Here is a 57,671-nt window from a genome sequence, read left to right as displayed (position 1 = left end):
GCGATGGCGCCCTCCGAGATCGACGTGTTGAAGAGCCGGTGGTAGGGAAGGACTTCGGTCAGGCCGCGGTAGACGCCGAAAGCGCCGCCCCAATCCCGGTTTTCTTCACCGTAGGCCACCATGGTAGGATCCTGGTAGAAACGGTACAGCATGGCCTCAAACAGGGCTTCGCCATAGGTCAGGCTGCGCAGCTTGGGCAGTGGCGTACCATCCTGGTCCAGGCCAAAGCGATTCTTCTGCGAGGTCACCTTGAAACGGCTTTCTTCGATCGGTTTCAGGACTTCCGGCTCACCTTCAGCCATACGGTCCCGAAAACCGTCGGAGAACATCATTTCGCCGATCGCGTCCCCGCTCGTATCGATCCGCGGCGAAGTCTCCTGCGACGCGGCAGCCCGCAGCACCTGGGTCGTGCGTTCGGTGATTTCCCCGCGTAGTGCCTCCAACTGCGCTTCGTCGGCGTGGTTGTTCTCCAGCAGGTATTGAGCGAAGGCTGCCAGGGAATCCTCCTCATGCCAGAGATCGACTTCCTCCTTGGTGCGGTAAGCCGAGGCGTCGGAGGGTGAATGGCCCGAAATGCGATAAGTGATCGTATCCAGCAGCACCGGGCCCCGGCCTGCTTCCAGAACCTTGCGCTTGCGCTCGATGGCATCGGCCACAGCCAGCGGATTATAGCCATCCACGCGCTCCGAGTGCATGGCTTCCGGGTTGACACCCATGCCCACCCGGGCCAGCACACCAAATCCCATGGTTTCGCCCATGGGCTGGCCGCCCATGCCATAGAAGTTGTTCATGAAATTGAAGAGCATGGGTGGTGCGCCACCGACCTTCTCGGGCCAAAGTGTGCGGTACTGGTCCATGGCGGCGAACATCATTGCCTCCCATACCGGACCACAGCCCATGGAAGCGTCGCCGATGTTGGCGATCACGATGCCTGGCCTGCGATTGACCCGCTTGAAAAGGGCGCCTCCCACCGCGATATCGGCCGAGCCACCCACGATGGCATTGTTGGGCATCACGCCAAAGGGAGGGAAAAAGGCGTGCATGGAGCCACCCATGCCCTTATTGAATCCGTAAGCGCGGCCGAAGATTTCGGCCAGCGTGCCGTAGAGGGTGTAGTTGATCGCAAGCTGTTTTACCGTACCGTTGACACCGGCAAACTGCTCCACGACGCGCAGCGGAGCGCCATCCATATAGGTTTCCATGATGGCCATCAGGGCCTCATCGTCGAGCTTGGCAATGGCAGAAAGGCTTTTTGCCAGGATCTCACCATGGCTGCGGTGGGATCCAAAGATGAAATCATCGGGAGTCAGGTGATAGCTCTGGCCGACGGCAGCTGCCTCCTGGCCGATGGAAAGGTGAGCCGGGCCCCGGTGGTTATATTCAATTCCCTGGTAGGCCCCTTCCTTTTTGATACGGTCCAACATGGTCTCAAACTCGCGAATGACGGCCATATCGCGGTAAATGCGGACCAATGCTTCCGACCCGTATTTTTTGGCTTCTTTTTTGGGGTCGGGCTTGTAGGCATTAACCGGCACCTTTGGCGCGCTGATTGAGCCTGATTTTCGCATCTCGATGGGGTCGATAGTGATCAATTTGGTCATGATTACCCTCTGATTTAGGTTAAAAACCCTTTAAATGGCTATCCGAAATCGTTTATGTCATAGCGCCAACAGCAGCCCAATATCGGCCAACCCGGCCGACAGTGCCTGCAGAAACCGGGCTGCCGGCGCCCCATCAACCACCTGGTGATTGATGGTCAGCGAAAGTCCAATATGAGGCACAAATTCCACCTTATCATCCACCTGGACCGGCTTCAGATTGATGTTGCCGACGCCCAGGATACCCACTTGCGGTGGATTGAGCACCGGCGTGAAGTTTTCTACGCCCAAACTGCCCAGATTGGTGACTGTGAAAGTGCCACCGGTCAATTCATCGGGGCTGATCCGTCCGTCCAGGGTGGCTTGCGCCAGGCGTTTTGCCTCCTGCGAGAGCTGTTGTAAACTCAGGCTGTCGGCGTGCCGGATCACCGGCACCACCAGGCCCCGAGGCGTATCCACCGCAACGGCAAGATGGACAGGCCGATAGCGGTGGACTTCATTTTCCAGGAAAAGCGCGTTTAGCGACGGGAATTCGGGCAATGTTCGAGAGACTGCAAAGAGAATTAGGTCGTTGATCGTGATCTTCTGCAGGCCCAGCCTCTCATCGCTGGCCTTGAATCGTTTGCGGTAATCAAGGATCGTTCGAGCATCGGCCGAGGCATTGAGGGTAAGCTGAGCCGTGGTCTGCAGCGAGCTTAACATCCGTTCGGCGATCAGCTTGCGCATACCCTTCAGCTGAATGATCTCAATGTCGTCGGCGGCAGTCGCTTGTGGTGTTGGCATGGTTGCCTGAACCTGCGGCGTTTCAGCTGGCATCAGGTCATTGCTCATGACCCGCCCGCCAGGACCGCTGCCCCGATCGGGCGCCTGGAATTCGCCGGTATCTACCATGGCCTGTGCCACGGGACTGAGCCGTGGCTGGAGGGCAAGCGCGGCAACCACGTCCCGCTCGATAACGCGACCACCAGGACCGCTACCCAGAAGATTCGCCGGATCCACTTCCTTGTCCCGTGCCAGATTTTTCGCTCGAGGTGATATCCCGGCCGCTACTCCTGCCTCCGGGGCCGGCGTGGTTTCGTGGGCCAGGGTACCAGGTTCCCCAGCTGCTGCCATCTCAGAGGATGGCGCAGACAGGTCGATAGTACCTTCTGCCTCGCCGCCAGCAGGCCGCAGGTGTTCGACATCCTCGCCTGGTTCACCGACGGCGGCCACATTGCTCAGGACCGGAACCTCATCGCCCTCGCTGGCAAATAGCGCCAACAGCGTCCCCGAGGCAGGACTGACCACTTCCATCACCGCCTTATCGGTCTCTACGTCCGCCAGCGGTTCACCCTCGTTGATTGCATCGCCGATAGCCTTCTTCCATTCTATTAGAAGGCAGCTCTCGACGCTGTTGCCGAGTTTTTGTATGATTACGGGAACAGCCATAAACACTCCTCGTTATGACAATCTATATAAGGACAACCTTGACCCCGGCGGCCCTCACCTGGGCAACCAGGTCAGCCGGCGCATCAAGATTGCTGATCACAAGATCGATTTCGTCCAATTGAGCGAAGGAGGCCAGGCCAACCTGTCCCCACTTGGTCGCATCCACCACGGCGATCACCTCGCGGCACAGCTCGACAATCGATCGTTTGGCGTTTGCCTCATCGACGCTTATATCGGTCAGGCCTTCCTGGCAGGCAATGCCATGGGCGCCAAAAAAGCCCATCTGGATATTAAACTGTTTGAGGAAGGCCAGCCCGTCGGTGCCAATAAGAGACACGGTATCCGGATGCAGTCGTCCTCCTGGCATCACCACGGTAATGCCGGGAACGGTTAGAAGATCCTGGGCCACGGCAAGGCTATTGCTTACTACCGTGATGCGGTTTCGCTGCTTCAACTGCTGCGCGATCGCCAGTGCGGTACTGCTGCTGTCCAGGAAGATGGCGTCCCCGTCGGCGATTAGATTGGCGCCGGCGATACCGATGTCGACCTTTTCTCTGATCTGGCGCTGGCGCCGCCGGGACAGGGCAATATCGATCACGCTCGCGTTGGCAGCCACCGCGCCGCCGTGGGTTCTGACCAACAATCCCCGGCCTTCCAGCGCCCGAAGGTCGTTTCGAATGGTCACCTCGGAAACGCCCAACAGCTCACTGAGCTGCGTCACCGAGACCCTGCCATCCTGCTGGACCTGCTCGAGAATGTGTTGGCGTCGCTCTTCCAGATAAAGATCCCTGGACACTGCCATTCTTCGCTGCCGGCCTTTCGTTAACTTATGAGTACTTTCGTCTTCTTTCATTATCGCACATTTCGAAACCGCTGTCAATCCGCGGTCCTCGATTTGCGAGTACGCCTCAACCTGGACATGCCGGAACAGATACTTCGGCAGCGTTCAGGACATCGCTGCGGTTCATTTCTGACCTTTCCCCAAGACAAGGCAGAGGAACGCTGATTTACGCAGACCTACGGTGCAGATGGTCGCTGATCTTCTCTGAGCTTTTGTAACTGCTCAGGTATAAGGTGCAACGCACTTGCTCATATGGCTCCAAAGGTGTCATTGGATCGGATTTGCCAAACTACCTGCTCTGTTCCATAATTGCAGCCAGAAGACTATCGAGTTCAAAACAGAAACCCGTTGCCCCCTGGTACAAGGGAAAGACGACGGAGGGTTTTATGCGCGCCCCCGTTGATCACGGCTATCGATGGAGGTTTTTTTATGCGCAAGACCTATCACATTCATACATTTGGCTGCCAGATGAATGTCGCCGACAGTGGCCATGTCGCTGCCGAGCTGGAAGCCCTGGGTTTTCACGCCACCGATCGCCCCGACGACGCCGGCGTCATTGTGGTCAACACATGTGTCGTGCGCCAGAGCGCCGAGGACAAAGCTATCGGCAAGCTGGGTTCGCTGTTGCCGATCAAACGACACAAGCCGGAAACGGTGATCGGCCTAATGGGCTGCATGGTGGGTGTGAAGCCCAATCCCGCCCTGGTCGAGCGCTACCCCTGGGTGGATGTTTTCATGCCGCCATCGGAACCGGGGCCGTTGATTGGTTATCTCATGTCGCAAGAAATCGGGCGCGAGTCACGTGCGCTCGAACAAAGCCAGGTTTTGGCGCGCTACGCTTTGCAGGATCAGCAGGGCCAGGCACCTGCAGACCCCATCGGCGAACCAGTGATCCCCTTCCAGGGATCTCAGCGGAAATTGCCCGGACGCAGCGGAACCGTGTTACAGTCGGTCCGGCATCTCGGGCGCGATGGACAGACGCCGGTGTCAGCCAACGTGCCAGTAGTATATGGATGCTCCCACGCCTGTACCTTCTGCATCATCCCCCTTCGCCGGGGCATCGAGCGCAGCCGGCCACTGCCCGAGATTGTCGCCGAGCTACGCGATCTGGTCAATCAGGGCGTGCGGGAAGTAACCCTGCTGGGGCAGATCGTCGATCGCTACGGCTACGATTTCCCGCAACAGCGGCCCGATCTTGCAGACCTGTTGCAGGCTGTCCACGAGATCGATGGACTCTACCGCATTCGGTTTCTCACCTCCCACCCCAACTACATGTCGAAGCAAATTCTACACGCCGTGCACGACCTGCCCAAGGTTTGCGAACATATCGAGGTACCCATCCAGGCAGGGGATGACCAGGTTCTCGAAGCAATGCGGCGGGGCTATACTGCCGACGACTACCGCCGGCTGGTTGAACAGATCCGGGAGATTGTTCCCGGCGCCGCCATCAACACCGATATCATCGTCGGATTTCCAGGTGAAGACAATACCCAGTTCCGGCGCACCTACGATATCCTGGAGGAGCTCAAGCTGGATAAGGCGCACCTGGCCCGCTATTCACCGCGGCCGGGCACAGTCAGTGCCCGCAGAATGGCGGATGACATTGCCAACGATGTCAAGGTAGACCGCCACCGAGCTCTGGACGAATTGCAGGCACAGGTTCAGAATGAGATCAACGGCCGACTTCTGGGCGAAACCGTGGAGGTACTGGTGGAGAATTTGCACAAGGGCAAGTGGCGGGGACGGACGCGCCAGAACAAGTTGGTGTTTTTCAGTGCCCCGGAGGACTGGCGAGGACGACTGGTCGACATCTACATCACGTGGACCGGACCCTATTCCATGCAGGGTCGTCCTGCCCACCGGCCGCCGGCAATCTCCGCAGAATAGAACGGCGGGTGGCCTCCGAAGAGAACCACCCGCCAGGTTTATCTACCTACACGTCGGAGCATTGGCTCCCCGACCGGCTATCGCTACTGTACACAGAGCGTTTGGCCGGCACGAATGTAGTTGGGGTTGCTAACGCCACTCGCGGAGGAGATGGCGCGAACCGACGTGCCGTACTGGGCGGCGATCGAGGACATGTTCTCTCCCGGTCGCACCACGTGAGTGCTGCTGCAGGAACTGCCCGTGTAGGCAGCGCTGCTGCTGCTCATGGCAGCACCCGTGCCAGGCAGTGGCGGATCCTGGATGTTCGTGAAGTTCACGGTCACACCCGTATAGTCAGGCGGCACGGGATAAGGGAAGGTCACGTCGACACAGTCGGGCGTGATGTGGATCCAGTTATCCCGATCTTCCTCACAGACGGTGATCGTGGCGCCAGGAATGGCCATGCCTGCATCATCCAACATCTGCTGGGTGAACTCATACTCACCAAGAGCATTGGTGTAGGTCGTGACACTGCGCTCAGGATCGGAGCCCTTCAGGGTCGCCGTAATCTCCCAACCGGAGAGACCAACGGTCTGGCCCTTGTACGGGGGCACCCATGCGTTGTACAGTTTCTTGCCTTTGATCTGCAACTTGCCAGCGATTTCCTCGTTCTCGAAGAGCACACGGGCAGTCTCACAGTTCTCCAGGACGACAACCTGAGGATTGTCGCTCACAGCCTTCCAACCACTCTGGACGTATTCCTGCACCTCGTAGACGCCGGGGCGCAGGTCCTTGAAGGTCACCTTGCCGGAGGCATCCGTGTACTTGGACACAGGATACATGCTGCCGTCAGTCCGCGTGAGTGTAATCTTCCAGCCGGCCAGCGGTCCGAGCCAGACCAGGTCACCGGTCTCAGCATCAGTTCCCAGGCCGTTCTTCTCAACGATGATCTCACCGTAGCAGGCGGGTTCCCGGTTCTTGAAGATGACCGGATCCGTCGCTCCAGGAGGTGCATACTGATCGAGTGTTAGATACACATGGGGCGGCGTGACAGGTTGCCAACCAGGCTTAACGGTTTCCTTGATCATCCACTTGCCGGGCGTGATGGTGAATACAACGGTGCCATCCGCGCCGGTGGTGCCATTCTGGGGGTGAACGAAGGGATCACCCTGGGGAATGACGTCGATCTTCCAGCCTTCGCCAGGCTGCACCGTGCCGTCCAGAAGTTCCTCCCACTTGATGACAGTGACGTCGAACAGGCGGCGGATCTTGAAAACGATACGATGGCATTTTTCCTTGTCCTGGTCGACCTCGCTGAGCTTGGCCCAACCAGTCCAGGCGATGCCATTGCGAGCGGCCTGGGGAACGATACCGTCCCAGTCCGGCGGCAACTGCATCGCAAAGGTGTAGTAGTAGTCGGCAGGCAGATCTTCGAACTTGAAGTATCCATCGCTGCCTACTTCTGCCATCTCCATGACGAAGGAGCTGCGGTCGCCGCCGGCAGGCGCACCCATAGCATCCAGTTCAGCAGCGTTGGAGGCCAGAGTCGCCATGTCGGGCAGGTTAGCAGCATCGGTGTTACCAGGCATGCCAAAGGCATAGACCTTCATGGTTGGATCGAACTCGGTGCCATCCACGGGAACTTCGCGGTGGTTGATTACCCAGCCGTCCACACAGGTGGTCGCTCCGTCGTAATCATCGCCTCCAGCGAAGGTCACGCTGGTCATGGTGAGAACCATTGAGAACGCTGCCACAACAGCCACCACCAACCATACTCTTCGACCCTTCTTTCCTATCATTGAAATCCTCCTTCTTCATTAACCTATATCTACTCGCCCGCGGGTCTCGATTGACCTTGGGCACGTACTTCCGATCTTCTTCGAACACTTGCTGGCGCAAGCGCCAGACTGGCCAATACTCTTGTGGGGAGCCAACCCTCTCATGGCATCGCAACCTCCCGGCGGCCCTGGAGCCAAAGTCCAGCCATTTTCTGGGCTCCGGACCCAAGACCTCCTTGCGTATCGATGTTAGCTATGATGTACTAGGACTGCTCAACCGAGGCGCAGGCTCTGCCCCACATAGATGAAGTTGGGGTTGGCGATGTCGTTCAGAGCCATCAGTGCCTCTACAGTCGTGTTGAATTGTTGAGCAATACCGCTCAACGTGTCGCCTCTTTGTACCCGATATGAAGTCGGGGAACCGGGAATTTCGACTGTGGTTTCGGTTGCCGTGGGCACAGGACCCGAATCTGACCTCTGTTGAGGTTCGGAGTATTGGTGGTCCGTTTGACCACCGTGCCCGTCGTAGCTTCCGTCGCCACTATTTGCATCAGCGCCGCCTTGTTCACTGTATGAACCCTGGTCTTGATATCCAGCCTGGCCGCTCGTTCCACCGCTTTCGTCCCAGCTGGACTGACCAGGAATACACAGTTTCTGGCCGACGTAGATGTAATTGGGATTGGTAAGATTGTTCGCTGCCATAATGGCTTGAACCGTCGTACCGTATTGTTGTGCCAGCCCCGAGAGTGTATCTCCCCGCTGCACCTGGTGATAGGTGGTGCATCCTGGCACGCCCGGCTCAATCGGGTGCACCGGCTTAACGGGGCAGCCCGGGTCGGGCGGGTAGGTCGGCTGCTCCACCTGGGGTGGGCAGGGCTTCGGATACACCGGCGGTATCGGCTTAATTGGATGCACGATCGGCGGTATCGGGTAGATGGGGTGCACCGGCTCGGGGGTACGACACATCCGTATCGCCACGTTATCCAGATTTGCATCCAACTCCCGCTCCAGCGTTGCCCACTTCTTCAACGCAAACAGCCAGATCGTCGTCGTCTCACTCGGTGCCGCGAACCGCGTGGTGTAGGATTGCATCTCTCCCGGCTCCGTCCGCAGATAGATGTTGTCCAACGGCACCCGTTCCCGGAAGGTCATGTTGGCAGGATCCGTCCACCCATTGGCCGAGTAGCCCCATTCCACCATGTAGCGGTAGAAATCCTCGTCCGAATGATCGTTCCGTTCCCGCATCATCGCATCCACCGAGAACTCGTACGTCGCTCCTGGCTTCAGCCACAACCATTGGTAGATCCCTGACATCCGGTCGGGATCGGTCTGATCTCCCACGTCCAGCGTGTTGATCTCGATCAACTGGCCGTGGGTACCTTCCGACACCACTGGCGGCCACTGTTCATCGTAGTAACCGTAGTTGGCTCGCCCACCGTTGTTGAAGCCCATCCAGTAGTTGGCCACGCCGTTGGCCTGGAAGCCATACTCAAACCCACCGTTCATCAGTAGGTTGGGACCATCACATACGATGGCCGGTTCCGGGTGCGGCTTGGGCGGGTGAACTCCCCAGCCCGGATCAACCGGCGGATGAGCGATCGGCGGCTGAGCAACCGGAGGATGCATGGCAGCCGGAGGATGCACAGGTTTTGGATCGCCGTGATAACCGCCATCATGGTAGGGTTTCTGATAAGGTACCGCTGCTACAGGACCGAAAAGACTGATGGCGTCCAGGTTGACGTCGGTCTCCTCGTACCAGGTGCCCCACTTGCGCTGGACCCGCACGAATACGGTCAGCTGGTCGGTCGATGGTGCCACCTTGGTGCTATAGCCGCTCCAGGCGCCGGGGCTCAGGCGATCGTAATAATCATCCCAGGGCATCTCGCGCCAGTCGGTGACCGCTTGCCAGTCGGTGCCTCCATAGTAGTCAAACCCTACGTACACCCGATAGCGCCAGGGATCCCCGCCATGGTCATCGGCGCGGATCATACCCTTGAGCGAAAGCTCATACTCGGTTCCTGGCCATACGGCAACCCTTTGGAAAATACCAGCGTTGCGGTCGTTGTCGCCGCCCATTTCTTTTGTGTTGATCTCGATAAGCTGGGAGTGTTCCCCGGCGTAAACCACTGGATCCCACATGTCGTCGTAGTACCCATACTCAGCCACACCACCATTATTGAAACATCCCCAGCCGGCACCAACCATGCCTCCGCAGGCCTGGTTCGCCACGAAGCCATGTTCGAAACCGCCATTATATAATAGGTCGCCAACCGATGCCATAGGCCCTCCGCTGGCGGGAACCACACTGATCATGACGGCCACGATCAGAGCAGCGATCAGGATTCGAGGTTTTCGAGCTACCATTTGCCGTTCCTCCTAAACAAATTTCGGTGGCACTTCCGGCTCACCTGTTTTTCTCTCGGACGTCTCTTGCCATCTCGAAAAATCCCTGACGTCGTTCTGGCCTGTTTATTGTAGCACGTGCCAGGTAGCCACTTCAAGCCTTCCAGAGGGCAACAGGTCTTAAAACCAGGCTGGTTTTCGTATAGTTGTACGTGCAGACAACCGATTCCAGTCCTATCGTGACTATATGAAGTTTTTTAAGGTCTCGTTTTTCGGCGAAATCTTAAAAAAAGTTGGATTTCATCGGAAAAACGTTTCGTGTATGCAAAATCCCAGGCTGAAACGGCTCTAAGCTGGGGAATGATGGGGGTTCGCTCCTGCCTCCCTGTCAACGCCCCACTGCCCAGAAGTTCTGTTGTAGCCAACCAGCGCCTCGAGAAAATCCCGGAGTCCCTCAACCCGGCCCTGCCATATAAACGTTTGGCAGCCCCAGGTTTCCCTCGGTAAACGGGTGGAAAAGACGCCGCCACCGGCCAAGAAACTGTTTGAAAAGTCTTGTCTATGGAACTTGTTGGGTCTTCAAAGTGTGCTTCGCTGCATCAGGCGGGTTTCCAGGCCTGAATTGCAGCTTTCGACCAGCCTGGGGAAACCTTTAACCCCTTTTCAAACAGCTACTAACTATGATGACGGTTGTCCATCTTATTGGTTCCGGCTTCGCAGCAAGAAATAAGATTGGAGCAGCGAGAAAGTCGGAAGGAGGAGAATACTGGAAGGAAGGAGGAGAGGAAATTGACTGACTAGCGCCCAGAGACCTCAGATACCGCCACAGGCAAGATCTCACGGGCAACGATGAATGCTCGCAGCGATGCCTGCGCCCGGTCTGCGTAAGCCTGATAGCGCGCCCCCTTGTTTCTGACTCTTTTCGCCAGGGGCGGCAGCAGACCAAAGTTGGCCTTCATCGGTTGAAAGCTGTTCGGCTCGGCCTGGGTCACATAGTGAAACAATGCGCCCATCATGGTATCCTCTGGCACGATCAATGGCCAACTGTGTCGGGCAATGCGGGCCATGTTAATGCCAGCCAGCAGACCGCCGGCCGCCGAGCCCACGTAGCCTTCTGATCCCACGATCTGCCCTGCAAAAAGCAGATCGGTGCGATTCTTGAATTGCAGCGTGGGCAGCAAAAGAGTCGGGGAGTTCAGGAATGTGTTGCGGTGCATTTGGCCAAGTCGCACAAACTGGGCATTTTCAAGGCCTGGAATCAAGCGCAGGATTCGGCGCTGCTCCGGCCACTTGATGTTGGTCTGAAACCCTACCATATTGTACAGGGTCCCAGCCAGGTTATCCTGGCGCAGCTGCACAACGGCATGTGGACGCCGATTAGTGCGCGGATCGCGCAGCCCTACCGGCCGCATCGGACCAAATGCCAGGGCATCCACGCCCCGCTCCGCCAACACCTCGATCGGCAAACATCCCTCGAAGAAACGCTGCGCCTCCCCATCCTCTTCTTCGAAGGCGCGTAGTTCAATGCGCCCGGCAGACCTGATCGCCTCGACGAATGTCTCATACTCGTCCTTGTCCAAGGGACAATTGATGTAGTCCCCTTGCCCACTTCCGCTGTCCCGGTCGTAGCGACTCTGCCGCCAGGCTGGCGGGGACGCGATACTCTCATAGGATACGATGGGCGCCAGGGCGTCGTAAAAAAAGAGGTGTTGTTGCCCGGTGATTCGTCCGATGGATTCTGCCAGAGACCCGGAAGTCAGAGGGCCTGTGGCAACGACCGCCAATCCGTCCGGAATCTCCGTTACTTCCTCCCGCTGGACTGTGATGTTGGGGTGCGAAGTCACCAGCGCCGTCACCGACCTGGAAAAGATCTCCCTGTCCACCGCCAGCGCGCCACCGGCCGGCAAGGCATGCCTGTCCGCGCAGGCGATAACCATCGAGCCCAGTTGCCGCATCTCTTCCTTCAAAAGCCCCAAGGCGCGGTCGATGCGCGTCGAGCCAAAACTGTTGCTACAAACGAGTTCCGCGAACCCATCGGAAACGTGGGCCTCAGTCTGCCGCACGGGCCGCATCTCGTACAAATCAACTGTCAGTCCCCGCTGGGCTATCTGCCAGGCTGCTTCCGAGCCAGCCAAGCCAGCGCCGATTACCGTCACGTCAGCCATCAATGCACCCTAAATCGGTGAGAAAACTCTCGCTTTCCCTGAGAAACCCGTCTTAAACCACTACGCGAAAGAGGAAAATCTAACCCAACGTCTCTTTCAGTTGACTCAATTCAATTGGCCCCGGACGCAGCACTCGCCATCTGCTGCCTGTCAGGTCCACAACCGTCGATGGGACTCCCGCCGGACTGCTTCCGCCATCCAGCAGAAACTTGATCCGCCCTCCCAATTGCTCAAGAACCTGCGACGCTGAGACGGGGCTGGGTTGTCCGGAAATGTTGGCACTCGTTGCCGCCAGCGGTTTACCCAGCAGATCGATAAGGTCGAGAACGACCCGGTGATCTGGCACCCGGACCGCTACCCCTTCCCCGCCCGCTGTCACGATGTCGGAAACCGCCGGTCCCCTTGGCACGATGAGAGTCAATGGCCCGGGCCAGAAACGTTTGATCAGTCTGATCGTGCCAACCGGCAGCCGGTCCGCGATGGACTCCAGCATTTCCTGGCCGTTGATCAAAACTGGAATGGCCTTGTCAACCGATCTTTCTTTTACCCGGAAAAGAGCTGCAACAGCGGTGGCATTCCAGGCAACTGCCCCAACGCCATAAACCGTGTCGGTGGGAAAGGCCACCAGCTCTCCCAGCTGCAGAGCTGCCGCCGCCCGTTCGATCGCCTGTGGGCCATCTGCTGGCAAAATCGTCGTTAATCTGGCGGGCATATCTGCTTGAGAGCTCACTACTCGCTATCCACTTTTCCCGCGACACAGCGCCCTGATGGGCGCTGCAGATTCCTCGATGTTCGCCCGAAATCCGGTTCAGCTCTGAACTCGAACGATACGATCCCGGTAGCCATAATCACTCAACACCTCGACGAATGCTTCGGGAAACTGCTCCCGTGCAATAGCTGCCACTTGAGTTCCTTGCTGGGCACCGATCTCCAGCAACACGGCACCCTGAGGCCGTAAGCAAGCTCGGGACTGGACCAAAAGACGGCGGATGAGACTCAGGCCATCGGCGCCGCCAGTAAGGGCCAGGGTCGGTTCGAAATCTGTGATCCCCGGCGCCAGCTCATCAAGCTCATGCAGGGCAATGTAGGGCAGATTGGCTACAACGATATCCACCGGAGCAGGCAGGGGTTCAAGCAGATCCCCCTTGAAAAACGTTACCAGATTTTCGGCCTGGCAGCGACGAGCGTTCTCCCTCGCCACGGCCAAAGCATCGTCGGAGATATCGACAGCGTAGACATCGGTCATCGAGGCGTTCAGGGCTATCGCCAGGCCGACCGCACCACTGCCCGTGCCGATATCGGCAACGGTTATCCGCTCGACAGATGAGCCGGGTCCATGGCCGTTGCCGCCCGCCTCTTCCTGCCTGAGGCGCAACAGCTGCGAAGCCAGGTCCAGGGCTAAGTCCACCAACAACTCAGTTTCGGGTCGCGGAATCAGCACACGGTGATCGACAAACAACTCCAGGTTGTAAAAGGCCTTTCTTTCGATCAGGTAGGCCACGGGCTCATGTCTGAAGCGCCGCTCCACCAGCTCTTCAAATCTCTGCCGTTCAGCGTCGCTGAGTTGGCGATCCGGATCGGTGAAAAGCCTGGTCCGGTCCCAACCCATCACCTCAGCCAGCAACACCTCGCTGTCCAATCGCGGCGTATCCAGCCCGGCACTTTTCAGGCGACGCGTTGCTGCCACCAGTGCCAAACCGACGGTTACCTCGGCATCCAATTGCCAGTTGAAATAAGATACAGGGACGGCGCGCCCACCATCGGAATCATGGCCGTTGCCGCCCAGGGCGTCTCCCAGAGTTGTACTCCACACAGGTTATCGCTCCCTTGCGATTATTGGTTTACCGCCTCTTCGTTGAGGCGAGCCATTCGATCGGATTGTTCCTTGGCGATCAGGGCCTCAATCAGCTCATCCAGGTCACCCTCCAAAACCGAATCCAGCCGATGCAGCGTGATGCCAACGCGGTGGTCGGTGACCCTGTTTTGCGGAAAGTTGTAGGTTCGGACCTTTTCGCTCCGTTCGCCAGAGCCCACCTGACTCCGTCTGGTCGCACTCTGTTCTTCCCTTTGACGCTCCATCTCATTGGCATAGAGTCGGGCACGCAGGATCTGCAGGGCGCGCGCCCGGTTCTGGAGCTGCGACTTCTCGTCCTGGCAGGAAATCACAAGACCGGTGGGGCTATGGGTGATTCGCACCGCCGAGTCGGTGGTGTTGACGCTCTGACCACCTGGCCCACCCGCACGAAAGACATCGATACGGATATCCTGGGGTTTGATCTCAACTTCCACGTTGCTCATCTCGGGCAATACGGCAATAGTCGCCGTCGACGTATGAATTCGGCCCTGTGACTCGGTAACCGGGACTCGTTGAACCCGGTGGACGCCACTTTCATGTTTTAACCGCGAGTAGGCGCCCTGTCCCTTAACCGAAAATATCACCTCTTTGAAACCACCGATTCCGGTCTCGTTGTGGCTGAGCATCTCCACCTTGTGGCGATGAGCCTCAGCCCAACGAGAGTACATGCGAAACAGATCGGCTGCAAACAAACCGGCCTCATTGCCACCGGTGCCCGCACGAATCTCGACGATCACATCCTTCGAATCGTTAGGATCCGATGGCAGCAGCATGACCTTCAGCGTCTCTTTCAGCTGCCCGATCTCAGGCAGAAGCCGTTCGATTTCCTCTCTCGCCAATTCGACGAGCTCAGGATCCTGGCCATCCTCATCCAACAACTCTTGAGCGTCGGCCAGTTCTTGTTCGAGTGCCTGGTATCTTCGAAATGTTTCCACCAGGCCCTGAAGCTCAGCCCGCTCCTTGGCCAGTTCGACCATCTTTTCATAATCCGCGGCAATCTCCGGTTCCGCCATCAGCCGCAGTATTTCTTCATATCTTTTTTCGGCGCTTTTCAGGCTTTCATTCATCTAAGGGGTCCTCCAGCTTGCACTGGCACTCAAATGCACAGTATTCGACAGTGACGTTCTTCTCTATGGTCACTTCGACCGGAGCTACCAGAAAGCCAGATTGTGGCACGTTCTGTTTTTTTTAGTCTTCATATCTATAGATGGCGAGCAAGTGGAATCTCTTACGCCCCGCCCATGTTTGCATCGGTAAGTCAGATCAGACGAAATTCAGCGGCTGCCAAGCGAAGCAACCGCTGTCGTAATTATACCATAGTTTACCCCAGCCAGATAATCTGACTTTCCTGCCGTAGCATAACGCGGCCCTACGGCGGAGCCTCCGTGGGCGGTGCCGACGCAGGCCTCTGCAGGAGCGAAGCCATCCGGGTTCTAATCAGTACGGTCAACTGGGCATTGCCGTCGTCGACAAGTTCATTGGCGATCTGATAGGCCTGAAGCGCCTCGAAATCCATGCTGGCCAACTCGTAGGCGATACCCATTATCATAAATGCTTCCGCAGATTCAGGATCGAGTTCCACGGCTGCCTGGGCATCCTCAAGCGCCTTGTCGGCCTGGCCAACCTTGCCAAAGGCGCTGGCTCGCTGCACGTAAAAGGCTGCCTCATCCCCGTCCAACAGATCAAGGGCAACCCGCCACGATTCGTCTGCGTCAGCCTGTTCACCCAACGACTCCTGGATCGCGCCAAACATCAGGCGTAGATCGATATCCGTCGGGTCAACTGCTACCGCTTCGGCAAAAGCCTGCCGGGCGGCTTCGAGATCCCCATCGAACATGGCCAATTCTGCTTGCGATCGCAGTTCATACACCTGCTTGACGATCGGATCCACAGGGAAGAGCTTCTCAAACAGAAAGATTCCGCCGCCGATCACAGCGGCGACAGCTGCCAGGATGGCAAGGCTCCGAATCAGGCGGCTTCGACGCGACGCGGCCACATACTCGTCAATCCACCACCAGCTGCGATCTTGTCCCGGCTTGACCGCCGCACGGACCTCGGCCAGCGATGGTTCGTCAGGCCAGGCCCGCAGCAGTATAGAGCCCCGCGTTTGCACCTTTGATTGCAGGCCCTGCCAGCGAGTCTTCTCCGCTCTTAAATCTACGCCAATGGCCTCCAACTCAGACCAGCTATCAGCAATCTGGTCCATCCATTGGAACAGCTCAGGCACGCCGCCGCCATCCATCGGACTAACTACGCGGTGTTCGCACCGGTCGAGAAGATCACGCAGTTGGTCTGCGGGTGTAGATGTGCCAGAATCGACAGTTCTTGCCATGTCAGTCCTCTCCTGCCGCCTGGGGAGCGTTGATCAAAACGATCTCGCCAAAAAGCTGGGACTGGCGAGCTTGAATGCGGCCCTGTTTGATCATCTCTAAAACGGCCCAGAGGCTCACGACAATGTCGATCCGCGCTGCCCCTCGGCCAACAACCTGCATAAATGGCACCGGTTGTCCCTGGCGCACCAGGGCCTCGATCAACTCGATTTTTTCGCGCACAGTGACCTTACGGCGCGACACGATGGGATCGACTGCCAGCAGATCTGGTTCCTGCGACATTAAGTCCTGCAAGGCTGCCAGGAGCTGGTCAACCGAAAGACCCTCGGGATCGAGACGGGTTTCCATGGGCGGCGGTGGCGCCACCCGAACGTAGCTGTGGCGCTCCTCCTTCTCCAGACCCTGAAGGAACTCAGAGAGCTCCTTGAATCGTTTGTAGGCCCGCAGCCGCCGCGCCAGGGCCTCGCCCGGATCCTCCTCTAACTCCTCGTCGTCCATCTCCGGCTTGGGAAGAAGCCATCTGGACTTGATCAGCAAGAGCCTGGCAGCGACAACCAGGAAATCGGCGATAATGTCCGCCCGTACTTCCTGGAGCTCCCGCAAGTAGGCTGCAAACTGATCGGCAACCAGGGCCAGAGAAATGGCGGTGATATCGAGCTCGTTCTTTTCAATGAGATGCAGAAGCAGATCCAGCGGTCCCTCGAATAGAGGCAACCTGACCATGTAGGCCCGCTGGAAAGGGGTTGCTTCAGCAACTGACGGTTCGGTAGACAACAGAGATATCCTCGCAATAAAAGAACCTACGCAGGCTCGCCAAAAAAACGCTCTCCCCTGGCAGCAAGGTCATCCAGAATTCGTTTGGTATCGGCAAAATCCCTGCCCTCCAGCCGTTCTACCCGGCTGCCTGCTTTTCTCAAGATCACTTCCGTTTCGTAGGGAACACCCGCAACACCACCAACAATGGTGACAACCTCAGCATTGGCGGCGTCGTCCACCGAGAATCCGGCCGAGGGACGGAAACGCCCGATATATTTTTGGGCGGCGTTCCAATCCTGTCTGGCCCAATCATCCTGCTTCTGCCAGAACAACAGGTAGTGATAGATACCCTTGCTCCGCGCGATTCCCTGAAGGGACCGTACCTGCTGCAGAAGCAGTGCCTTCCATTGTTTGTTCTTGAGCCAGGTCACGCCCGGACAGCTGGTATCGTTTCGCGGGAACTCCTTGTGCCCCATGATGTGTTCTTCCGACACGTTCAGCTCCTGCATCAACCAGGCCACAAGTTGAGCCGCACTATCCAACTGAGTTTCCAGAGGAATGGCGTACGTAAAGTCGCCCGCCACGCAAACCCCCACAGTGTAATGATTGTTGTGAGCGACATGATAGGACTCGGTTTGCTGCCGATTTACCTGGTAAATGGTGCCGTCGGGTTTGATGTAATAATGATAGCCGATTCCGGGCCAGCCGCGGGAATCGACATGATAGTCCGCCACGCTTTCAAGAGGGATAGTGCCCGAAACAGCGCTGTGGTGAATACAGATATGGGTGATTTCCTCCACAGATCGAGTCCTGTAGGACTTGGCAGGATGTTTTTTCAGGTCGTCGACCACGTCGTGGATATTCGGCTTCTCGATGGCACTGGGTGCCGCACCACCCAATTGCCCTAACAGATCGGCAATGCGCCGGTCGCGGGCGGCCAATTGCTCTTCCATGCGCCCAAGGTGGATCTGGGTGTCGGCAAGCTCATCCTCCCGAGCACGTAGCTTTGTCTCCAACTCCAGGATGCGCTCCTCCTGTTGGGCGCTGTCTCCCTCCTGATCGGGATCGCGGTCCGGCTCTTCGGGCGTCGCCTGAACCCGGACTGACCGAATGCCTTCGATCAGATCATCTTTGTAGCGCTGGCCATGGAGCCACTGCCAACCGGGCGAACCATGGTTGACAAACTCCGTCACTCCCTTGACATCGTCCATATCCAGGCCCAGTTCCTGCAGAATCCAGGCACAGAGCCTGGCCGTCGCCTCGATCTGGCTGGCCGGCGGCGCCGCGTCGTCGAATTTTCCGGCGATTGCGACGTTGAGTCCCTGACCCAGGTAGCCGGCGTTGCTCACTGTATCGGTCCATGCATTGGACTGCAAAATCCCGCCCTCGCCGTCGATGATGTAATGATAGGCAATGCCAGGATACCCCCGCTCCTGGTGGTAGGATGCAAGGCGCTCCACAGAAAGTGAAGCGGGACCGCCAGTATGGTTGATCACTACATGGCGAATCTGTTGCCTCTCCCTCTGTGCATATCCGGAAGGATCGCGCGGCAGCTGATCAGCGATATTTGTCACCTGTGGGCGTGGAACAGGAGAGATCGCAGCAGCGGCCGCGGCCACCTTCCCGGCACTTGCGATTAACTCCTTTACCTGGTGCTTGAGCTGCTCAATCTCCTGAGTGAGCTGAGCGATCCTGGATTGGGCCTCCAACGCCTCCTGGCCAGCCAGGCGAAAGCGAACCTGGCCGGGAGGGGTCTCTTCCATGGATACCCGCTGGAAATACTGGGTATTGAAACCAGTTACCGGGTCCACATATTGCTCGGTAATCGGCAGGCCAACGATGTCCAGTCCTGCCGCCCGATATCGTTCCAGAAAGGGTCCCCGGATCCACTTCTCGGTGATCTCAATATAGAGGCCTTGCTCCGAGGGATCCGGCTCGACAGTGACCCGATGAACATATTCCGGATTACCCTGATCGCGAAACCAACTGACGCCCTCTTCGACCAGATCCCATCGCAATTCGAATTGACCGGTTCTGTTGGGCACCGCCAACGGCACATCATCGATGGTAACCGATTGGCCCGGTTTGACATCTCGAGGCAGTGGTGTGCGGCTTTCCCTGGCATCATCTACCGGCACCGGCTCACCTTCGAGGGTCGTCCAACGGAAACCGATGCGCACCGGCTTCGAGCCGCGGCGACGCCACGTTTTGCTGCCCCCGTTGCGAATCTTCAGAGATACCGCCAATAACTCTCCCGGCCTGGCACGCTTGATGTCCCCTCCCTCCTGGAACACTGCCATGTAGGCCGGCCGGTACTGCTGCCATCGATGACGCCAGCGCATGGCCCTGCGGAAATCATCGATAACACCTTTTTTGGCCTCGATATACCATTTGTCCTTGCGCCTCCAACGAAACAGCACCAGGGCCCTTACCTGCTGATGCCCCTCGTCCTTGTTCCATCGATTTATCTCGCCGTAAGCCTTACGCACCCAGCCGGAGTTTTCATTTTGCCAGGCCTGATCCTGGTCAGTCTCCGTAATGTAGGCTGGCAGATGACGCATATTGAGTGGGACCGCCGCAAGAAAATCCTGGTAGACCCGGAAGTGATAGTGGCGGTCGGCGAAGGGAGCCTCCATTTTGGTATCGCTGCTAACCAGATCGGGATCCGCGCCGTGGGTATAGGCGTGCAGAGCGAAGCCATCACAACCATCGGGTCCCAGCCTGCTGAGAATCGCTTCGAAGTAGCGGACCCAATCACCGATTTGGTTTTCATCGCTCCTGGTTTGGTTGTTCCACGGCGCCACTGCGCCCACCAGAACCTGATCACTCTCGTGCCCTGGTTTGCTGCCGATTGCCTTGCGACAGAGTCGATAACAGCGGGTGTAAAGGGCCGGTGTAATCGACTCCCGTTCTTCAACAGAACGATTACCAGCCTGGTCGGAGCCCAGCGCGCTGAATCGTTGCGGCTGCTCCCTGATGGTTGGCGTTGGCTGATCCGAGGCATCATCAGCCGCCCGAACCTGGACCGGCTCAACATTGCGGGCCTCCAACTTCGGCTGTTCGGCCGGGAAGTTCATCTCGTTGCCAATGATCCAGATGTGGCAACTCTGGCTGTTGGCCACATAGTTGGCGCAGCGTTGGGCAAAGTCCTCGTAGTGCTGGCTGAGAGGGATGGTGCCATCCGGATCGTGGCCATGGTTGAGCCGTACGATGATCCCCAACCCCTGTTCAGACCAATAGGAATAGTCGAAGCCAGTCTCATCATCCGGATCTCGACCGATGGTTTCGGAGAATACGATCCAGCCGGGACGCTTTGCATCCAGCATAAGCTCCTCACCGCCGGGATCGTGTAATCCAAAAATGTATTCGGTATCGTTCAGGGGACGTGTCATGTTGGACCTCCGCGAAATAGCCTGTCACCCGGTTGACCGATTTTGTCGATTATACACGAAAACCATGCGAGCGTCCATCAGGTTGGATTTCAGGCATGTTTCCACTCCGGCACCCAGGCTTGTGGGCCTGCGACGGCGTTTCCTGCGGTTGATGCCTGGCGCAAAACATGCCCAACCGCCCGCTCGATGAGAGCGACCCAAACCTGGGCTTCAGTCGCGGGCTGGTGCGCGAAAAACCGGCGGCAGCTTACGTTGTCAAAGTACGACGCTACGCCGCCGCCGAGCGCCTGATGTAACCGTTAGCCGCCTTCTTGAAAAATGCTTGACAAAGCGCAGCAGTTCCTCCATAATGATGTCGAAACGAAACCACTATGGAGGTTGTGATATGCCTACACTGACCGTACAGCATATTCATGAGGAGCTTTACACTCAATTAAAGCGATACGCGGCAATGAATCGCCGAAGTCTCTATAGCGAAATTCTTGTATGCATTGAGAAAGCGATTCGTAGCAACAGAATTCCTCCGGAAACCTCTTTGATAAGAGCACGTCACCTACGGGAGAAAACGGCGGAATATCCTATCAGCGACGATGATTTCAATCAGGCAAAGATGATGGGGCGGCCATGATGGACGCTTCGTATGGGATGCACAGAAAGCACCGTGGAGAGCAATGCCCGGTACTGGACCGCCGGAGAACTTCAGCAAATGATCGAGGCGAGCCAGTTCAATGTGCTTTCCGTGAACCATGATCCACCCATTGTTATCGTGACAGAGAGACCAATTGAGGTTCACAAAGCTGCCTGACAGTAAGGAGACAAAATGATTGTACGTATGTGGCATGGGCGCGTGCCAACGGAAAAGGCACAGGCATATCGAGCGTTTCTGAACGAACGGGCTATTCTCGATTATCACTCGGTTGTGGGCAATATCAGCGTCCACATTCTGGAGCGCAAAGAAGGTGAAGTCACCCATTTCATTACTATGACGTTTTGGCAGAATCTGGATGTGATCAAGGGTTTCGCCGGAGAGGATGCAGAGTTGGCAAAATACTACCCTGAAGACCAAGACTTTTTGCTCGAATTTGAGCCTGGGGTCGTACATTACGAGGTCGTAGGACAATCGTAGAATGTCTGTGCCCCTCCCGATGGCAGCCTGACAACACCCGGCGCCGACCCGGGGAATCGGCGCGTTCGCAGAGCTCCCGGATGCGAGATTGAGTTGCTACCGGCTGTTTGCGGCACTCTCTTCTACACGCGATTGCCCTGCCGGATGTTTGCATTTGACTTGCAGAAATCCACCAGCTATGCTACACTAATGTCATCGTACCCTGCCGTGTACGTGATGTCGTTCTAACGTTTTGAGCCAACACCTAGAAGAAGGGTTTCGAGATTTCGACGGAAAACACGATAGCCCCCGGAGGCTTGCCTTCGGGACTGGCAAGGTGAACGCCGCCGATAAGTTTCCCACCTGCGAAAGCAGGTTCAAAACTCGGAGACACACGGCATGGCGGGGAACATAGAATGCTCAGGCCGGCGGCCGTATGGCCGGCGGTTTTTTCTTGACGAAAGGATATGAGGTCGTATGCTGCGAGAGCGGGTTGCCCTCGACATTTACGTATTTCGCAGTGAAATATACCTGCAGGTGATGGCAGGTGTGATCGTAACCGACGAAGGTGCGGTGATTATTGACACGTTGCCCTTTCCTTCGGAGACCCAACGAATGCGGGAATTTGCCCTTCGCCGTTGTCCCCAGGGCATTCGTTACCTCATCCTCACCCACGCCCATGCTGATCACATCATGGGAAGCTACCTCTTCCCCGAAGCCGAGTTAATCGGCCATCGCCGCTGCCGCGATTATCTGCTGCGATCTGGTGAGGACAACCTGGCACTTGCCCAGAGCCAGTCCCCCCAGCTGTCGGCCGTGCAACTGCGCATGCCAAGAATTGTCTTTGACAACTCCCTGGTGCTTCGCATCGGGGGAAAAACAATCACTTTGCACCACTCGCCTGGCCACAGTCCCGATGTGATCACGGTACGAATCAAGGAGGATAAGGTACTCTTTGCCAGTGACACGATCCTGCCAGTACCCTACATCGATTTTCAGGTAGGCGGCAACATGGCAGATCTTCGCAAGTCACTGAACGCGATCGAAGTTCAGGGACTGGATAACGTGGTCCAGGGGCACGGCGATGTGCTGCTGCGTGGCGAGATCAGGGGAACCATTCAATCAAGTCTTGATTATCTGGATTGCATCGAGAAGGCGGTCGATGAACATATTGCGATCGACGCGCCGGCCCAGAGCCTGCTGGAAATGAGTATTGAGGAATGTGGAAAGTCGCGCATTCCGCTTGATGGCATGGTTCAGCGTCTCCACCAGGCAAATCTCTATTACCTGTATCAGAAGAAACAGGGCAAGCAACCGTCCTGAAGGGTACACCATGACTGCACTGGATGATCTTTTAGCAGCCATCGCAAAGCTTGAACCTAAACAACGGGAACGCCTGTTGCGTCGTGCTCAACAGATGGATCTGCTTCCCGAAGAGAGCTTTGCCGGCCTTGAAGAAGAAGATCTTTTAAGCCTCGACGCAGTTCCCCGCAGTGTGATCCCCGGTGCTGAAACCGCCGGCGAACCAACCCCGGCCTTGATCGAAGAAGAGGTCTCTGCGCTGGAACAGGAGGCGCCGGTCACGGATCCCCCACCAGGCGTCCACATGGAACTGGTTTTCGATGGTGGCAGCAAGGGCAATCCGGGACAGGGCTACGGAAGCTACCTCATCAGTTGGGATGGCGAGGTCGACCCTGTAGTTCGCCTCGACTTCGGACCCGACATGACCAACAACGAAGCTGAATACGACACGCTGACCGCCGCCCTGGAAGCCGTTCTCGCTGAATTAGAAGACATGGGAATCGATCCCGCGGCTACTGAGCTACAGATCCTGGGCGACAGCTTGCTGGTCATCAATCAGGTCACGGGAAAATGGCGCGTCAAGGAGCCTCGGCTGAAGCCCCGCTGCGCCGGCATCCAGGAACTCCTGGAGCGGTTTGGAGAGAGCGTCCTGGTCCATCAACCACGGGAAAAAAGCGTGGCTCTGCTGGGCCACTGATCGAATCTTCCACACTTCGTCAGGCAGTGTGCATTCCCCGGATTAAGGAATCCAGGTTCCTTGACCCACCGAATTGCCCATGTTATAATGCTCACAATTAGATAGCAGGTTGAGCCTTCGGGGCAGGGTGAGAGAGATCAGCGAAAGTACCCGGGATCTTTCAATTCCCGACCGGCGGTGTGGGACGGTCTGTGACACCGTTTCGAGCCCGTGACCCGCATTCTGCGGTGGATCTGGTACGATCCTATCAAAGCCAGAGCCGACGGTAAAGTCCGGATGGGAGAAGGCAGGGCGTTTTTGCCTGGACTCCGCGGAGTTCCCGGTGGAATCTGCTCGATACGCATCTGAGTTGCGTCGTAAGATCCCCCAAAGGTCATTCCACGACCGCGGGGGCTTCTGCGTTCGGGAATGACCTTTGATCGACCCACAGTGACACAGATGTCCCCCTTCCGCGCGCGCCTTGCCCCCTACGGCACTGGTCGGGCATCGATTCGACTGTGCCGCCTATCGAGGCAGGTTATGATGTGGACTTCTGATCAAACGATCTCCAACACCACCGACGAAGGTGCAGTAGTCGCCCGGACATGGCATGAGCGCTTACACGCGGAACTGCTTCTGGCCCCGGTGGCAGCGGTAATCGTGCTGGTACTCTGGGATCAACTGGTCAAGTGGGGTGATTATCCTACCTTCATCCTGCCAGCACCGTCGGTCGTTGGCAAAAAGATGTTTGCCGTGATTGGCGACGGCTCGCTGTGGTACCACATGCAGATCACGGTCCTGGAGATCTTCGCCGGTTTGCTTCTTGGTTTGAGCGCTGCTACAGTACTGGGATACTTTCTCGCCAAGTCTCGCAGGCTGGAACGGCTGCTCTCGCCCTACCTGGTCGCCTCACAGGCAATACCGATTATCGCGCTGGCCCCCCTGTTGGTGATCTGGATCAGATCACCTGGTCTCAGCAAAGTGTTGATCTGCGCATTGACCATCTTCTTCCCGACCTTGATAAACACCATCGTCGGCATACGATCGGTGGAGCCAGATCTGATGGCACTTATGCAGTCGTTGCGGGCTTCGCGCTGGCAGACCTTCACCAAGTTGGAGATCCCTGCCGCGCTGCCGGTACTCTTCGGCGGGCTGAAGATTGGAGTAACCCTGGCGGTGATTGGTGCCGTCGTGGCCGAGTTCGTGGGCGCCGATCGCGGACTCGGGTTCCTGATCAATCTTTCCCGCGGCATTCTTGATACGCCACTGCTCTTTGTCGCCCTGGGCACATTGGTTGTCATCGCGGTGACGTTGTACGGCGTTGTGAACTGGCTGGAACACAGGCTGCTGGCATGGCAGCGGATTCAATAATCCTGGGACAGTACACCAGTAGTCCCGCCACATAGCAACAAAGAAAGCGAGGCACCATCTTGAACAATAAACTCAGCACGCTGCTCACGAGCCTTTTCCTGTTTATCTTACTTGTCGCCGGCTGCACCCTTCCAGCCGAACCGCTGACGATAGCCGGTGAACAGGTCGCGGAACAGCCCTCCGGGACCGAACCGGTCGAGCTGGTCATGGGCCTCGGCTACATCCCCAGTGTTCAATTTGCACCTTTCTACGTGGCCCAGGAAATGGGCCTGTTTGAGGAGCAGGGCCTGGAAGTGACCTTCCAACATGGCTCCGAGACCGATTTCCTCAAGCTGGTCGCCACCGATGTTATGCCCTTTGTTGTTGCCAGCGGTGAACAGGTCATTCTGGCCAGGGCTCAGGAACTTCCTGTGACCTATGCGATGGCCTGGTACCGCGAATTTCCGGTCGGGATCTTCGCCCTCGAAGACAAGAATATCACCGGACCGGCAGACCTGGCTGGTCGCCGGGTTGGCATCTCTGGCATGTTTGGCGCAAGCCTGGTGGCCTGGAAGGCCATGGTCTATGCCACAGGAATACCGGAGGAAGAGGTGACCCTGGAGACCATCGGTTTCAGCCAGGCTGCAGCCGTCAGCCAGGGACGGGTCGATGCTGCCATCGATTACATCGCCAATGGGCCGGTGCAACTCAAGATGAACGGCGAACCGGTCAGCGTCATCGCCGTCTCCGAGTATATCGATTTGCCATCCAACGGATTGGTGGTCAGCGATCGTCTGATTGCCAGGCAGCCTGAGGTGGTTCAAAAGACGGTCACCGCCCTGCTCAAGGCGATTCGTTATACCCTCGACAACCCGGATGAAGCCTTTGAAATGAGCCTGAGAGCCGTGCCCGAAGCAGGCGGCGACGCCAGGGCGATCAACCGGGCCGTGTTCGATGCCACCCTGGAGATGTGGCAAGCTTCAGCCGAGGATTTAGGGCAAAGCGATCCCCAATCATGGCAGGAAGCCGCCGAATTCATGCTGGAGGTGGGACTGATCGACCGGGCGGTTGTGCCGGAAGACCTGTTCACCAATCAGTTCGTGGACTCGGCCACGATGGATTAACCTGATTATCGGATCCCAGCGACCACAGACCATGCTTTTTTTCTCTGTCCCGATGCCTACGGCCAGTTCAGGAGCGCGCCCTGTGTCCCCCGCCCCTTTGCTGCAAGCCGAAGAGGTGGCGTTGACCTACCCGCCGGCGAATGGCGGTCGCCCGACCGCTGCTCTGGCAAAAACAAACATGAGCGTCCTGGACGGCGAATTCGTCTGCGTGGTGGGGCCGTCGGGCTGCGGAAAAACAACCTTGCTGCGCATTCTTGGTGGTCTTCTTACTCCCTCGCAGGGTCACGTCTTCTTGAAAAATCAGGAACTGACAGAACCGCGCTCCGAGGTAGGCTACGTCTTCCAACATGCCAACCTGATGCCGTGGCGCACAGTGCTGCGCAACGTTGCCCTGCCTCTGGAGCTTCAGCACATGCCTGCCGCTGAGATGGAACAACGCTCGCTGGAAGTACTTCATCTGGTAGGGTTGGATGGCTTTGAACACGCCTATCCACGCCAGCTTTCGGGCGGCATGGCGCAACGGACAGCGCTGGCGCGAACCTTGGTCCACGAACCGGAAGTACTGCTTCTGGACGAACCCTTTGGCGCGTTGGATGCCATCACCCGAGAACGGATGAACATGGAGTTGCTGCGCATCCGGCAAACTTATGACTACACGGCCGTGATGGTAACCCACAGCATTCCTGAAGCCGTCTTTCTGGCCGATCGGGTATTGGTGATGAGCCAACGGCCGGGCCGGATCGTTCTTGAGATTCCTATCGATCTGCCACGGCCACGAAATGTCGACATCATGGGCAGCCCCCGGTTTGCCCGTATCACCCAGCAGCTTCGAGAGGCCATCGGGGAACAGATTTAGGCCTCCGATCATCCAGATTCCCGGGAGAGACGTTCCGCCGAAGCCAGTAGCCGCCGAATTCGTGAATCTGCTGGCAAAAGGAATGGGGATATGCTATAATTTGGCGTCCCACCGAACAAAACGGTCGGATCGGAGATCAACTGGAAGTAAGAAGGCAAACATGGAAGAGATCGCTCGTGGTATTCACATCCATCAGGGATTCAGAGGGTCGAACGTTGGCCTGGTCGAGACCCGTGACGGAAACATCATCATCGACACGCCCATGCTGCCCTCCGACAACGCGAAGTGGCTGGCGTACATCCGCCGCGTCACGAGGAAAAAGCCCAATCTTTACATTGTCAACACCGATCACCACCGTGGTCATGTGTTGGGGAACCAGTTCTACAATGCCCCGGTCATCGCGCATGAGCTGGCCTGGAAAAACATGCGCGGATACGGCGCCAATTTCTGCCAGCGGGTCATCGATTCATTCAAACGGGAACCGAAGATCCAGGCGGAGTTCACCAATCTCACCATCGTTCGGCCGACGATCACCTTCGATAACCGCCTTGATATCGAGCATGGAGGTCCAACTGTGCGCCTCATCCATGTGGGTGGTCACACCGAGGCAACGATCTTGACATGGCTGCCAGAATCGAAAATCCTGTTTGCCGGCGACACTGTCTGGTTCGATCAACATCCCTACATGGCCCAATCTAACAGCAAACAGTGGCTGGACGCGCTCAGCTATATTCGCCGATTGAAACCTGCTATCATCGTACCCGGGCACGGCCCCCTGACGACCGCTGATTCAACCACACCTCTCTCTGAGTACATTCGTCTCGTCAGACGCCAGGTACGAACCCTCTTCAACAAGGGATACACCAAACAGGAAACGGCCAGCGCACTGGTCAAAGGCCTGGTTCCCTATTTCCCGATTCCTCAGGAACGCCAGAGCAAGATCGAGGCTCAAATCAAGCAGGGAATCAATCGGGTCTACAACGAAAACAAGAAAGCCGCCTTGGCAGCAGCCGAGGCGGCAGCCAAACTGCTACCGGCAGAACCGCCCGAACCGGCGGAATCACCGGAGGCCAAGGGTGAACCGGGCGAATCGGGCAAGGCGCCGATCGATAGCGAAGATGCTAAGGCCGGGGAAGCAACGACCGACACCCCCTGAACCATTTTGGCCGGACTGCCCTTCCAGTCCCACATCAGTCAGTTCTGATCCTGCTCCCATGACAACAGGCCACCCCTCTCTCGCCACTGACGGCGCAGACCCTTCGCCCAACACGATGGATATGACACCTTTGGCAATGGTTACACGCGGCGAGATAGTTGAAAGCAGCCATCTCGGGGCATTGGCTGTAGTCGACAATCGGGGAGCCCTGCTGGCGGCCGCGGGCAATCCCAAATACGTTACCTATCTCCGCTCCTCCGCAAAACCGTTTCAGGCCCTTCCCACAGTTGCAAGCGGCGCACTGGACCACTATGACCTTGACCAGGAAGCCCTGGCCATCATGTGCGCCTCCCACCATGGCACTGAAACCCATGTTGCAGCCGTTCAGGACATTCTGGATGCCATAGGGCTCAATCAATCATTCCTGCGCTGCGGCACCCATTGGCCTATCGATCAGGAGGCTCACCGCAGGTTGGCGGCGGCAGGGCAAGAGGCCGATGCGCGCCACAATAACTGTTCAGGCAAACACGCTGGCATGTTGACCCTGGCTCGCTTCTGGGCGAGCCAGGACCTGGATTACACCGGGCTCGATCATCCTGTGCAGCGAGCGATATTGGCCCGTTTTTCGGAGATGGCCTCCTATCCGATGGCTGCCATCATTACTGCCAGCGATGGCTGCTCCCTCCCCACCTTCGCTGTGCCACTGGCTAATGCCGCTCTGGCCTTCGCCCGTCTGAGTGCCCCCGATGCACCTCCTGAGTGCCGGCGCGTCGTGAGCGCAATGCAAGCCTATCCCCATCTCGTCTCCAATCACGGTGCGCTGGATGACCAGTTGATGCAAGCAGGCAAAGGTGCCATTGTTTGCAAGGGGGGCGCCGAGGGATATCAGGGCATTGCCATCAAAGCAGGTAATGATCGTTCGCTCGGCATCGCCCTGAAGGTCGCCGACGGCAATCCCCGCGCCCTGGGAGCTGTTATCGTCTCCCTGCTGGAGAGCCTCGATCTCGTGGACGCCGGGACAATGCAACGCCTGCAGCCCCTTCGTAACCCCCCGGTCAAAAACCATCGCGGTACCACCGTCGGGGAGATCCGCGCCGCAATGTCGGTGGACCGTTTCGACCCACCGCTGCCCCAGGAGGCCTGGTTGTGAACCCAGCGGACCGCCTACCCTGGCAACGGATGCTCCTGGCAGCAGCTGTTTTTGCCCTGGTGGTCCTTTCCTGGTTCACCCTGACACCCCAGCGATGGCTGGGCACCCTGGTTCCTGCCGGCACACCCGCAACCGAATTCAACCTGAGCCTGCTGTCGGAAGTGCGCATCAGCCTGGCATTTCTGGCAGCCGCCCTCATAGCCCTTCTGCTGCTCCGGCAGCCGTTGAGCCGCGTTGCGGGATGGTTGGCCGGTTATCTTGTCAGGCTGGATGACTGGCTGGCACAGGGCAAACGAACGCTGATAATCATCGTGGCTATGGTGATTGGTTCCACGTTGATCCTCGCCGCATTCAGCATCGCCCGGCACCAGGCATTCAACTCCAAGGCATACGACCTGGGGCTGCACAGCCAGGTCTTCTGGAACACCAGCCAGGGACGCCCCTTTGCCTCATCGGTCGAAGTGGAGAATTACCTGGGCGACCATGTCTCGCCAATCATCCTGATCCTGGCGCCCATCTACTGGCTCTGGCCCGATCCCAGGGCCCTGCTGATCCTTCAGGCAGCGGCCCTGGCATTGGCAGCCATTCCTCTGGTAGCCCTGGCCCGCCAGATCCTGACACCCCTCTGGCCCCGGGGATCCCGGGTAAGTTCCCTGGTCCTGGCAGCGCTCTTTTTGACCTATCCCGCTTTGGGTTTCGTCAATCGCTTTGAATTCCACGAGGAAGTACTGGTGGTGCCCTTGCTTCTGCTGGCCTTTTGGGCGCTTGAGGCCGAGAGGCCAGGAATTCTTTGCGTTTCCCTGTTCCTTTCCCTGCTCTGCAAGGAGGATATCGGCCTCACCGTGGCCGCATTCGGGCTTTTCGTCTGGTGGCGCAAACGCCCGTATCGTTCCCTGGGAATAGGCTGGACGATCGCGGGTCTGCTTTGGTCGCTGTTGGCTCTGTTTTTCGTCATCCCTCTCTTCCGCAGCGCCCCATCCGACACCCTGGCTCGCTACGCCTGGTTGGGTGCCAGCCCGGCGGACATCGTGTCAGGATTGATTCGAAACCCTGAACTCCTGCTGAGCCACACTGTCAGCGATCCGCGACGCCTCTGGATGCTTTTCAAGTTCCTGTTGCCCGTCGGATTTCTCTCCCTGCTCAGTCCCGCCATTCTTGTGGCCTTGCCATCGCTGGCGATCAATTGGCTGGCAGGCAATTTATACCAGTCGTCCATCTATTTCCACTATGCCGCCCCGTTGATTGCCATCGTCTTTGCTGCGGCCGTCTACGGTATGGCTGCAACACGCAGGTTTCTGCGATTCGAGGCAGCGGAGCAGGCCCCCGCTTCACCTGGTTTCGCAGATCGCATTCCGCAAGTCGCTTCTTCTCCCCGTTACTCCTGGCTGGTCCTGGTCCTGTCGTGGATGATCGCCTGCGCCCTGTTGGCAGGCCTTTTCGACCAGTTCTGGCAGGCTGATGCAGGCCCGTCCGACTGGGAAAACTATAGCCTGCAAGGGCAGATCGAAGGAGAACACTTCTGGCAGGCCGAGAAGCTTCTTCCGGTTGACGGTTCGGTCGCGACGACTGAGGCCTACGCGCCCCATCTTGCCAACCGGCAGGACCTCTATTTGCTGCACGACCCGCGGATACTCAGGATTGCCGACCGTGTCGACTGGGTCTTGGTCGATCTGAACGATCACCGTTACGGGGTGCAGCCGCGGCTGTACTATGGGCTAATGCGTTGGATTACAGAGGAACGTGACCTGGACGTCTGTTATTTCGATGGTGATGTCGTGCTGCTCGGTCCAGGATGCAACAATCCGGGTGCCTTGACGCGCTTTGAATCTCGCCTCCAGTCACTCCAGTTGGGCGCGGCCGGAGAAGAGCTCGATCCAGCTCTTGTGGAATACCTGGGGTCCCAGTTTTTCCCCTGAACACTTCGCTACTCTTCCCTTGGGCCTAGTGGCTCGGGTTGGTCATTGGATATTGGGTAAACCGGTCTCAGGTCTTGGGAGTCTGGTTGGAACGGCAAAGCTGTGTCGTAAAATGTGTGGGGTAACTCGCTTGTCGATGCCAGCGGCTTGTGCAGCGGATTTGACACTGCGAGAAACCAAATTTGGGCTGACATGAAAACGATACAGGGTCGTGTTGTCCGGTTCGCGGCGATGGCGGCTGAGTCGCTGTGAAGGGAAGGCAGTTTCTTTAACACGCAGCCCAGCCCCATACATGATAGCGGCGAGAAGATAGTCTCTGCCATGCAAGTGTGAAAGCAATGCTTTGGCTTCATTATCATCAAGGGGATGTTGTAATGTTTTGACAGATTTTTGCCGAGGTATTTCCAGATAGGGCATTTCGACACGAAGCACCGATTAATGGAGATAAATGAGCGCCCCCAGCGCCTGATTGATCGAGGAAGCGCTAAGGTTGAGGTCATTGGCGAGATGATTGAGGAAGCCTTCGAAGTCGTCACGCGGCGCTTATGACAGCTCATCCCGGTTCTGGCATTGTTGAAACTGAATGTAGCGTTTGATCCAACTGACGGCTGCCGGGCATGCCGTCGCAACCACCCACATGGCTGATCATGCAATCAATGCAGCGGCTTATGCGCTCAAAACCGTAACCTCGGCATCCGGGGAAAACGACGTTGATGCCGTTGCCAAAGAACATGACTGGCAGCGCCAACGCGTTCCCGACGACATTCGGGAATTGGTTTTGTCCGCATTCAACCAACAGTATTCGGATCTCGTGCCACAAACTGATGCATGCTGTGACGAGAAGGCGGGATAATAATCCGTTGCACCGGAGCCGCGGGCCGGTGAACGGTGGCGTTCGGCGGCCTGCTCCACAGCCAATACTTCCCTACGCCGCTTGATCTTTTCCCTGCTTGGCATTATATTATACGTGTGATGTACGTATACACTTGCAGGGAGGTGCATAATGCAAAAGAAACTGACCATTACCATTGATGAGCAGGTCTATGATGGACTGTATGCAGTCATAGGACGCCGTCGCATTAGTCGCTTCATCGAAGACTTGGTACGCCCATATGTGCTTTATCAAGAGTTAGAAGCCGCCTACAGGCAAATGGCTCAGGATGAAGAACGCGAAGCGGAAGCATTGGAATGGGCGGAAGCCACTGTTGGAGACGTGAGCGATGAAACGCGGTGAGGTATGGTGGGTGAACTTTGACCCGTCGGTTGGCGGTGAGATTAGGAAAAAGCGTCCAGCGGTCATCATCAGCAATGATGCAGCAAACAAACACCTTAACCGTGTACAGGTTGTGCCCCTGACAACTCGGGTAGGTCACGTCTATCCCAGCGAGGCAGTTGTGACGCTCAAGGATAGGCATAGCAAGGCAATGGCAGACCAGCTGACTACAGTGAGCAAACAGCGTTTAATCAACCGAGCGGGCAGGTTGACACATGCCGACATGCGAAAGGTAGAACATGTGGTGAAGATACAACTCGGTTTTCTAGATACGGTTCTGCAAACCTAATTTTGGTCAACTGACTCGTTGTTTCTTGAGACTGTGAGGCCGCATAACCAGTCGCTGAAGGGTATAAATTGGCCCCGTCTGTTTGGTCGCTCTGCACCAAGCACTGGAGCAAGGCAGGGCGGATATCCTGGATTCCGGTTAAGGCGCTCAATTCACAGCCCAGGCATTCACCGATACGGTCCAGGCCGCCGGCGTTCAGGTAAGCATGGATGGCCGAGGCCGAGCATTGGACAATATCTTCGTCGAACGCCTCTGGCGCACCGTCAAGTATGAAAACATCTATCTCATGGACTACTCCTCGGTTCCTGAGCTCGAAGTCGGTTTGCGCAACTACTTCCAGTTCTACAACGATGAGCGACTACACCACGCTACGCCAGCACGCTACGCCAGCACGGTAGCAACCGATCCGAGAGGTAGGCGTGCCGAGAGGCAGCAAGCGGTGCGTGAGCTAGGCGTGCCGGGAGGCAGCAAGCGGTGTGTGACGTCACGCCAGCACGCCGATGCAAAGCACGCCTATTGGCGAGGCGGCCCTTTCGGGCGGCGTACCGTGAGGTAGCACGCCACGCCAGCACGGTAGCAACCGATCCGAGAGGTAGGCGGACCGAGAGGTCAGCGACGCGAGAGCTAGCTAACGTCTGGACTATTGTATGTACGCCGGCTGAGGTCCACTATGCCTGATCAGCAGCACTGGGCCATTGAAATATGGACGCCCGGCGCCTCCGTGGCAGACACTCCGGGTTTTCCACATTTCAACAGACTCTACTACGACGACCAGAACGTTATGTCTATCACCTTAGATTCGTCGATCCGTGGTCTTGACAAAGGGGCCAACTATAAAGTAAGGTAACCGCTGAAAGATTATCAGGGGAGTAATTTCGTAGTGTAGGCAGTTGAACAAGTCCACGTCACTCCCCAAAAAATCTGGCTAACTCAGCCGATAGGCGAGACGCTCGCTGCGCTCGTATCTCCAATACGAAAAGCGAAAAATACTTAACTGCGCTGCTCAATAGCCGGTTAATATCCTTCATCTTCAAGGATATTGCCTACAGCAGAGAAGGCGGATAATGCAAATTTGTTCCTGCAAACGTGAGAATAGGCGTGATGGTCGTGGAGTTGACCTGGTTTTGTGGACATCTGAACGCTTGTGAGATAATCAAGCGGTGAAAGGAGTCCATGATGCCGAGAACGCGACCACCATACCCGCCAGAATTTCGTGAACAGATCATGGCGTTGGCCCGAGCAGGATGCATGCCACGGGAGCTGGCCCAGGAGTTCGAACCATCTGAACACACGATCCGACCTTCGGTTGGTTGCCCTTCGATGTACACGTCGCCCAGTCAACCGTTCGCTAGCAGCCATCGGCTGCTCAGTGTGGCAATCCCGACGACGCCAGACGCTTTGCGTTACAAGCGTCTGGCGTCTCATTCTATCAAGATTTGCTGACAACCCTTATCCCCCAATCGTCGCCGTCACTGCCGGATGATCGGAAGCGGGATCGTCCACGAATGCTGCATCGAGGACGCGCGTGCCCGGGGTGACAAAGATGTGATCGTTCTAGTTATCCTTGCTCAGCCAAATCCCCGGCCAGCTTCGCTGCAACCTCCCACAGATCCCGCACCCGACCTCTCTCTTCCGCCTCCGCCCGTTGCTGCGCGCTCAACGCTTCCGCCGCAGTGGTGATGTCGGTTGCGATGACTTTCGTTTCCCCTTGTGTGACTGACTGGGGTACATCGAGGACGTGCAACGGAAAGAGCTGCTCGCCCTGGATGTTCAATCGCACGCGTGAGGTCACCAGCACCGTGACATCGGGCGCGGTCGCCAGCAAGTCGGTCACGAAGTGCAGGGTTGCCTCACCGATCAGATGCTCGAAGTTATCCAACACCAACAACATATGTTTCCGTCGCAGAAATTGGCCCAATTGTTCCTCGGGCGTGCTGTCGGCCTGATAGAAACGAAAGCCCACGTCGGGTTGGCCACCGCCAACTTGCCGCATATCTGGCGGGCATACCATTTCACGGTGTTCAGGCTGAGGAACAGGGCGTCGGCGATCTCCTGATTGGTGCGGTGCCCGGCAAACAGCGCCAGGATGTCCAGCTCGCGCTCGTTCAGCGGCTCGATAAGTTCGAAGTCAACCGTGGAGTTTGCAGGATCGTCCATCTTATCACTCATGCTGCCAGATTATAGCCGACCTGCAACGAACCGGCAATCCCCCTGGCAATCACCCTCCATCGGCCCATCCCGTCCCGCCTTATTCCATCCCTCTCACCATCCCCCATGCGCCGGCCATCGGCATTCGTTTCATCCCTCTTCTCAAACGCCCCTCGCTCAGGTATAATCGCTCAAGAGCAAGTCAATACCAAGCGAGAAAGGCTTTCACCATGCATTCCCTCCTCCTGGGCCTGGGCTCCAATCTGGGCGATCGCCAAAACAACCTGGCACAAGCGGTACAGATGCTTCGCAGCCAGATCGACATCGAGGCAATCTCCTCATGCTACGAGACAAAGCCGGTTGGCTATACGAAACAACCCGATTTCATCAACATTGTGGTCCAGGGAGTCACCGAGCTGTCACCCGAAAAACTGCTTCAGTTCATCAAACAGGTTGAACAGCGCATGGGGCGCCTTTCTTCCTTCCGCTATGGCCCAAGATTGATTGACATCGACATCCTGCTCTACGACGACCTGATCCTCGACACCCCGGCCCTGACGATTCCCCATCCAAAGATGAACGAACGGGCTTTCGTGCTGGTGCCGCTGTCAGAGATCGCTCCGGATGTTCTGCACCCGGCTACCGGTCTCACTGCCAGCCAACACCTCAATCTTGTCGAAACTGAGGGCGTTCTCCCGGCGACCCGCTGTTTGGAACTGCCCCTCGACCACGATGTTCAAAACGGTGTTCCCCATGTGGAAATTGGCCTCAGCCGGGTCGGTGTTACCAACCTGGAACGCATTATCCGTCTTACGGAAAAAGGTGGCGACAACCTCTTTTATGCCACCGTGGATCTTTTTGTGGACCTGGCGCCAGCCCAGGCGGGAGTCCATATGTCCCGCTTCAGCGACCAGCTGGAGAATGTGATCGAGGGCATGATTGTCCGCAAGGCGCCCGACATCGAGACCTTCGCGGAGAAACTGGCTATAGAGGTACTAAGCAGTCAGCAGGCGCTGCGAGCCGAGGTGCACGTGCGCGCCAAGTTTGCTATGCGAAAACAGGCACCTGTGTCGGGCAAACGGACCCAGTCGATCTACACGTTGATCGGCATGGCCGAGGCTGACCGCCAGGGCACGCGCCGGCTGGTGGGCGTAGAAGCCGATGGGCTGACCGCCTGCCCCTGCGCCCAGGATATGGTCCGCAGTTACTCAAAACAGGTTCTGCAGGAAGAGCAAGGCATGGGCCCGGCTGAGGCCGATCGAATCCTCGACTTGATCCCGTTGGCGACCCATAACCAGCGAGGGCGTGGTACCTTGATGATCGGTACCAGGCAGGAAATCCATGCCTTTGATCTGGTGCACATCGTCGAGCAGTCCATGAGTTCCGAGATATACGAATTGCTGAAGCGGACCGATGAATTCTTCGTGGTCAACAAGGCCCACCGCAACCCTCGCTTCGTCGAGGATGTCGTCCGCGAAATGCTTCGGCTGACCCTGGAGTCCTATGCTTATCTGCCAGACGACGATTTCGTTATGGCTCGCCAGGAGAACTTTGAGAGTATCCACCGTCACAACGCCTACGCCGAGCATGCCGGCACGCTCGGTGAGTTGCGCGACGGCATCAATGGTAACTCCAGAACCTATACCACCCTGAATCAGTGGCTCGCCAACGATCGATGACCACCGCGGCAACTTGACAAATCGAACCTCGTACATAAAATGATCCTTGGCGTGGCCCATTCGTCTAGCGGCCTAGGATGCAGCCCTCTCAAGGCTGAGACACGGGTTCGAGTCCCGTATGGGCCACCACCTATCACAGCCCATGCCCTCCACGGCATGGGTTTTTCGCGTCAGCGCCGGTTACCCTGTGACAACAAAAAATGACCAAACTGTAGGTCACGCTACCAGCGTGACAAAAATCTATGTGATCCAACGAGCTCCCACCTATGCGGATTCCGCGGCACATGTGTTATACTGTCGGGCGCAACGAAGCCATGTCGGGCTGGTAGCCGGACCTACGGTCCGTTTGCAGTAGGCAACGTTCGGCCGGTCGCCGGGCCCACGGTTAGTTTGCATGAGGGAACCTTCGGCTGCTAGCCGAACCTATCGTTCGTTTGCCGACAGCCCGCTCACAGGAGTAAGAATCCAATGCCAGACACCCTGTTCGATCACGACGAATTCATTGCGCCCGACTACCAGGGTGGCTGCTTCAGCCAGATCCCCCAGTTCATCAAAGCTGTGCTCGTCGAAGAGGAAACCAGCGATCTGCATCCCGACGGTTTTGCCCCCTTTCCGCAACGGTACCAGAATGTCATCGTTCTGTTCGTCGACGCTTTCGGATGGCGTTTTTTCGAGCAACACCGGTCCAATCTGCCCTTCCTGCGCCGTTTCGCCGATCAGGGCAGCGCAACCCGGCTGACCTCCCAGTTTCCCTCCACGACGGCAGCCCACGTTACCACCTTCTACACGGGCCTACCTGTGGGCCAACATGGCGTGTTCGAGTGGGGCTACTATGAACCCAAGCTGGACACCATGATCTGGCCCCTGCCCTTTTCGTTCGCAGGCGACCACCAGCCAGAGACGTTGCGCACGGCCGGGATCACTGGCCCCGATATCCTGCCAACCGGCGAAGCGTTGGGCCAGCAGTTGGCAGGATACGGGGTTACCACAACCATCCTTCAGCCAGCTCCCTTCGCCCGGTCCACCTATTCGGATTTGATCAGCCGCGGGGCCGATATCATGCCCTACAAGACCCTGGCCGAGGCGCTGGTGAACCTGACCGAACTGTTGGATCGACAGCAAGGCGCTTCGCTGGCAGCCCTTTACTTCGGTATGATCGATGGCATCATGCACGAATACGGCCCTGACTCGCCACAGGCCCAGGCCGAGATCGAGAGCTGTTTTTCCGAGTTGGAGCGCTGGTTCCGGCGCGACGCTGGTCGACTCCCCAGCGACACTCTGGTGCTGCTGACGGCCGACCACGGCCAGGTCACGGTCGATCCGGAGGAGACCGTCTATCTGCATCAGCTACCCCAGTTCCACAAGCTGGAGCCCATGTTGCGGGTCAATTCGCAAGGACATCTGCTCATCCCTGGCGGTTCCTGTCGGGATATGTTTCTCTATGTCAACGACGCTGCTCTGGCCGGTGCCCAGGCGCTCCTGCAGGAGGACCTTCAAGACACTGCCGATATCGTCCAGACATCGACGTTGATCCAGCGGGGATACTTCGGGCCACTGCCAGTATCCGATGCTTTCCTCTCCCGCGTCGGTAACCTGGTGATCCTGCCCCGCGACAATGGAAACGTTTGGTGGTACGAAGAGGGCAGATTCGACCAGCCATACCGCGGCCATCACGGTGGCCTGACCCGCGCCGAGATGGAGATTCCGTTGTTGTTGCTTCCACTTGTCAGCTAGTCAGAATGTCGGAATGTCATCATTCCGCATCCTGGCATATTGACATATTTCGCAGATTGACGAGGGTTAAACTTGACGCTCTCAGGCAACGGTGTTAGAATGGCGGCTGTCCTGGTCAACCACAAGGTGGCCATGCCCCCATCGTCTAGAGGACTAGGACTCAGGCCTTTCAAGCCTGCGACAGGGGTTCGAATCCCCTTGGGGGCACCACATAATAAAAAGAGGCGGCCAAGCGGCTGCCTTTTTTCATTTACTGCGAGGTTTCTGTCAGACCCGGTCTTGACTCCTTATGGCCGGTCCAGGAGCCGCTGGGACTATGTCCTGACGGCTATAGCGCAAGATGGCATCTTGCCATTTGGGAAACGGAGAAAAAGCCAACGTGCCAAAACAGACTGTATTCGCCATCGTAACATTCCTGCACGACCTGTTCACCGCTGTCTGGATCGGCGGCCTGATCACCCTGGGAATCGCGGTCCTGCCGTCGGTCAAAAAGGTGTTGGGGATGGGGCCACAAACCAAAGAACTCATGGATGCCATCCAGAAGAGGCTGAGTGTGCTGGTCTATGTGAGTATCGTGGGGCTGATACTGACCGGCCTACTCCTGTCCAACCGCTCGCCGGCCTTCCAGGGACTGTTCAGTTTCGGCAACACCTTCTCGACGGTGTTGAGCCTCAAACATATCCTGGTGTTGGTGATGGTCGCGGTGACGTTGATCCGCAGCCTGGTGCTCGGCCACCGGAGCGGACCCCAAAGCCCGGCCCAGGAAAAGCTCAAGATCGGGCTGCTGTTTCTCAACATCGCTCTGGGGATCGGAGTACTATTGCTCAGCGGCTTTGGCGCGGCACTCTCTGCGGGGCCACCGCCTACGTAGCCTCCACGCTGGTGAACACAGTGGGTCCAGCACCCACCGGTCCTGCCCAAGGAGGAGCCATGACCGATAGCAGATTACTGACCATCACTGCCCACCCCGACGATGAGTCATTCCGCTGTGGTGGCACGTTGGCCTTGCTGGCCCGGCGTGGTGTTCGTGTGCAACTACTCACGGCTACACGGGGTGAAGCCGGCTCTCGTGGCGATCCACCCTTGTGCCGCGCCGGCGAGCTGGCCGATGTGCGCGAACGCGAGTTGCGCAGCGCTTGTGCCGCCTTGGGCATCGAGCCTCCACGCTTTCTGGACTACCTTGACGGCACGCTGACCGACGTGGACGAAGAAGAGGCCGTGGCGCGGATATCGGCAGCCATCCAGGAATTGCGGCCCCAGGTGCTCCTCACCTGGCCGCCCGACGGCCTGTCGGGGCATCCCGACCACGTGGCCGTGAGCCGCTGGACATCTCTGGCCTTTCAGCAGGCGGCCACCTTGGGGCCGGACGCCCCGGCAGCCCTCTACCACCTGGCCGTGCCTCGCTCGGTGGCCAGAGCTCTGGGGCTGTCTCACCTGCATGACGTGCCCGATGAGCAGGTTACCCTCACCGTGGACGTGGCTCCTGTCTGGGAGCAGAAACTGGCGGCTATCCGCTGCCACCGCACCCAGATGGGCGGATCGCCTATCCTGAACGAGCCAGAAGAGAAGCGACAGCTTTTCCTGGGGACAGAGCACTTTCGACTGGCAATGGCCCGGTCGGACCCTTCGACGGGCTCAGTACAGGCTCTATCAATCGGCCCTGAAGGTAGCTTTCTTGAGAGAGTGGGGGAAAGCAACAGATGAACAATGCCATCGAAGTGAACAACCTGACCAAGTACTACGGCCGGCCGGAATCAGGCGTTCTGGCCGTGGACCACATCAACTTTGAGGCGCGCCAGGGTGAGGTCTTTGGCTTCCTGGGGCCCAACGGGGCAGGCAAGACGACCACCCAGCGGATGCTGACCACCCTGCTGGAGCCCACTGAAGGTCGCATCACCATCCACGGCCACGACCTTGCCCACGATGCCTACCCCGTCAAGCGGCAGATGGGCCTGGTGCCGGAGGAGTCTAACGTTTACACCGAACTGACTGCCTGGGACAACCTGATGTTCACCGCCAAGCTTTATCGTGTGGGCCATGCTGACCGGACGGCGCGAGCGCGGGAACTACTGGAGACCTTCGGCCTGTGGGAAAAGCGGGATGTAAAGGCAGAGAACTTTTCCAAAGGGATGCGCCGCCGGTTGAGCATCGCCATGGCCATCATCCACAAACCGGCGCTGCTCTTCCTGGACGAGCCGACGCCGGGCCTGGACGCCCAGAGCGCCCGTGCCATCCGCGACCTGATCCGCCAGTTGAATACCGAGGGAACGACGATCTTTCTGACCACGCACCAGATCGAGGAGGCCAACCAGCTCTGCGACCGGGTGGCTATCATCGACCATGGCCAGATCGCGGCCATTGACACCCCGGAACGCCTCAAGGCGGCCTTCCGGCGGGTGCAGTCGGTGGAGGTGGCGTTGGATCCCGACGGGCAGGCGCACGGTCAAGCGCTGGGCGCCTTGCCGGCGGTGACCACAGCGGTCAAGATGGGAGATAAATGGCGGCTGTACACCAAGGACCCGTCGACGCTCCTGCCAGAGGTGATGGACTACGCTAACTCGCGCGAACTGCGGGTGGTCAGTCTGAGCACCCTCGGCCCCAGCCTGGAGGACGTTTTCCTTGAGATCACCGGGCAACAGGTGGGCACGGTGCGTCACGAGGCGAAGGAAGGCAAGCCCCGGCGGCGGGGAATGAAAAGTGAAACGGGCGGTGGACGATGAAAGACGGATGGCTGCAACGACTGCGTGACGAGGTAACACAGGCCTGGACCGTGACGGCCAAGGACATGAAAGTCTACTATCTCCAGCCAGGAATGATCATGTTCGGCTTTCTGATGCCCTTCTTCATGTTCTTCTCCTTCTCAGTTAAGCGGGAGATGGCCGCCAACCAGGGTGTCGCCCGGCTGCTGGCTATGACGGTCTTTTTCACCGCTGCTGCCGCCGGGCCGTTCATCATCCCCCTGGAACGGCGCCTGGGCACCTACGACCGGCTGCTGGCCGCGCCGATGTCGCTGCTGACACTGTTGCTGAGCAAGACGGCGGTGGGAGCGTTCTTTGCCATCGGCACGTCGGCCTTTGCCCTGATCGTTGGTGTGGTAGTCTTTGGGGCGAGCGTCGCTCAGCTCTGGCTGCTGGCAGTCGCTGTACTGCTGGCGGCATTCTCTTTCTCGGCACTGGGGGTGATCTTTGGCTCCATCCCCACCCGCAACCCAGGTGCCGTGCAGATGCCGAGCACGCTGTTGCGCTGGGGGTTGCTGTTCATCAGCGGTATTTTCATTGGATTGAACGAAATGGCCCCAGCGGCGCGGGCAGTGGCCTATCTGTCGCCCCTGACCTACGCCCAGGACCTGATGAACCACGCTGTGCTGGGAGTAGGTCTGCTCAACCCCTGGTTGGACGCGACCGTGCTGCTGCTGAGCGGCGTGTTGTTCCTGCTGCCGTCGCTCTGGATGCAACAACGGGGCCGCAGGTTGGGTTACTGATGGGTGTCAAACTGACTGCCCCCCCGAACCAAAGAGAGGCATCGAGGGCAAATGGGACCAGGTCGCCGAAAAGCTTAGAGGCGCATGCTGAGGCCGATACGCCCCCGTTCGTGATCCAATTTGAGCACCTTGACCTTGACCACGTCGCCGACACTGACAATCTCATGGGGATTTCGAACGTAACGTTCGGCCATCTGGCTCACGTGGACCAAACCGTCTTGTTTGACGCCGATATCGACGAATGCGCCGAAATCCACCACGTTGCGCACGGTACCGGTCAACACCATTCCCTCTTTCAGATCTTCCATGCCCAGCACGTCTCGCCGCAGAATCGGCGCCGGCAGGGCGTCACGCGGATCCCGACCGGGTCGAATCAGCGCGCCAAAAATATCCTGAAGCGTTGGCACACCAACATCCAACAGGGACGCCAACTCGGCAATGTCGTTCTCTGATTGAAAACGCTGCAGGCGCGAGGCAAAATCGGCCATTCGCAGATTCAAGCCCGCCAGTTCCAGCAGGTCCCCCACCACGTGATAGCTTTCAGGATGGATCGCCGTTCGATCGAGCGGGTTTTTACTCTCAGGCACACGCAGGAAACCCGCTGCTTGCTCGTAGGCCTTGGGACCCAATCCCTTGACTTCCAGCAGCTCCTTTCGACGCCCAAAGGGACCGTGGTCATCCCGGTGGGCAACGATATTTCGTGACAATTTGGGGCCAAGCCCTGCCACGTGCTGCAGCAGGGCAGGTGACGCCATGTTGGCATCAACCCCCACCGCGTTGACGGCATCCTCAACCACCGCATCCAACGTGGTCTGCAATTTCTTCTGGTCCACATCGTGTTGGTAGAGGCCCACACCGATGCTGCCAGGATCGATCTTCACCAGCTCGGCCAGCGGATCCTGCAAACGTCTCGCAATGCTGACAGCGCCGCGCATTGAAACATCCAGGCCAGGAAGCTCCTGGCGAGCCAATCCTGAGGCGGAATAGACGCTCGCCCCGGCTTCATTGACGATCACGTAGGCCAGGTCAGCGGCAGCACCGGGGCCCACTCCGGAAAGCCCTTCCTGTCTAGCTGCAATCAATTCCGCAACCAGCCGTTCGCTCTCCCGGCTGGCCGTGCCGTTCCCGATGGCAACCACGCTCACCCGGAAGCGCTCTACCATGGCCTGGAGCTGTGTAATACTGCGTTGCCATTCCTGTTGGGGCTTATGAGGAAAGATGGTGGAACTGGCCAGGTATTTGCCGGTGGCGTCTACCACAGCAACCTTGCAGCCAGTCCGGTAACCAGGATCGATCCCCATCACAACCTTTTCCCGAAAGGGAGGCTGAAGCAACAATGCTATCAGGTTGGTTGCGAAGACATGTATGGCGTGTTCGTCTGAAGAATCTGTCAATCCGACGCGGATCTCCCGCTCGACGGCCGGCGCCACCAGCCGTTGATAGCTATCCTCGACGGCAACGCGAATCTGAGATGCCTGCGGCGACCGTTGATCCCGCAGGTATCGATCCTCCACCTGTCCAACGATGAGATCCTCCGATACGTCCACCTTGACCCGCAGCACGCCTTCCTTGTCGCCCCGGTTGATAGCCAACATCTGGTGGGGAGATATCTTGTCCAGGGCGGCTGAAAAATCGTGGTAAACCTGGTACTTGCCATCTGGATCCGCAGCCTGTTTTTTGAGCCGGCAGGTCAGGAGCCCTTCCTCCAATGTCATCTCCCGGACCAGTTGGCGCACGCCGGCATCATCGCTAACCCTCTCGGCCACGATGTCCCGGGCACCCGCCAGAGCATCCTCCGGCGTGGGCACGTCGTCGGTCAGAAAGGATTTGGCGAGTGCCTCCGGTGCCTCCTGCCCCAGATCCATGAGTTGATCAGCCAGAGGTTCCAGGCCCCGCTGCCGGGCAACACTTGCCCGCGTGCGGCGCTTCGGACGATAGGGAAGATAGAGGTCCTCCACCTCCTGCATCGTCGCCGCAGCCTCGATGCGAGAACGCAGTTCGGGCGTCAACTCACCCTGCCCATCGATCGACGACAGCACGGTCTTCTTGCGCCCGCTTAGATTGTTCAGGTAGGTAAGACGGGTCTCAATGCGCCGCAGAGCAACTTCGTCCAATCCGCCAGTGGCCTCTTTCCGGTAACGGGCAATGAACGGAATGGTGTTGCCTGAATTCAAGAGATCGACCGCGCCCGCTGTCTGAACGGCTTTGATCGCGAGTTCGCTTGCAATAGTCTCCACAATGGTCCGGGATGTCATGATCTTGATTGTCCTTGGAAAATTTATCTGCGACGATTCAACAGACACGAATGTTTCAATCAAACGTTTTCCAGCAGTGCAATTCAAGTCTGCCATTGAGACGCTGGATTGTCAAAATCGACTTGACAGGGAGTCTACCTGGTGCTAAACTCGACCCAATTGATTGGCATGAGGTTGACTTGGTATGGCTACAATGGAGCAACCTGCCAGGACGCCCCTGGGCGGAGTACTGGCCGATTTACTCGAAGACAACCTGTTAGGTCTGACCAGGAATGACAGGTTGTGGAAACTTTATTTTCTTCGTCCGACCTCTGAGATGGACGAACCCGTGGAACATCGGATCTACACGAAACTTCAGGAAGACGGCAAGCTTGGCCTGGTCAGCTACAGTATCCGCATGGCGGGAAACCAGGATCCCATCAGAAGCCAGCTTGCATACAGTGAAGGGATTCCTGAAGACACATTGAACAACACCATCTGGAACGTAGTGCAGCAAACCGGCCTTGGTCCGGACGACTTACAGATTATCGACCTTGGCCAATACGCGACTTTGCAGGAACAGATTGGGGCCTTGCTGGAACTGGCTTCCATGGATGCCCCAAAGGCTGAATAAACCTGCCGCGTGAAACCGGGCTTTTCCCATGAGACATTGCCGAAGGGAGTTCTACCATGATCCTGACGCGCGAATTATTTGAACAGCGGGAGTATGAGGTCCTGGCTCCCTTTGCCATGAAAAGCGGGGAAACCCGAGGGCGCATCTACCCGGATGAAGAACACCTCTATCGCTCCAGCTACCAGAAGGACCGGGATCGTATCATCCATACCGCCGCATTCAGGCGCCTGGAATATAAGACCCAGGTCTTTGTCTATCACGAAGGTGACCACTATCGCAACCGATTGACCCATTCTGTGGAAGTCGCCCAGATTGGACGTACCCTGGCGCGGGCGTTGCGGATCAACGAAGATCTCACCGAAGCGATCTCCCTTGCTCATGACCTGGGCCACCCCCCCTTCGGGCATACCGGCGAGGGGGAGCTAAATGAGCTCATGGCGGGACATGGCGGCTTCAACCACCAGCGACAGACGATGCGCATTGTGGAAAAGCTCGAGAACCGCTATCCCGGTTTCCCTGGCCTCAACCTGACCTACGAGGTGCGTGAGGGCTTGATCAAACACGATACCGACTTCGACGAAACCGATGCCACCGGATACGAGCCCGAAAAAGCGGGAACATTGGAATGCCAGGTCGCGAACCTGGCCGATGAAATCGCCTACAACGCGGCCGATCTGGATGATGGCCTGCGAAGTGGTATCCTCGATCCGAACGACGTTGCCCAACTGGGAATCTGGTGCAAGATTCGAGAGACCCTGTCCGTGTCCCCTGGCCACCCGGTGCCAATTGACGCGCCTCTTGACTCTCTGGTGCGGGCACGGGCAATACGCAAGCTCATTGGCGCCGAAGTCACCGACACGGTCACCACAACGGCCATGCGACTAGACGCTGGCGACTTCCGATCGGTGGGTGACATCCGGGCGCTCGGCGAAAACCTGGCCGGCTTCTCTCCCGAAATGGAAGCCTATAACCGCGAGTTGAAGGATTTCCTGATGGTGAATTTCTACCATCATTGGCGGGTCAACCGCATGGCAGGCAAGGCACAGCGAATCCTGCGAGCTCTTTTTGACATCTATTGCGGGGATCCCTCCCAGTTGCCTCCGGACACCCAGAAAAAGATCGAAACCGAAGCAGACTCACCCCATCGCCTGATCTGCGACTATATCGCCGGCATGACCGACCGGTATGCCATTCAGGAGTACAGCAAACTCTTCGACCCTGCTACCAGAGTCTAGCTAATTGCCGATTATCAATTGTCAACTTCACCCCGCCAGGGTTCATACGTTACTCCTGCAAACATACTGGCGGACGCGGGGAAAGCGCGAGTGGTGTATGACAAAACTCCGGCTGTCGCGGACAACCGGAGTTAGCACTCGAAAAAATCTGGCACCTCAACGCACCGTCAGGCTTGCTGCTGGTGCACCCGCAGATTCACGATCAGCTGACGAATCGTACTCCGAGCCGGTGCCTCGCTCTCGTCGTACTCCAGATCCATCACCGTGCCCTCGAGCCGCAGGGTCTGGGCATCCAGAACGAAACCCATTCCCGGCTGCAACAGTACGGCCTCACCACGGGAGGAGAGTTTTTCACGCAGCGCTGGATTGCCGTAAGCAAAGTCGCTCATCAGCACCTTGGTTACCGTTCGAATGTCGCTCTTGTCGAAGAGCCACACTTCCAGTGCCGTAACCCGGTTGGGATCTCCGTTTACCAGTTCCGACATGGTCATGCCACATTCACCCAGATAACCGCTGCCGTGGGAATCATCGATGTCGAAGCTTTCATCGTAGGACAGGTCGCCCAGGCGGAAGGTCGCAATGAAATCCTGGACAGCTACCGCATCGACGATCACGTCCGGTGGCGCGCTAGCCTCTACATAAACTTCCTCATCTTGCGATTCCAGTGGCTCGATCACAGGTTCTGGCACGGAATCCTCATCTTCCTCGTCGTCGCCGGACCGATGGCGCGTTAGCAACCACAGGGCCAAAGCAATCCCCGCCAGAATGATCCCTAAGCCCAGACCAGCACGACAGATCGCCCACAGGTTGTCGGAGGCATCGTCTCCAGGCGGCTTCGAGGGAGGGGCGTCCTCCACAGGGGTTGGGACTTCTCCCGGGTCGGCACCACCGGAAACCTGGTACGCCGACAGGTCCAGTCCCACGTCGGCGGCCATCGACTTCATGCGGTCGGCGCCTACCAGATCACCGGCATCCTCCGCGGATTGGGCAACCTCAGCTGCCAGTTGGGCAACGTATTCCTGGTCGCCTAATGTTTGCAACCGCGCGGTCAGCGCGTTCCGGTCCCGCGTAAGGTCATAAGCCTCAGCGCTGGCCGTGAGGTAGATCTTTTGCTGCTCGGACCTAACGTCCTGCAAATAGGCATTGGTGTATTCGACGGGTGCTAACCACCACCCCAGTACGAACCACCCTACAAGCAACCCAACAAGAAAAGCTAATGCAACATAGAGCAGAGTGCGGTTGTTGTCTCCCATGGACAAGCTCCTTCCTTTGGCGTCAGAGAACGATGTTTACAATGATGATTGACCGCCGCCGTTTTCCAGGTTGCCGCGGGGATGGGCCTGGCGGACCACCTCGTGAAGTCGTGCCTGGCTGACGTGAGTATAGCGTTGTGTAGTTGATGGGCTTTCATGACCCAACAGCTCTTGAATAAGACGGATATCGACTCCTTCGTCAACCAGGTGGGTGGCGAAGGAATGGCGCAAGGCGTGAGGGGTTACCTTCCGCTCGATCCCAACTTGTTTGGCGTAACGATCGAGCATCCGGGTGATACTGACTCTTCCAAGCCGATTCCCAAACCGGTTCAGGAACACGGCACCGTCCGTTTTGTCGTTGCTGAGTTGAGAGCGACCCTGGGAGAGATAGAGCCGCAATGCCGTTTCAGCATCCTGGCCGAACAGGGCTATCCGTTCCTTGTTGCCCTTGCCGAGCACCTTCAATTCGCGACGACTGAGATTGACGTCGCAGATATCCAGGCCCTCCAGCTCACCAAGGCGAATGCCGCTGCCGTATAGCACCTCCAGGATCGCTTTGTCGCGCTGTCCCTGAGGCCGATTTTGGTCCGGCCCCCGCATTAGCGCCAGGACTTCGTCGTAACTCAGCACGCGTGGCTGGCGCCGGGACTGTTTCGGCGATGCCATTCCTGAAAGGGGATTATGTTCCAGGTCACCTTCACGGACCAGGAACGTACAACAGGAACGCACCTCGGAAAGTCGGCGAGCCATACTGGCAGGAACATACCCGGCCGCCCGAAGTTCTGCCAGCCATCGGCGGACCAGCGCCTTATCGACCTGCTGCCACGAGGTCACATCCTGGTCCTTGGCGAACGCTATGAACTGACGAATCTCCGTTCGGTAGTTCCGTAACGTATAGGGCGAGACGTTGCGTTCTGCGATGAGGTGTGTGATGAAACGCTCCAGCCCGTCTTCCATTCGGTATCATCTCCAGGCCTGAGAAGCTCAGGTCCGTTTTGGGTCACTAGGCCGGCTCTGCCTCCGGCGTCAGTTTTTTGACGTCAAACCAATGGCTGCAGTTGGTACATTTGGCCCTTTCCCGCCCTCCTTGCGTAAGAAGACCGCCACAATCGGGGCAGGGCGTCTCCAGCGGTTTCTGCCACACCAGGAAATCACACTCGGGGTAGCGGTTGCAGCCATAGAACGTGCGCCCCTTGCGGCTCCTGCGCTGGACCAATTCTCCCTCGCGACACTTGGGGCAGGCCACCCCGGTTTTTATGACGAAGGGACGAGTGTAGCGGCACTCGGGATAATGTGAACAGGCGATGAACTTGCCGTAACGGCCATAGCGCAGGACCAGATCATGGCCACACTCGGGGCAAGCTTCGCCGATGGGTTCGTCCTGCACCTGGGTCCGCTCCATCGACTGTTCCGCTTCAGAGAGCATTTCCGAAAAAGGTTCATAGAACTCCCGAAGCACCTCGACCCAGTCGCGCTTGTTTTCGGCAACGTCGTCGAGCGCTTCTTCCATCCGCGCCGTGAAGCCCACCTCAAAGATGTCCGGGAAATGTTTCACCAGCGCGTCGATAACGATGAAGCCGAGCTCCGTTGGCACCAGGCGCCGTTCCTCAAGCTCCACATAGCCCCGTGTTTGAATCGTCGTGATGGTTGGTGCATAGGTGCTTGGCCTGCCGATGCCATTTTCTTCCAGTGCCCTGACCAACGAGGCTTCCGAGTAACGTGGTGGCGGTTGAGTGAAGTGTTGCTTGGGCAGCAACTGCAGCAGGTCTAGCAGTTCACCTGCAGTTAACGCAGGCAACCACTTGTCCTTGCCGTTGTTGCCGTTGTTATTTCGCCCGCCGTTTTCATCCCTGCCCTCCTGGTACACGCTCATATAACCCGCAAAACGCACGCGGGAACCCTTGCTGCGGAAATGATACTCCGGTTTTTTGAGAGTCTCGGCCAGTCGAACAGCCTCACCAGACCCAACCGTCGCATAACTGCGGCGAGGCAGAGCAGCGATATCCACGGTCAGGGTGTCGAAGACAGCTGCAGCCATCTGGCTGGCGACAAATCGCCTCCAGATCAACCGGTAAAGCCGGCTCTGACTGCGATCCAGGACATGGCTAACGCTCTCCGGCGTTCGCATGACCGAGGTTGGTCTGATGGCTTCGTGGGCCTCCTGGGCGCTCTTGGCACGGGTCTTGTACACAGGCGGCTTGGGAGGCAAGAACTCGGGGCCATAGCTCTCAGCGACAAAGCTTCTGGCTTCGTTTTGAGCCTGTTTCGACACATTCACACTATCAGTTCGCATGTAGGTGATCAAACCAACCTGGCCATCGGCGCCCAGGTTGATCCCCTCGTAAAGCTGCTGGGCAACCCGCATGGTCCGCCGCGCACCGAATCCCAACTTACGAGAAGCCTCCTGCTGCAACGTACTCGTGGTGAAAGGGGCTGACGGTCTGCGCCTTCGCTCTCCCTCACGAACCGAAGTGACCAGGTAATGAGCATCCTCCAGGTCACGAACGATGGCCTGTGTATCATCCTCGTTCTTGAGATCGACCTCTTTTCCGCGCACCCGGTGCAACTTGGATTCAAAGCTGGGCCGCGGATCCTCCTGGCGAGTCTCCTGCTGTGCCAACAGCGCGCGTACATCCCAATACTCGACCGGCACAAATGCCTGGATCTCGCGTTCCCGCTCGACAACCAGTCGCAGCGCCACGGACTGCACGCGACCCGCCGAAGTTCGTCCGCGAACCCGATCCCATAGCAGTGGGCTGATCTGGTAACCCACCAGGCGATCCAACACCCGTCGGGCCTGCTGAGCGTTGATCAAATCCATGTTCAGTTCGCTCGGGTGGGCAAACGCCTCAGCTATTGCGTCGCTGGTAATCTCATGAAAAACAACCCGCCGGCTCTGCTCAGGTTTGACGCCGGTTGCTTCGACCAGGTGCCAGGCAATCGCTTCTCCCTCGCGGTCCGGATCGGTTGCCAGATATACCTCTCGTGCCTTTTCCACCTCTTGGGATAGAGCCTTTACCGTCTTACGCTTGTCGTTGGGGACCCGGTAGGTTGGCTCGAAGTCGTTTTCGATGTCCACCGAGAGCTTTGAGCGCAGCAGATCGCGCACATGTCCGACGGAGGCCCGCACCGTGTAACCCTTGCCAAGGAACCGTCCGACAGTCCGGGCCTTGGCCGGCGATTCGACGATCACCAGCTTTCCCGATCGCTTTTTGACCGGGGTACTGCTGGAGCCCTTTTTTCCACGCCGTTTCTTTGACCGTACCACAGGTTTGGGCAAGGCGTCATGTTCCGGCGTTGCACCAATCTTGAACAGGCCAGTTCCACATACAGGGCATGTCCCCCTTGCCGCTGGTCGACCGTTAGCCATGAAGACGGCCTGGCCATCCTGCATGGTCCGCGACTCCTTGCATTTCACGCAGTAGGCCTGCATCTCACTGGCAAGAGGCGCTGAGATATCCTCAGGGGCAGGACCATCCTGTTGCACTTTCTTTTTGCGCGGTTTCGGCTGGATCTCCGGTTTTGGCAGCCCGGCATGGGCAGGCGTCTCACCGAAGCGCGTCATGCGCGTGCCACACACAGTGCAAGTGCCCTGGCTCGCGCCGCGTCCGTTGCTCAACCAGACCGGCTGAGGATTCAACATTTCTCGTTTCGTTCTACATTTTGTGCAATATGCTTCAGTCATAAGTCTCTTTACTGTGAGTATTCGACGCTATCAAACAATCAAAAATCGCGTACCTGGATATAGCTCATGCCGCCGACTTGTCTGACCAATCCCTTCAATTCCAACACAGTCAGCGTACTCGCAATGGTGGCTGCCGGCAAATCTGTCAGCCGGCTCAGCTCATCAACATAGGTCGGTTCACCGGAGAGATGTCCCAACAGGGTGCTCTCGATAAATGTAGTCGGGACCGCGGCCCGCACCTCTGCCTGCTGCGTTACCTTGGCCAGATGCAATTCCTCAAGGATATCTTCCACCGAAAGCACCGGTCGGGCGCCATCTCGCAATAAACGGTTTGAACCTTCGCAACTCTTCTGCAAAATACTGCCCGGAACAGCGAACACGTCCCGGCCCTGGTCGAGGGCAGATTTCACCGTAATAAGTGCGCCGCTCCGGACACCCGCCTCCACGACCACCGTACCCAGGGACAACCCACTAATGATGCGGTTTCGCGGCGGGAAATTACGTCGCTCCGGATGCGTACCCAACGGAAACTCGGAGATCAATGCTCCCTGCTCCTGGATCGCAGTGGCCAGCTGCCGATTGTTGGCCGGGTAGATCACATCGACGCCCGAACCCAGAACGGCCAGAGTGCGCCCACCTACATCCACAGCTGCCCTGTGAGCCATCGAGTCGATGCCGGTGGCGAGACCGCTGACTACCGTGATGCCATTGCGGACAAGATCGCTTGCCAGGCGACGCGCTACCTCTTTCCCGTAGACGCTCGCTCGCCGGGTACCGACAACGGCAACTGCCCAATCATCCTCCGGGATCAGCTCACCCTTGATATACAACACCGGTGGCGGCTGCTCGATATTCCGCAGATTGATTGGGTACTCCTCACATTGCCACGTGAGGGCAGTCACACCAGATTGTTTGAGCTGATCAATCTGGGCCTGCAGGTCCATCTGCTGTCTCGCCAGTAAAAGATTACTGACGGAGCGGCGATCGAGTCCCGCTTCCAACAGATCGGTAGCGCCGGCGAACCAGGCGGCCTCAACATCATCATCAAAGTGATCTAACAGAGCTTTGAGTCGAACAGCGCCAATGCCCATTACTCTGTTGAATCCGATCCAATAGGCCAGTTCTTCCACGGTTCCCCTCCCCTACCGTAGTCTGTTGTGCGACGGCGTGTCTTATCGCCGATACAGTAGTACCGGTGAGACCACCCGCCTGTCGGTGTCAGGCAGCATACATTATCCGTCGCGTTTTGTCAAGCGGTGTGAAAACGGTCCACCCCCGCTCTTCCCAAGGGACTCAGGACCCGTTTGAGGGCCCTTTTCCTGCCAGGAATCAGTCAAGAAGGCCGGCGACCGGCTCGACTACAATCCTTCCCCCGTCCACATCGACCTCGAGGACAACGTCTTGAATAAAGGGAATCAATATCTCGCGTCCTTCCCCGCGGACGATAAGCACCTGGTTGGCGCCCGTGAAAAGAACGTCGCGCACTTCGCCTAACTCCGCCCCGCCCGTTGTGGCTACACGAAGACCCTCTAGTTGAAAGATGTAATGCTCACCCTCGGCCAGAGGAGCTACCTCCTCCAGAGGAATCTGGATCCAGAGGCCACGCAACTCTTCCGCCGTTGTCCGATCCTCATAACCCTCCAACTTCAGCAGCATCTTGTTCTGATGGGGTCTACTTGCCAGCACCCGGATGGGCCTGGCCTCTGGCCCCAGAAACAGGTGATCCATGTTCAGGAACCGATCGGGGTGGTCCGTATGAAGTGTGACCTTAACATCGCCCCGAACGCCGTGGCAGCCACCGATGCGCCCAATAGCAACATAGCCATCGGCGATTTCCGATGATTGTTCTCTTACGCTTTCCAAACGTCACGACTCCTGCTGTCCATATTACCCTTAACGCAAAAAACGGGAGGCCCGAAGGCAATACTCCCGTTCCAGTCAAATCGCGGGCCCGCGACAATCAATCGATATCGAGGGAGACGTTCTGGCCCTGGCGCATTGCCGGGACACGCAACACCGTACGCATGGCGTTGGCCACCCGGCCTTCTTTTCCGATGACCCTGCCCATATCCCGGCGCGCGACCTGGAGTTCCAGTTGCACCCCGCGGCTTGTACGCCGCTCCCGAACCTTGACACTGGCGGGGGCGTCTACCAGATGTTCTGCAATGTACTCGATAAGTTCCTTCACGGCATTCAATCCTATGCTTCAGCGGCAGCTTTGTTCGCGGTTTTTGCTGCTTCGTGTTGTTCCATCACACCGGCGTTAACCAGGAGCCGGCGCACAGCATCACTGGGCTGAGCCCCGACGCTTAACCAGTATAGGGCTCGATCTTCCTTGAGCTCCACCGTCTCAGGCTCTGTTCGAGGATTGAAGAAACCGATGTTTTCAATGAAGCGACCATCGCGCGGCGATTCCGAATTGGCCACGACGACACGATAGCTTGGCTGTTTCTTGGCGCCCACCCGGCGCAGTCGAATTCTGACCATGAGTTTTGTCCTACCGTAACCTTCCTATGTTTTTTTGTTCAAAACGAAAAACGTCGTCCGTTTCCGTCCCAACGACACGTCAGTATACCGCAGGAATGGGATTTCGGCAAAATGTGCGGAGCCGCTCAGCCCAGCCAGCTCAGAATCATGGCGTTGGCGGGCCCAGCCCAGATATCACCGTTGGTCAGATCAAAGGCATAGACATTGGAACCAATGTCATCGGCGAGAGTCGACACCAGCAGTTGATTACCCTGGACCGGACCAGACAGAATGGCGTGCCGCGCCTCGAATTCCCATACAATCGCATCCTCTTTTTTACCCAGGTCCCAACGATGTAGCTGCCAGCGATGCGGGTCCAGGGTATCGAACGGCTCAGAGCTTAGATAATACAGGCTTTGGCTGTCTTCTGCCCACGCGACAGGTCCGTTTCGTCCGGGCACAGACTCGACAAGTTGTTGCACGTTGTTACCGTCACTGTCGATGACATTCAGGGACTGGGTCAGGAAAGCGCCATCCTGGCGAGCCCAATCCTCGTCAAACCAAAAGGCAACCTTCCCGTCGTCCGGGCTGCGTACCAGTTGCCAGGCACCCGCTTTTTTCACCGGTTCATCGCCAAGGGCAGGCAATGTCCCGCTTAGCACCACTGTTGGCACCAGCGCTTCGCCCCACTGCACAGTGAACAGGCCAGGATTCTGCCGGCAACGACCCGTCGAGTAGCCGGAAAGGACAACCGTGCTATTATCGCCCCAGACCCCATCGCCGGGACAGTGCCAGGGTTCACCCGGCGGACCGAAGGGAGATTCCACCAGAGCGCCCACGCCCCGCTCTTGATCCATGATACCGAGCAGGTACCACCATCGATCGAGGCCCTGGAAAAGCAGGCGCTCCCCATCAGGAGTCCGGTCCACCACGCAAAAGCGGCGATGGCGAGCCGGATTCTCATCTTCGGTCTGATGCGCGATTATGAGTTGGGGAGGTTGCGGATTGGATAGGTCGACAACCTTTGCGCCCTCCCCATCGGAGAAATAGAGGGTGTGCCCATCAGGCGCGAGCCAGGGGCACAGAATCGCAACAGAAGGCCATTCGACCGGATGAACCTGTTCCTCTCCCGGAGACCAGGTGCCCAGGCGACCGTTGAAAAACAGCAGGTCTGCCCCGCTCAAGGCTGGCGGCGCCTGCGATTCTACCCCTTCCGGCAAGGGACCGGGAAGCGCGTCGGTGGGGAGTGATTGGGGCAATGCCAGCTCAGGGTTTGGTTTTTTCATCTTGACCGGCTGGGAGACAATCGGCGTCTCTTCCGCCGGCGGCATCGGCTTGTCGGTCTTTCCTGCGATGCCGGTTGCATCGACCGCGGGGGCAGGGACAGTGGGCGCGTAACAGGCGCCTGCAAGCCACAGGATAGCTACAAGCAAGGCAAGAAGTATGAGATTAAGTGTCGAAGTCTTTTTCATAAGCCGTTTTTGCTCGACGAACAGCATCCTTTTCAGCCTCGAATGTTAAAGCCGCTTCTGCGGCATTAACATCGGGTGACCAGCGATTGGAGAAAAGCGCCTCTTTGTCGTCAGCGAATTCGGGCGTTTGCCAACGCTGGCTGGCAAGGGCCATCAGGAAAAAATGTTCCTCTCGGATAACGTGCGCTGCATTCAAATCGAACGCTACCATGCGCCAACCCAGATCAGCCACAAGCTCCAGATCGCAATAGCCAGTTTCCTCACAAACCTCTCGAAGGGCAGCCCCCTCTACCGTCTCACCGGGGTCGACGTGCCCCTTTGGCAGGCGGACTTCGTGGCGATCATCGATGTGGCGCTCTATCAACAATACGCGCCCATGATCATCGATCACAACGCCACCTGCGGACCGATAGCGAATCACAGTTCTGTCGGGCATAGCTGCGACAGTATACCACAGACGCTTGCGCTGCCAAATGCACCGTAGCAGATTTCGAAACCGATTCCATCTATGGTAAAATACAGTAGTCAATTCGTCGCGAGCCGTTAGATCACCCATATTCTACCAACTCGCTTCTGAGTTACAATCTGTTCGCAACAGCAGAAAGCAGGCCGATGGCGCCCTGGATCATTCGCTGCCTCGATGTATCGCAGCCCGGGTGCCAACACCGGGTCTTTTTTTTCCGCAAATCCAGTTCAACAGGAGCCTTCGATGAGCGCTGAAAAGTACATTAATCTCGAGAACAAGCATGTCGCCAATATCTACCATCCCCTGGACGTCGTTATCGACCGGGCCGAAGGTGTCTGGATGTTCGACGTTAACGGCAAACGTTACCTGGATTGCCTGAGTGCCTACTCGGCGGTCAGCCAGGGTCACTGTCACCCTCGAATTACCGAAGCGCTGATCCGGCAAGCGCAGAAAGTCACCTTGACCTCGCGGGCTTTCAGAAGCGATCAACTTGGCCCCTTCAGCGAAGAGATCTGCGAGTTGTTTGGTTACGACATGGTGCTTCCACTTAACTCGGGCGCGGAAGCGGTTGAAGCTGCCGTGAAAACCGCCCGAAAATGGGGATATGAGGTTAAGGGCGTGCCCGATGGCCAGGCAGAGATCATTGTATGTGAGGGTAATTTCCACGGAAGAACAACCACGGTCATTAGCTTCTCGAGTGAGCCCAGGTACCGCAAACACTTTGGCCCCCTTACCCCCGGATTCAAGCTCGTACCTTTTGGAGACCACGATGCCCTGATTGACGCCATTGGCCCCAACACGGTGGCTTTCATGGTGGAGCCGATTCAAGGGGAAAACGGCATCAATATCCCGCCCGAAGGCTACCTGAAATTCGCAAAGACACTCTGCGAACGAGAGACGATTCTCTTTGTGGCCGACGAGATCCAGGTTGGCCTGGGTCGCACCGGCAAAATGCTTGGCTGTGACCACGACGGCGTCCGTCCCGATATTGTGATTTTGGGAAAGGCGCTCTCTGGTGGTGCCTACCCCGTCTCGGCCATCCTTGCCGACCGGGAGATATTGGGATTGTTCAATCCAGGTGACCATGGAAGCACCTTTGGCGGGAACCCGCTGGGCATGGCGATAGCCCGCGAGGCCCTGAATGTTCTGGTCGACGAGGGCATGATCGAAAATGCCGCTAAGCAAGGCACCTATCTGGCAGCACGCCTGCGCCGCATCGAGAGTCCCTTCGTCAAAGAGGTCCGGGGGCGCGGCTTGTTCGTCGGTCTCGAAGTTTCAGAAGCAGCGCGTGGCGCCCGTCGCTTTGCCGAGGAACTGGCGGAAGAGGGTGTTCTGTGCAAAGAGACCCATGAAACGGTCATCCGCTTCGCCCCGCCGCTGATCGTCACCCGGGAAGAGATCGATTGGCTGGTAGACCGCGTCGAGGCAGTGTTCGAACGGATCGAATCGGAAGATGGCCTCGCCTCGGAGAGCACGGTGGGTACAGCACGGTGACAGGGGGACGCGGCGACCTGGCGGTCCGCGGTCGGTGGTCCGTGGTCAGAATACGGCCCCGTCCAATACTTGCAGCGCAGCGATTATCTTCTGGTCGGTGACAGGGAAGGGAAAGGCCGCCAGTTCCGCCATGGTCACCCAACGCCAATCGGCAACGTCGATTGCCCTGGGTTCGCCCGCGACCAACTGGCACTCGAAGGCGTGAAGGGTTATCTGAAAATGGGTGTAGGCGTGGCGAATGCTGGTGATGTGCTGACCAACAGCCACGTCGATTCCCAGTTCCTCGCACAACTCCCGGCGCAGACACCCGGCCAGGCTCTCGCCCTCATCTTTTTTGCCCCCCGGGAACTCCCACATTCCGCCGAGCATGCCATCGGCTGGACGTTGCGCAATCAAAAACTGGTCGGGGTACTTCGGCCTGCGCAAGACACCTGCCGTTACGTCAAAATGGGGCAATGGACCTCGCCGGGACTTCACGGGGCGTTGCCCTTGCGTTCCCCGTTCGCTGGAGAGACAGAGATCACGCAGGGGGCAGAGAAGACAACGCGGGTTTCGCGGGATACAAAGCGTTGCCCCCAAGTCCATCAACGTCTCGTTGAGCCGGCCGGCCTGACCTGGTTCCACCGCGGCGACCAGGTCGCCCGCCAGGTGCCAAAGATGAGTCTCTGTGGCAGAAGCGCGTAGATCATCCTCGATGTCGTAGAGACGGGTCAACACCCGCTTGACATTGCCATCCAGCGCGGGCTCCTGTTGCCCAAATGCAATGCTGAGAATGGCGCCGGCCGTATAGCGACCGATGCCCGGAAGGTCGAGCAAATCCCGCCGATCCTGCGGTAAGACGCCGTCATGCTCCGTGGCCACGATTTGGGCAGCCTTGTGCAGATTGCGAGCACGGCTGTAATAGCCAAGCCCTTCCCAGGCCTTGAGCACCTCGGTCTGACCAGCCGCCGCCAGGGCTGCAATGCCAGGAAAACGGGCCAGCCAGCGCTTCAGATAAGGTCCCACTGTACCAGCCTGCGTCTGCTGCAGCATGACCTCGCTGACCCAGACCACGTAGGGATCACGGGGATCCACCCGCCAGGGAAGCGAGCGCAGATGCCCCTGATCGGCCCAGGCCAGCAGTGCGGGCGCGATGTCCGAC

General features: G+C 57.8%; 50 protein-coding genes, 2 tRNA genes, 1 other RNA gene, 3 pseudogenes and 1 riboswitch (1 of these 57 running past the window's edge). Of the genes and pseudogenes, 30 read left to right on the top strand and 26 right to left on the bottom strand.

Annotation, left to right across the window (positions count from 1 at the left end):
- The 3 genes in view from U9R25_08520 to U9R25_08510 are tightly spaced (at most 57 nt apart) and all read right to left on the bottom strand, a layout consistent with a single transcriptional unit that may run on beyond the window.
- A protein-coding gene (locus U9R25_08520; protein MEA3335938.1) for a thiamine pyrophosphate-dependent enzyme crosses the window boundary here: on the bottom strand, positions 1-1,601 show its 5' portion. 865 nt of this gene lie to the left of the window's left edge; 1,601 of the gene's 2,466 nt are visible here — the first part of the coding sequence; its start codon is at positions 1,599-1,601; its stop codon lies off the left edge, out of view.
- 57 nt (positions 1,602-1,658) lie between these two features.
- Positions 1,659-3,026: a dihydrolipoamide acetyltransferase family protein gene (locus tag U9R25_08515; GenBank protein MEA3335937.1), complete on the bottom strand. Its 1,368-nt coding sequence runs from the start codon at positions 3,024-3,026 to the stop codon at positions 1,659-1,661.
- Between the two features lie 22 nt (positions 3,027-3,048).
- Entirely contained in the window at positions 3,049-3,879 is an 831-nt protein-coding gene (locus U9R25_08510) for a DeoR/GlpR family DNA-binding transcription regulator (GenBank protein ID MEA3335936.1), read from the bottom strand.
- A 417-nt stretch (positions 3,880-4,296) separates the two neighbouring features.
- Here U9R25_08510 and U9R25_08505 point away from each other — a divergent pair, with 417 nt between their 5' ends.
- The gene (locus U9R25_08505; GenBank protein ID MEA3335935.1) at positions 4,297-5,754 is read left to right on the top strand and encodes a MiaB/RimO family radical SAM methylthiotransferase; all 1,458 of its coding nucleotides are present in this window, start codon (positions 4,297-4,299) and stop codon (positions 5,752-5,754) included.
- An 83-nt stretch (positions 5,755-5,837) separates the two neighbouring features.
- Here the strand turns inward: U9R25_08505 and U9R25_08500 are convergent, their stop codons facing one another.
- From U9R25_08500 to U9R25_08460, 9 genes are all read right to left on the bottom strand, one after another.
- On the bottom strand, positions 5,838-7,532 hold the full coding sequence (locus tag U9R25_08500; GenBank protein ID MEA3335934.1) for a SpaA isopeptide-forming pilin-related protein: 1,695 nt from the start codon (positions 7,530-7,532) through the stop codon (positions 5,838-5,840).
- A 252-nt stretch (positions 7,533-7,784) separates the two neighbouring features.
- Positions 7,785-9,875 (bottom strand): LysM peptidoglycan-binding domain-containing protein, encoded by a 2,091-nt coding sequence (locus U9R25_08495; GenBank protein ID MEA3335933.1) that lies wholly within the window; start codon positions 9,873-9,875, stop codon positions 7,785-7,787.
- A 776-nt stretch (positions 9,876-10,651) separates the two neighbouring features.
- A complete protein-coding gene (trmFO, locus tag U9R25_08490; protein MEA3335932.1) occupies positions 10,652-12,019 on the bottom strand; it encodes a methylenetetrahydrofolate--tRNA-(uracil(54)-C(5))-methyltransferase (FADH(2)-oxidizing) TrmFO in 1,368 nt (455 codons plus the stop codon).
- A 79-nt stretch (positions 12,020-12,098) separates the two neighbouring features.
- Positions 12,099-12,749 carry an L-threonylcarbamoyladenylate synthase gene (locus U9R25_08485; GenBank protein ID MEA3335931.1) on the bottom strand — a complete coding sequence of 217 codons (651 nt, stop codon included), beginning with the start codon at positions 12,747-12,749 and terminating at the stop codon, positions 12,099-12,101.
- Positions 12,750-12,827: 78 nt separating this feature from the next.
- Positions 12,828-13,832 carry a peptide chain release factor N(5)-glutamine methyltransferase gene (gene prmC, locus U9R25_08480; GenBank protein MEA3335930.1) on the bottom strand — a complete coding sequence of 335 codons (1,005 nt, stop codon included), beginning with the start codon at positions 13,830-13,832 and terminating at the stop codon, positions 12,828-12,830.
- Between the two features lie 20 nt (positions 13,833-13,852).
- Positions 13,853-14,941: a peptide chain release factor 1 gene (gene prfA, locus U9R25_08475; GenBank protein ID MEA3335929.1), complete on the bottom strand. Its 1,089-nt coding sequence runs from the start codon at positions 14,939-14,941 to the stop codon at positions 13,853-13,855.
- 302 nt (positions 14,942-15,243) lie between these two features.
- Complete coding sequence (locus U9R25_08470) at positions 15,244-16,206, bottom strand: hypothetical protein (protein ID MEA3335928.1); 963 nt, start codon at positions 16,204-16,206, stop codon at positions 15,244-15,246.
- A 1-nt stretch (position 16,207) separates the two neighbouring features.
- Entirely contained in the window at positions 16,208-16,978 is a 771-nt protein-coding gene (locus U9R25_08465; GenBank protein ID MEA3335927.1) for a ScpA family protein, read from the bottom strand.
- 26 nt (positions 16,979-17,004) lie between these two features.
- Positions 17,005-20,352, bottom strand: coding sequence for a peptidoglycan recognition family protein (locus U9R25_08460; protein ID MEA3335926.1), 3,348 nt, complete (start codon positions 20,350-20,352; stop codon positions 17,005-17,007).
- Positions 20,353-20,519: 167 nt separating this feature from the next.
- Between U9R25_08460 and U9R25_08455 the strand changes: the two genes are divergently transcribed.
- From U9R25_08455 to U9R25_08395, 13 genes are all read left to right on the top strand, one after another.
- Positions 20,520-20,648 (top strand): hypothetical protein, encoded by a 129-nt coding sequence (locus U9R25_08455; GenBank protein ID MEA3335925.1) that lies wholly within the window; start codon positions 20,520-20,522, stop codon positions 20,646-20,648.
- 89 nt (positions 20,649-20,737) lie between these two features.
- Entirely contained in the window at positions 20,738-20,980 is a 243-nt protein-coding gene (locus tag U9R25_08450) for a DNA-binding protein (GenBank protein MEA3335924.1), read from the top strand.
- A 12-nt stretch (positions 20,981-20,992) separates the two neighbouring features.
- Positions 20,993-21,157, top strand: coding sequence for a hypothetical protein (locus U9R25_08445; protein ID MEA3335923.1), 165 nt, complete (start codon positions 20,993-20,995; stop codon positions 21,155-21,157).
- Between the two features lie 15 nt (positions 21,158-21,172).
- Positions 21,173-21,478, top strand: coding sequence for an antibiotic biosynthesis monooxygenase (locus U9R25_08440; protein MEA3335922.1), 306 nt, complete (start codon positions 21,173-21,175; stop codon positions 21,476-21,478).
- Positions 21,479-21,674: 196 nt separating this feature from the next.
- Positions 21,675-21,870, top strand: a non-coding RNA gene (gene ssrS / locus U9R25_08435) — 6S RNA.
- A 64-nt stretch (positions 21,871-21,934) separates the two neighbouring features.
- A complete protein-coding gene (locus tag U9R25_08430; GenBank protein ID MEA3335921.1) occupies positions 21,935-22,780 on the top strand; it encodes an MBL fold metallo-hydrolase in 846 nt (281 codons plus the stop codon).
- 10 nt (positions 22,781-22,790) lie between these two features.
- Entirely contained in the window at positions 22,791-23,456 is a 666-nt protein-coding gene (locus U9R25_08425; GenBank protein ID MEA3335920.1) for a ribonuclease HI family protein, read from the top strand.
- A 109-nt stretch (positions 23,457-23,565) separates the two neighbouring features.
- Positions 23,566-23,748, top strand: a riboswitch (FMN riboswitch).
- Positions 23,749-23,975: 227 nt separating this feature from the next.
- A complete protein-coding gene (locus U9R25_08420) occupies positions 23,976-24,806 on the top strand; it encodes an ABC transporter permease (protein ID MEA3335919.1) in 831 nt (276 codons plus the stop codon).
- A gap of 59 nt (positions 24,807-24,865) precedes the next feature.
- Entirely contained in the window at positions 24,866-25,909 is a 1,044-nt protein-coding gene (locus tag U9R25_08415; GenBank protein MEA3335918.1) for an ABC transporter substrate-binding protein, read from the top strand.
- Positions 25,910-25,991: 82 nt separating this feature from the next.
- A complete protein-coding gene (locus U9R25_08410; GenBank protein ID MEA3335917.1) occupies positions 25,992-26,765 on the top strand; it encodes an ABC transporter ATP-binding protein in 774 nt (257 codons plus the stop codon).
- Positions 26,766-26,925: 160 nt separating this feature from the next.
- Positions 26,926-27,921 (top strand): MBL fold metallo-hydrolase, encoded by a 996-nt coding sequence (locus U9R25_08405; GenBank protein ID MEA3335916.1) that lies wholly within the window; start codon positions 26,926-26,928, stop codon positions 27,919-27,921.
- Between the two features lie 136 nt (positions 27,922-28,057).
- On the top strand, positions 28,058-29,071 hold the full coding sequence (locus U9R25_08400) for an asparaginase (protein MEA3335915.1): 1,014 nt from the start codon (positions 28,058-28,060) through the stop codon (positions 29,069-29,071).
- Complete coding sequence (locus U9R25_08395) at positions 29,068-30,987, top strand: DUF2079 domain-containing protein (GenBank protein MEA3335914.1); 1,920 nt, start codon at positions 29,068-29,070, stop codon at positions 30,985-30,987. The genes U9R25_08400 and U9R25_08395 overlap by 4 nt, the downstream gene beginning before the upstream one ends.
- Positions 30,988-31,029: 42 nt before the next feature.
- Here the strand turns inward: U9R25_08395 and U9R25_08390 are convergent, their stop codons facing one another.
- A complete protein-coding gene (locus U9R25_08390; GenBank protein ID MEA3335913.1) occupies positions 31,030-31,404 on the bottom strand; it encodes a hypothetical protein in 375 nt (124 codons plus the stop codon).
- A 175-nt stretch (positions 31,405-31,579) separates the two neighbouring features.
- Here U9R25_08390 and U9R25_08385 point away from each other — a divergent pair, with 175 nt between their 5' ends.
- From U9R25_08385 to U9R25_08365, 5 genes and pseudogenes are all read left to right on the top strand, one after another.
- Positions 31,580-31,840, top strand: coding sequence for a hypothetical protein (locus U9R25_08385; GenBank protein MEA3335912.1), 261 nt, complete (start codon positions 31,580-31,582; stop codon positions 31,838-31,840).
- 150 nt (positions 31,841-31,990) lie between these two features.
- Positions 31,991-32,221: an addiction module antitoxin gene (locus tag U9R25_08380; GenBank protein ID MEA3335911.1), complete on the top strand. Its 231-nt coding sequence runs from the start codon at positions 31,991-31,993 to the stop codon at positions 32,219-32,221.
- Positions 32,208-32,549, top strand: coding sequence for a type II toxin-antitoxin system PemK/MazF family toxin (locus U9R25_08375; GenBank protein ID MEA3335910.1), 342 nt, complete (start codon positions 32,208-32,210; stop codon positions 32,547-32,549). Before U9R25_08380 ends, U9R25_08375 begins: the two co-directional genes overlap by 14 nt.
- A gap of 79 nt (positions 32,550-32,628) precedes the next feature.
- Positions 32,629-33,105 (top strand): annotated as a pseudogene (locus U9R25_08370) (integrase core domain-containing protein).
- A 620-nt stretch (positions 33,106-33,725) separates the two neighbouring features.
- Positions 33,726-33,845 (top strand): annotated as a pseudogene (locus tag U9R25_08365) (IS3 family transposase).
- 262 nt (positions 33,846-34,107) lie between these two features.
- On the opposite strand, the gene U9R25_08360 reads toward U9R25_08365, so the two are convergent.
- Together U9R25_08360 and U9R25_08355 are read right to left on the bottom strand one after the other, a co-directional pair.
- A complete protein-coding gene (locus tag U9R25_08360) occupies positions 34,108-34,542 on the bottom strand; it encodes a hypothetical protein (GenBank protein ID MEA3335909.1) in 435 nt (144 codons plus the stop codon).
- Between the two features lie 29 nt (positions 34,543-34,571).
- Positions 34,572-34,706: pseudogene (locus tag U9R25_08355) on the bottom strand (DNA-binding response regulator).
- A gap of 221 nt (positions 34,707-34,927) precedes the next feature.
- Between U9R25_08355 and mptA the strand changes: the two are divergent.
- The 8 genes from mptA to U9R25_08315 all read left to right on the top strand — a co-directional run bounded on the left by mptA (position 34,928) and on the right by U9R25_08315 (position 41,591).
- A complete protein-coding gene (mptA, locus tag U9R25_08350) occupies positions 34,928-36,376 on the top strand; it encodes a GTP cyclohydrolase MptA (protein ID MEA3335908.1) in 1,449 nt (482 codons plus the stop codon).
- Positions 36,377-36,429: 53 nt separating this feature from the next.
- Positions 36,430-36,505, top strand: a tRNA-Glu gene (locus U9R25_08345).
- A 339-nt stretch (positions 36,506-36,844) separates the two neighbouring features.
- Positions 36,845-38,110 (top strand): alkaline phosphatase family protein, encoded by a 1,266-nt coding sequence (locus U9R25_08340; protein ID MEA3335907.1) that lies wholly within the window; start codon positions 36,845-36,847, stop codon positions 38,108-38,110.
- A gap of 134 nt (positions 38,111-38,244) precedes the next feature.
- A tRNA-Glu gene (locus tag U9R25_08335) sits at positions 38,245-38,320 on the top strand.
- A 169-nt stretch (positions 38,321-38,489) separates the two neighbouring features.
- Positions 38,490-38,981: a hypothetical protein gene (locus U9R25_08330; protein ID MEA3335906.1), complete on the top strand. Its 492-nt coding sequence runs from the start codon at positions 38,490-38,492 to the stop codon at positions 38,979-38,981.
- Positions 38,982-39,040: 59 nt separating this feature from the next.
- Entirely contained in the window at positions 39,041-39,814 is a 774-nt protein-coding gene (locus U9R25_08325; protein MEA3335905.1) for a PIG-L deacetylase family protein, read from the top strand.
- A complete protein-coding gene (locus tag U9R25_08320) occupies positions 39,811-40,830 on the top strand; it encodes an ATP-binding cassette domain-containing protein (GenBank protein MEA3335904.1) in 1,020 nt (339 codons plus the stop codon). Before U9R25_08325 ends, U9R25_08320 begins: the two co-directional genes overlap by 4 nt.
- Positions 40,827-41,591 (top strand): ABC transporter permease, encoded by a 765-nt coding sequence (locus tag U9R25_08315; protein ID MEA3335903.1) that lies wholly within the window; start codon positions 40,827-40,829, stop codon positions 41,589-41,591. The genes U9R25_08320 and U9R25_08315 overlap by 4 nt, the downstream gene beginning before the upstream one ends.
- A 74-nt stretch (positions 41,592-41,665) precedes the next feature.
- On the opposite strand, the gene U9R25_08310 is transcribed toward U9R25_08315, so the two are convergent.
- Entirely contained in the window at positions 41,666-43,846 is a 2,181-nt protein-coding gene (locus U9R25_08310; protein MEA3335902.1) for a Tex family protein, read from the bottom strand.
- Between the two features lie 184 nt (positions 43,847-44,030).
- Between U9R25_08310 and U9R25_08305 the strand changes: the two genes are divergently transcribed.
- Positions 44,031-44,459, top strand: coding sequence for a hypothetical protein (locus U9R25_08305; GenBank protein MEA3335901.1), 429 nt, complete (start codon positions 44,031-44,033; stop codon positions 44,457-44,459).
- 56 nt (positions 44,460-44,515) lie between these two features.
- Entirely contained in the window at positions 44,516-45,694 is a 1,179-nt protein-coding gene (locus U9R25_08300; protein MEA3335900.1) for a deoxyguanosinetriphosphate triphosphohydrolase, read from the top strand.
- 167 nt (positions 45,695-45,861) lie between these two features.
- On the opposite strand, the gene U9R25_08295 is transcribed toward U9R25_08300, so the two are convergent.
- The 9 genes from U9R25_08295 to U9R25_08255 all read right to left on the bottom strand — a co-directional run bounded on the left by U9R25_08295 (position 45,862) and on the right by U9R25_08255 (position 55,006).
- Positions 45,862-46,947 (bottom strand): hypothetical protein, encoded by a 1,086-nt coding sequence (locus U9R25_08295; GenBank protein MEA3335899.1) that lies wholly within the window; start codon positions 46,945-46,947, stop codon positions 45,862-45,864.
- A gap of 36 nt (positions 46,948-46,983) precedes the next feature.
- Positions 46,984-47,904 (bottom strand): tyrosine recombinase XerC, encoded by a 921-nt coding sequence (locus tag U9R25_08290; GenBank protein MEA3335898.1) that lies wholly within the window; start codon positions 47,902-47,904, stop codon positions 46,984-46,986.
- A gap of 46 nt (positions 47,905-47,950) precedes the next feature.
- Positions 47,951-50,632, bottom strand: a complete 2,682-nt coding sequence (topA, locus tag U9R25_08285; protein MEA3335897.1) for a type I DNA topoisomerase — start codon at positions 50,630-50,632, stop codon at positions 47,951-47,953.
- A gap of 38 nt (positions 50,633-50,670) precedes the next feature.
- Positions 50,671-51,762, bottom strand: coding sequence for a DNA-processing protein DprA (gene dprA, locus U9R25_08280; protein ID MEA3335896.1), 1,092 nt, complete (start codon positions 51,760-51,762; stop codon positions 50,671-50,673).
- 199 nt (positions 51,763-51,961) lie between these two features.
- Complete coding sequence (gene rimM / locus U9R25_08275) at positions 51,962-52,495, bottom strand: ribosome maturation factor RimM (protein ID MEA3335895.1); 534 nt, start codon at positions 52,493-52,495, stop codon at positions 51,962-51,964.
- Between the two features lie 97 nt (positions 52,496-52,592).
- Entirely contained in the window at positions 52,593-52,820 is a 228-nt protein-coding gene (locus U9R25_08270) for a KH domain-containing protein (GenBank protein MEA3335894.1), read from the bottom strand.
- 11 nt (positions 52,821-52,831) lie between these two features.
- Entirely contained in the window at positions 52,832-53,119 is a 288-nt protein-coding gene (gene rpsP, locus U9R25_08265; GenBank protein ID MEA3335893.1) for a 30S ribosomal protein S16, read from the bottom strand.
- Positions 53,120-53,244: 125 nt separating this feature from the next.
- Entirely contained in the window at positions 53,245-54,570 is a 1,326-nt protein-coding gene (locus U9R25_08260) for a hypothetical protein (protein MEA3335892.1), read from the bottom strand.
- Positions 54,548-55,006, bottom strand: coding sequence for an NUDIX domain-containing protein (locus U9R25_08255; protein MEA3335891.1), 459 nt, complete (start codon positions 55,004-55,006; stop codon positions 54,548-54,550). Before U9R25_08255 ends, U9R25_08260 begins: the two co-directional genes overlap by 23 nt.
- Before the next feature lie 273 nt (positions 55,007-55,279).
- On the opposite strand from U9R25_08255, the gene rocD reads away from it, so the two are divergent.
- On the top strand, positions 55,280-56,530 hold the full coding sequence (gene rocD, locus U9R25_08250; protein ID MEA3335890.1) for an ornithine--oxo-acid transaminase: 1,251 nt from the start codon (positions 55,280-55,282) through the stop codon (positions 56,528-56,530).
- Between the two features lie 45 nt (positions 56,531-56,575).
- On the opposite strand, the gene mutY is transcribed toward rocD, so the two are convergent.
- The coding region (mutY, locus tag U9R25_08245) for an A/G-specific adenine glycosylase (protein MEA3335889.1) at positions 56,576-57,671 on the bottom strand (1,096 nt) is incomplete at its 5' end.

It is taken from the genome of Chloroflexota bacterium, assembly GCA_034717495.1.
Taxonomy (GTDB): domain Bacteria; phylum Chloroflexota; class Anaerolineae; order JAAEKA01; family JAAEKA01; genus JAYELL01.
The sequence above is the reverse complement of the archived record's forward strand: the minus strand, read 5'-3'. Positions and strand labels throughout refer to the sequence as shown.

What these genes read in the sequence shown, in the direction of transcription:
- U9R25_08325 (MEA3335905.1), top strand. Translation starts at nt 39,041, where the DNA reads ATGACCGATAGCAGATTACTGACCATCACTGCCCACCCCGACGATGAG.
- U9R25_08455 (MEA3335925.1), top strand. Translation starts at nt 20,520, where the DNA reads ATGCCCAACCGCCCGCTCGATGAGAGCGACCCAAACCTGGGCTTCAGT.
- U9R25_08470 (MEA3335928.1), bottom strand. Translation starts at nt 16,206, where the DNA reads ATGGCAAGAACTGTCGATTCTGGCACATCTACACCCGCAGACCAACTG.
- topA (MEA3335897.1), bottom strand. Translation starts at nt 50,632, where the DNA reads ATGACTGAAGCATATTGCACAAAATGTAGAACGAAACGAGAAATGTTG.
- U9R25_08505 (MEA3335935.1), top strand. Translation starts at nt 4,297, where the DNA reads ATGCGCAAGACCTATCACATTCATACATTTGGCTGCCAGATGAATGTC.
- mptA (MEA3335908.1), top strand. Translation starts at nt 34,928, where the DNA reads ATGCATTCCCTCCTCCTGGGCCTGGGCTCCAATCTGGGCGATCGCCAA.
- U9R25_08400 (MEA3335915.1), top strand. Translation starts at nt 28,058, where the DNA reads ATGGTTACACGCGGCGAGATAGTTGAAAGCAGCCATCTCGGGGCATTG.
- rocD (MEA3335890.1), top strand. Translation starts at nt 55,280, where the DNA reads ATGAGCGCTGAAAAGTACATTAATCTCGAGAACAAGCATGTCGCCAAT.
- U9R25_08450 (MEA3335924.1), top strand. Translation starts at nt 20,738, where the DNA reads ATGCCTACACTGACCGTACAGCATATTCATGAGGAGCTTTACACTCAA.
- U9R25_08255 (MEA3335891.1), bottom strand. Translation starts at nt 55,006, where the DNA reads ATGCCCGACAGAACTGTGATTCGCTATCGGTCCGCAGGTGGCGTTGTG.
- U9R25_08315 (MEA3335903.1), top strand. Translation starts at nt 40,827, where the DNA reads ATGAAAGACGGATGGCTGCAACGACTGCGTGACGAGGTAACACAGGCC.
- U9R25_08380 (MEA3335911.1), top strand. Translation starts at nt 31,991, where the DNA reads ATGCAAAAGAAACTGACCATTACCATTGATGAGCAGGTCTATGATGGA.
- U9R25_08375 (MEA3335910.1), top strand. Translation starts at nt 32,208, where the DNA reads ATGAAACGCGGTGAGGTATGGTGGGTGAACTTTGACCCGTCGGTTGGC.
- U9R25_08495 (MEA3335933.1), bottom strand. Translation starts at nt 9,875, where the DNA reads ATGGTAGCTCGAAAACCTCGAATCCTGATCGCTGCTCTGATCGTGGCC.
- U9R25_08260 (MEA3335892.1), bottom strand. Translation starts at nt 54,570, where the DNA reads ATGAAAAAGACTTCGACACTTAATCTCATACTTCTTGCCTTGCTTGTA.
- U9R25_08420 (MEA3335919.1), top strand. Translation starts at nt 23,976, where the DNA reads ATGATGTGGACTTCTGATCAAACGATCTCCAACACCACCGACGAAGGT.
- U9R25_08290 (MEA3335898.1), bottom strand. Translation starts at nt 47,904, where the DNA reads ATGGAAGACGGGCTGGAGCGTTTCATCACACACCTCATCGCAGAACGC.
- U9R25_08295 (MEA3335899.1), bottom strand. Translation starts at nt 46,947, where the DNA reads ATGGGAGACAACAACCGCACTCTGCTCTATGTTGCATTAGCTTTTCTT.
- U9R25_08390 (MEA3335913.1), bottom strand. Translation starts at nt 31,404, where the DNA reads ATGCCCTATCTGGAAATACCTCGGCAAAAATCTGTCAAAACATTACAA.
- U9R25_08430 (MEA3335921.1), top strand. Translation starts at nt 21,935, where the DNA reads ATGCTGCGAGAGCGGGTTGCCCTCGACATTTACGTATTTCGCAGTGAA.
- U9R25_08340 (MEA3335907.1), top strand. Translation starts at nt 36,845, where the DNA reads ATGCCAGACACCCTGTTCGATCACGACGAATTCATTGCGCCCGACTAC.
- prfA (MEA3335929.1), bottom strand. Translation starts at nt 14,941, where the DNA reads ATGAATGAAAGCCTGAAAAGCGCCGAAAAAAGATATGAAGAAATACTG.
- U9R25_08305 (MEA3335901.1), top strand. Translation starts at nt 44,031, where the DNA reads ATGGCTACAATGGAGCAACCTGCCAGGACGCCCCTGGGCGGAGTACTG.
- U9R25_08360 (MEA3335909.1), bottom strand. Translation starts at nt 34,542, where the DNA reads ATGCGGCAAGTTGGCGGTGGCCAACCCGACGTGGGCTTTCGTTTCTAT.
- U9R25_08320 (MEA3335904.1), top strand. Translation starts at nt 39,811, where the DNA reads ATGAACAATGCCATCGAAGTGAACAACCTGACCAAGTACTACGGCCGG.
- trmFO (MEA3335932.1), bottom strand. Translation starts at nt 12,019, where the DNA reads ATGGCTGACGTGACGGTAATCGGCGCTGGCTTGGCTGGCTCGGAAGCA.
- U9R25_08500 (MEA3335934.1), bottom strand. Translation starts at nt 7,532, where the DNA reads ATGATAGGAAAGAAGGGTCGAAGAGTATGGTTGGTGGTGGCTGTTGTG.
- U9R25_08445 (MEA3335923.1), top strand. Translation starts at nt 20,993, where the DNA reads ATGGGATGCACAGAAAGCACCGTGGAGAGCAATGCCCGGTACTGGACC.
- U9R25_08425 (MEA3335920.1), top strand. Translation starts at nt 22,791, where the DNA reads ATGACTGCACTGGATGATCTTTTAGCAGCCATCGCAAAGCTTGAACCT.
- U9R25_08460 (MEA3335926.1), bottom strand. Translation starts at nt 20,352, where the DNA reads ATGACACGTCCCCTGAACGATACCGAATACATTTTTGGATTACACGAT.
- U9R25_08515 (MEA3335937.1), bottom strand. Translation starts at nt 3,026, where the DNA reads ATGGCTGTTCCCGTAATCATACAAAAACTCGGCAACAGCGTCGAGAGC.
- U9R25_08300 (MEA3335900.1), top strand. Translation starts at nt 44,516, where the DNA reads ATGATCCTGACGCGCGAATTATTTGAACAGCGGGAGTATGAGGTCCTG.
- U9R25_08405 (MEA3335916.1), top strand. Translation starts at nt 26,926, where the DNA reads ATGGAAGAGATCGCTCGTGGTATTCACATCCATCAGGGATTCAGAGGG.
- U9R25_08310 (MEA3335902.1), bottom strand. Translation starts at nt 43,846, where the DNA reads ATGACATCCCGGACCATTGTGGAGACTATTGCAAGCGAACTCGCGATC.
- U9R25_08510 (MEA3335936.1), bottom strand. Translation starts at nt 3,879, where the DNA reads ATGAAAGAAGACGAAAGTACTCATAAGTTAACGAAAGGCCGGCAGCGA.
- rpsP (MEA3335893.1), bottom strand. Translation starts at nt 53,119, where the DNA reads ATGGTCAGAATTCGACTGCGCCGGGTGGGCGCCAAGAAACAGCCAAGC.
- U9R25_08440 (MEA3335922.1), top strand. Translation starts at nt 21,173, where the DNA reads ATGATTGTACGTATGTGGCATGGGCGCGTGCCAACGGAAAAGGCACAG.